The sequence below is a fragment of the Rhodospirillaceae bacterium genome, assembly GCA_028819475.1.
Taxonomy (GTDB): domain Bacteria; phylum Pseudomonadota; class Alphaproteobacteria; order Bin65; family Bin65; genus Bin65.
Map to the genome: position 1 here is coordinate 1 of JAPPLJ010000035.1, position 40,997 is coordinate 40,997.

At 67.9% G+C, this 40,997-nt stretch carries 42 protein-coding genes, 1 tRNA gene and 3 pseudogenes; 21 read left to right on the top strand and 25 right to left on the bottom strand.

Going from position 1 to position 40,997, the window contains the following annotated elements; translation table 11 throughout:
* Positions 1-728 (bottom strand): transporter substrate-binding domain-containing protein (locus OXM58_10865; GenBank protein ID MDE0148863.1); only part of this gene is annotated, 728 nt, incomplete at its 3' end.
* A 411-nt stretch (positions 729-1,139) separates the two neighbouring features.
* On the opposite strand from OXM58_10865, the gene OXM58_10870 reads away from it, so the two are divergent.
* Positions 1,140-2,585, top strand: a complete 1,446-nt coding sequence (locus OXM58_10870) for an FAD-binding oxidoreductase (protein MDE0148864.1) — start codon at positions 1,140-1,142, stop codon at positions 2,583-2,585.
* Between the two features lie 361 nt (positions 2,586-2,946).
* A tRNA-Gln gene (locus tag OXM58_10875) sits at positions 2,947-3,020 on the top strand.
* Between the two features lie 21 nt (positions 3,021-3,041).
* On the opposite strand, the gene OXM58_10880 is transcribed toward OXM58_10875, so the two are convergent.
* The 4 genes from OXM58_10880 to OXM58_10895 all read right to left on the bottom strand — a co-directional run bounded on the left by OXM58_10880 (position 3,042) and on the right by OXM58_10895 (position 6,383).
* Positions 3,042-3,512 (bottom strand): RidA family protein, encoded by a 471-nt coding sequence (locus OXM58_10880; GenBank protein MDE0148865.1) that lies wholly within the window; start codon positions 3,510-3,512, stop codon positions 3,042-3,044.
* On the bottom strand, positions 3,509-4,432 hold the full coding sequence (locus OXM58_10885) for an NAD(P)-dependent oxidoreductase (GenBank protein ID MDE0148866.1): 924 nt from the start codon (positions 4,430-4,432) through the stop codon (positions 3,509-3,511). Before OXM58_10885 ends, OXM58_10880 begins: the two co-directional genes overlap by 4 nt.
* Before the next feature lie 64 nt (positions 4,433-4,496).
* Positions 4,497-5,276: a hypothetical protein gene (locus OXM58_10890; protein MDE0148867.1), complete on the bottom strand. Its 780-nt coding sequence runs from the start codon at positions 5,274-5,276 to the stop codon at positions 4,497-4,499.
* Between the two features lie 201 nt (positions 5,277-5,477).
* Complete coding sequence (locus tag OXM58_10895) at positions 5,478-6,383, bottom strand: tryptophan 2,3-dioxygenase family protein (protein ID MDE0148868.1); 906 nt, start codon at positions 6,381-6,383, stop codon at positions 5,478-5,480.
* Positions 6,384-6,583: 200 nt separating this feature from the next.
* Between OXM58_10895 and OXM58_10900 the strand changes: the two genes are divergently transcribed.
* Both OXM58_10900 and OXM58_10905 read left to right on the top strand, forming a co-directional pair.
* Complete coding sequence (locus OXM58_10900) at positions 6,584-7,945, top strand: TrpB-like pyridoxal phosphate-dependent enzyme (protein ID MDE0148869.1); 1,362 nt, start codon at positions 6,584-6,586, stop codon at positions 7,943-7,945.
* Between the two features lie 83 nt (positions 7,946-8,028).
* Complete coding sequence (locus tag OXM58_10905; protein MDE0148870.1) at positions 8,029-8,658, top strand: glutathione S-transferase N-terminal domain-containing protein; 630 nt, start codon at positions 8,029-8,031, stop codon at positions 8,656-8,658.
* A 28-nt stretch (positions 8,659-8,686) separates the two neighbouring features.
* Here the strand turns inward: OXM58_10905 and betC are convergent, their stop codons facing one another.
* Positions 8,687-10,222, bottom strand: coding sequence for a choline-sulfatase (gene betC / locus OXM58_10910; protein ID MDE0148871.1), 1,536 nt, complete (start codon positions 10,220-10,222; stop codon positions 8,687-8,689).
* A 442-nt stretch (positions 10,223-10,664) separates the two neighbouring features.
* Between betC and OXM58_10915 the strand changes: the two genes are divergently transcribed.
* The 3 genes from OXM58_10915 to OXM58_10925 all read left to right on the top strand — a co-directional run bounded on the left by OXM58_10915 (position 10,665) and on the right by OXM58_10925 (position 14,153).
* Positions 10,665-11,699, top strand: coding sequence for an ABC transporter substrate-binding protein (locus OXM58_10915; GenBank protein MDE0148872.1), 1,035 nt, complete (start codon positions 10,665-10,667; stop codon positions 11,697-11,699).
* A 133-nt stretch (positions 11,700-11,832) separates the two neighbouring features.
* Positions 11,833-12,879 (top strand): proline/glycine betaine ABC transporter permease, encoded by a 1,047-nt coding sequence (locus OXM58_10920; GenBank protein ID MDE0148873.1) that lies wholly within the window; start codon positions 11,833-11,835, stop codon positions 12,877-12,879.
* Positions 12,880-12,944: 65 nt separating this feature from the next.
* Positions 12,945-14,153, top strand: a complete 1,209-nt coding sequence (locus tag OXM58_10925; GenBank protein MDE0148874.1) for a glycine betaine/L-proline ABC transporter ATP-binding protein — start codon at positions 12,945-12,947, stop codon at positions 14,151-14,153.
* Between the two features lie 39 nt (positions 14,154-14,192).
* Here OXM58_10925 and OXM58_10930 read toward each other — a convergent pair whose 3' ends face one another.
* The 6 genes from OXM58_10930 to msrP all read right to left on the bottom strand — a co-directional run bounded on the left by OXM58_10930 (position 14,193) and on the right by msrP (position 18,393).
* A complete protein-coding gene (locus OXM58_10930) occupies positions 14,193-14,681 on the bottom strand; it encodes a periplasmic heavy metal sensor (GenBank protein MDE0148875.1) in 489 nt (162 codons plus the stop codon).
* A complete protein-coding gene (locus OXM58_10935) occupies positions 14,678-15,175 on the bottom strand; it encodes a hypothetical protein (protein ID MDE0148876.1) in 498 nt (165 codons plus the stop codon). The genes OXM58_10930 and OXM58_10935 overlap by 4 nt, the downstream gene beginning before the upstream one ends.
* Before the next feature lie 10 nt (positions 15,176-15,185).
* Positions 15,186-15,788, bottom strand: a complete 603-nt coding sequence (locus OXM58_10940) for a sigma-70 family RNA polymerase sigma factor (GenBank protein MDE0148877.1) — start codon at positions 15,786-15,788, stop codon at positions 15,186-15,188.
* 85 nt (positions 15,789-15,873) lie between these two features.
* Positions 15,874-16,533 carry an EF-hand domain-containing protein gene (locus tag OXM58_10945; GenBank protein MDE0148878.1) on the bottom strand — a complete coding sequence of 220 codons (660 nt, stop codon included), beginning with the start codon at positions 16,531-16,533 and terminating at the stop codon, positions 15,874-15,876.
* A 130-nt stretch (positions 16,534-16,663) separates the two neighbouring features.
* Positions 16,664-17,422, bottom strand: coding sequence for a DUF1194 domain-containing protein (locus OXM58_10950; GenBank protein MDE0148879.1), 759 nt, complete (start codon positions 17,420-17,422; stop codon positions 16,664-16,666).
* A gap of 2 nt (positions 17,423-17,424) precedes the next feature.
* Positions 17,425-18,393: a protein-methionine-sulfoxide reductase catalytic subunit MsrP gene (msrP, locus tag OXM58_10955; protein ID MDE0148880.1), complete on the bottom strand. Its 969-nt coding sequence runs from the start codon at positions 18,391-18,393 to the stop codon at positions 17,425-17,427.
* Positions 18,394-18,725: 332 nt separating this feature from the next.
* On the opposite strand from msrP, the gene OXM58_10960 reads away from it, so the two are divergent.
* Together OXM58_10960 and OXM58_10965 are read left to right on the top strand one after the other, a co-directional pair.
* Complete coding sequence (locus OXM58_10960; protein MDE0148881.1) at positions 18,726-19,307, top strand: VTT domain-containing protein; 582 nt, start codon at positions 18,726-18,728, stop codon at positions 19,305-19,307.
* 142 nt (positions 19,308-19,449) lie between these two features.
* Positions 19,450-20,085 (top strand): glutathione S-transferase family protein, encoded by a 636-nt coding sequence (locus OXM58_10965; GenBank protein MDE0148882.1) that lies wholly within the window; start codon positions 19,450-19,452, stop codon positions 20,083-20,085.
* A gap of 1,210 nt (positions 20,086-21,295) precedes the next feature.
* On the opposite strand, the pseudogene OXM58_10970 reads toward OXM58_10965, so the two are convergent.
* From OXM58_10970 to OXM58_10980, 3 genes and pseudogenes are all read right to left on the bottom strand, one after another.
* A pseudogene (locus OXM58_10970) lies at positions 21,296-22,654 on the bottom strand (UbiD family decarboxylase).
* Positions 22,655-22,824: 170 nt separating this feature from the next.
* On the bottom strand, positions 22,825-23,469 hold the full coding sequence (locus OXM58_10975) for a UbiX family flavin prenyltransferase (protein ID MDE0148883.1): 645 nt from the start codon (positions 23,467-23,469) through the stop codon (positions 22,825-22,827).
* A 106-nt stretch (positions 23,470-23,575) separates the two neighbouring features.
* Positions 23,576-23,836: a hypothetical protein gene (locus OXM58_10980; GenBank protein MDE0148884.1), complete on the bottom strand. Its 261-nt coding sequence runs from the start codon at positions 23,834-23,836 to the stop codon at positions 23,576-23,578.
* Between the two features lie 152 nt (positions 23,837-23,988).
* Between OXM58_10980 and OXM58_10985 the strand changes: the two genes are divergently transcribed.
* The 4 genes from OXM58_10985 (at position 23,989) to OXM58_11000 (ending at position 26,351) form a co-directional block, all read left to right on the top strand.
* Positions 23,989-25,200: an acetyl-CoA C-acetyltransferase gene (locus tag OXM58_10985; protein MDE0148885.1), complete on the top strand. Its 1,212-nt coding sequence runs from the start codon at positions 23,989-23,991 to the stop codon at positions 25,198-25,200.
* A gap of 55 nt (positions 25,201-25,255) precedes the next feature.
* A complete protein-coding gene (locus OXM58_10990) occupies positions 25,256-25,555 on the top strand; it encodes an SCP2 sterol-binding domain-containing protein (protein ID MDE0148886.1) in 300 nt (99 codons plus the stop codon).
* Positions 25,556-25,683: 128 nt separating this feature from the next.
* On the top strand, positions 25,684-25,935 hold the full coding sequence (locus OXM58_10995; protein MDE0148887.1) for a type II toxin-antitoxin system prevent-host-death family antitoxin: 252 nt from the start codon (positions 25,684-25,686) through the stop codon (positions 25,933-25,935).
* Positions 25,932-26,351, top strand: coding sequence for a type II toxin-antitoxin system VapC family toxin (locus OXM58_11000; protein ID MDE0148888.1), 420 nt, complete (start codon positions 25,932-25,934; stop codon positions 26,349-26,351). The genes OXM58_10995 and OXM58_11000 overlap by 4 nt, the downstream gene beginning before the upstream one ends.
* A gap of 18 nt (positions 26,352-26,369) precedes the next feature.
* Here the strand turns inward: OXM58_11000 and OXM58_11005 are convergent, their stop codons facing one another.
* The 8 genes and pseudogenes from OXM58_11005 to ffh all read right to left on the bottom strand — a co-directional run bounded on the left by OXM58_11005 (position 26,370) and on the right by ffh (position 33,299).
* The gene (locus OXM58_11005; GenBank protein ID MDE0148889.1) at positions 26,370-26,870 is read right to left on the bottom strand and encodes a hypothetical protein; all 501 of its coding nucleotides are present in this window, start codon (positions 26,868-26,870) and stop codon (positions 26,370-26,372) included.
* A gap of 355 nt (positions 26,871-27,225) precedes the next feature.
* On the bottom strand, positions 27,226-27,846 hold the full coding sequence (gene leuD, locus OXM58_11010; protein MDE0148890.1) for a 3-isopropylmalate dehydratase small subunit: 621 nt from the start codon (positions 27,844-27,846) through the stop codon (positions 27,226-27,228).
* Positions 27,847-27,870: 24 nt separating this feature from the next.
* Entirely contained in the window at positions 27,871-29,277 is a 1,407-nt protein-coding gene (leuC, locus tag OXM58_11015; GenBank protein MDE0148891.1) for a 3-isopropylmalate dehydratase large subunit, read from the bottom strand.
* A 340-nt stretch (positions 29,278-29,617) separates the two neighbouring features.
* Positions 29,618-29,986: pseudogene (gene rplS / locus OXM58_11020) on the bottom strand (50S ribosomal protein L19).
* A 4-nt stretch (positions 29,987-29,990) separates the two neighbouring features.
* The gene (gene trmD / locus OXM58_11025; protein MDE0148892.1) at positions 29,991-30,725 is read right to left on the bottom strand and encodes a tRNA (guanosine(37)-N1)-methyltransferase TrmD; all 735 of its coding nucleotides are present in this window, start codon (positions 30,723-30,725) and stop codon (positions 29,991-29,993) included.
* Positions 30,722-31,303, bottom strand: a complete 582-nt coding sequence (gene rimM, locus OXM58_11030) for a ribosome maturation factor RimM (GenBank protein ID MDE0148893.1) — start codon at positions 31,301-31,303, stop codon at positions 30,722-30,724. Before rimM ends, trmD begins: the two co-directional genes overlap by 4 nt.
* Before the next feature lie 118 nt (positions 31,304-31,421).
* Positions 31,422-31,775: pseudogene (rpsP, locus tag OXM58_11035) on the bottom strand (30S ribosomal protein S16).
* 45 nt (positions 31,776-31,820) lie between these two features.
* Positions 31,821-33,299, bottom strand: coding sequence for a signal recognition particle protein (ffh, locus tag OXM58_11040; protein MDE0148894.1), 1,479 nt, complete (start codon positions 33,297-33,299; stop codon positions 31,821-31,823).
* 250 nt (positions 33,300-33,549) lie between these two features.
* Here ffh and OXM58_11045 point away from each other — a divergent pair, with 250 nt between their 5' ends.
* The 6 genes from OXM58_11045 (at position 33,550) to OXM58_11070 (ending at position 38,509) form a co-directional block, all read left to right on the top strand.
* On the top strand, positions 33,550-33,819 hold the full coding sequence (locus tag OXM58_11045; GenBank protein MDE0148895.1) for a hypothetical protein: 270 nt from the start codon (positions 33,550-33,552) through the stop codon (positions 33,817-33,819).
* Between the two features lie 4 nt (positions 33,820-33,823).
* Positions 33,824-34,288 carry a hypothetical protein gene (locus OXM58_11050; GenBank protein MDE0148896.1) on the top strand — a complete coding sequence of 155 codons (465 nt, stop codon included), beginning with the start codon at positions 33,824-33,826 and terminating at the stop codon, positions 34,286-34,288.
* A gap of 170 nt (positions 34,289-34,458) precedes the next feature.
* Positions 34,459-35,313: a diaminopimelate epimerase gene (gene dapF / locus OXM58_11055; GenBank protein MDE0148897.1), complete on the top strand. Its 855-nt coding sequence runs from the start codon at positions 34,459-34,461 to the stop codon at positions 35,311-35,313.
* Positions 35,314-35,568: 255 nt separating this feature from the next.
* Positions 35,569-36,861, top strand: a complete 1,293-nt coding sequence (gene mtaB, locus OXM58_11060) for a tRNA (N(6)-L-threonylcarbamoyladenosine(37)-C(2))-methylthiotransferase MtaB (protein ID MDE0148898.1) — start codon at positions 35,569-35,571, stop codon at positions 36,859-36,861.
* Positions 36,861-37,889 carry a signal recognition particle-docking protein FtsY gene (gene ftsY / locus OXM58_11065; protein MDE0148899.1) on the top strand — a complete coding sequence of 343 codons (1,029 nt, stop codon included), beginning with the start codon at positions 36,861-36,863 and terminating at the stop codon, positions 37,887-37,889. The genes mtaB and ftsY overlap by 1 nt, the downstream gene beginning before the upstream one ends.
* Complete coding sequence (locus OXM58_11070) at positions 37,886-38,509, top strand: septation protein A (protein ID MDE0148900.1); 624 nt, start codon at positions 37,886-37,888, stop codon at positions 38,507-38,509. Before ftsY ends, OXM58_11070 begins: the two co-directional genes overlap by 4 nt.
* An 18-nt stretch (positions 38,510-38,527) precedes the next feature.
* Here the strand turns inward: OXM58_11070 and OXM58_11075 are convergent, their stop codons facing one another.
* Complete coding sequence (locus OXM58_11075) at positions 38,528-38,863, bottom strand: hypothetical protein (protein ID MDE0148901.1); 336 nt, start codon at positions 38,861-38,863, stop codon at positions 38,528-38,530.
* Between the two features lie 120 nt (positions 38,864-38,983).
* Here OXM58_11075 and OXM58_11080 point away from each other — a divergent pair, with 120 nt between their 5' ends.
* Positions 38,984-39,148 carry a hypothetical protein gene (locus OXM58_11080; protein MDE0148902.1) on the top strand — a complete coding sequence of 55 codons (165 nt, stop codon included), beginning with the start codon at positions 38,984-38,986 and terminating at the stop codon, positions 39,146-39,148.
* Between the two features lie 110 nt (positions 39,149-39,258).
* Here OXM58_11080 and OXM58_11085 read toward each other — a convergent pair whose 3' ends face one another.
* Complete coding sequence (locus OXM58_11085; GenBank protein ID MDE0148903.1) at positions 39,259-39,627, bottom strand: DUF962 domain-containing protein; 369 nt, start codon at positions 39,625-39,627, stop codon at positions 39,259-39,261.
* Between the two features lie 136 nt (positions 39,628-39,763).
* Between OXM58_11085 and OXM58_11090 the strand changes: the two genes are divergently transcribed.
* A complete protein-coding gene (locus tag OXM58_11090) occupies positions 39,764-40,801 on the top strand; it encodes an aspartate-semialdehyde dehydrogenase (GenBank protein ID MDE0148904.1) in 1,038 nt (345 codons plus the stop codon).
* Positions 40,802-40,997: the final 196 nt, after the last annotated feature.

Here is a 40,997-nt window from a genome sequence, read left to right on the forward strand (position 1 = left end):
AACGGGAAGTAGCGGGCGTTGATCCGCTCGTAGGTGCCGTTCGCGAGGATGGCCTTGAGCGCACCGTTCAGGCGCGACAGAAGGGCGGCGTTCTCGTGGCGCACCGCGATACCGATCCCTTCGTCCAGCCGATACGCCTTGCCGACGAACGCGAAGCCGCCGCCTTCCGCACCCTGAAGCCAGGCGTACGAGCCCAGGCCGTCGCCGAACATCGCATCGAGGCGGCCGGCGACAAGGTCCCCGTAGAGTTCCTGCTGGCCGTCGTAGAGCCTGATCGTCGCCGTGCCCGCCAGGTTCGCCTCGAGCCAGTCGGAGGCGATGGTGGCGCGGGCCGCGCCGATGGTCTTGCCCGCCGCCCTGGCCGGGTCGAAGCCGGAGCCCTTGTGCGCCACGAAGCGGACCACGTTGCTGTAGTAGCGGTCGGTGAAGCTCACCAGTTTGCGCCGCTTTTCGGTGATCGACATGCTGGCGGCGATGGCATCGAAGCTGCCGGCGCGCAGCTCCGGGATCAGCCGCTGCCATTCCTCCCGCACCATTTTGCACTCGGCGCCGAGTTCCGCGCAGAGCGCCAGCGCGATGTCGACATCGAAGCCCGCCAGCTTGCCGGCATCGTCGACATAGCTGAACGGCGGATAACCGACGGTCGTGGCGATACGCAGCGTCTCCGCCGCGCGCGCCGGCGTTGCCGCGAAGAGGGCCAGGACCAAAGCTGCCGCAAGCAATCTCATGAGCATTCCCGCTCCCGTCACGCCGGGCCGATGGCCGCCGAGAGTGCCGCGATATGGACCATCAGGCTACTGAAATTTATGGATTCGGCCGAACGCCCGCTTCCGCCATCTGACCTCCCCCTCTAAGGATTCCTCTGCGAAAAGGGCCGGGCCGCCGCAACTTTTCCTTCCCCCTCTTCAGAGGGGGAAGTGGCCGAGCGCAGCGAGGCCGATGGGGGTGCCGTGTCGAATCTGCAAGAAGCGCCTTGCGGCGCTGCGCGTCTGGCGACACGCCACCCCCACCTGACCTCCCCCTCTGAAGAGGGGGAGGAATAATGGTGTTGCGGCGTGTCGAAGCGGCGCGGCACCGTTTGTTTTCCCGCGACCGGACCTGCTACCATCCCCGCTATTCGAAATGGCGGGCCGAAGGACATGACCGAATTGCCCGATCCGACCGCAATGACCCAGCGGGCCGCAGCACTGGCGAAAATCCGCGATCTCGTCGGCGCGCGGGGCTGGATCGATTCGGCGGACGGCATGGCGCCGCACCTGAAGGAGGAGCGGGGCAACTATGTCGGCGTGGCGGCTGCGGTCGTCAAACCGGGCTCGGTCGAGGAGATGGCCGGGGTCCTGCGCCTGTGCCACGGTGCCGGCCTGCCGGTGGTGCCCCAGGGCGGCAACACCAGCCTGGTCGGGGCCTCGATCCCGTATGAGGACTTTACCGGCATCGTGCTCTCGACCGGCCGGCTCAACCGCATCCGCGAACTCGATCCGGTCAACAATACGGTCACGGCGGACGCCGGCTGCATCCTGCAGACGATCCAGCAGGCGGCGAGCGACGCCGACCGGCTGTTCCCGCTCTCGCTCGGCGCCGAGGGCAGCTGCCAGATCGGCGGCAACATCTCGACCAACGCCGGCGGTGTCGGCGTGCTGCGCTACGGCACCATGCGCGAACTGGTGCTCGGCCTCGAGGTCGCGCTGCCCGACGGGCGCATCTGGGACGGGCTGCGCGGCCTGCGCAAGGACAATACCGGCTACGACCTGAAACAGTGGTTCATCGGCGCCGAGGGCACGCTCGGCGTCATCACCGGCGCGGTGCTGAAGCTGTTTCCGAAGCCGCGCGAGACGGTGACGGCCGTGGCCGCGATCCCCGGACCGGACGCGGCGCTGCGCCTGCTCGGCGCCTTGCAACGCGAGACCGGCGGCGGCGTCTCCGGCTACGAGATCATGACCCGGCAGGCGCTGCAGATGGCGCTCGACCATATCGCCGGCGTCCGCGACCCGTTCCGGCAGGTCCATCCCTGCTACCAGTTGATCGAGCTGACCGGCCCGCGCGCCGACGGTTCGCTGCGCGCCGGGCTCGAAGACGTGCTGGCCGCGGCGATGGCGGACGGCGACGTGCGCGACGCGGTGATTTCGGAGAGCGGAGGCCAGGACCGCGCGCTATGGCGGCTGCGCGAAGCGATCAGCGAGGCCCAGAAATTCGAGGGCGCCTCGATCAAGCACGATGTCGCCGTGCCGGTCGGCCGGGTCGCCGACTTCATGCGCGTCGCAACGGCGGCCTGCGAAGCCGCGCTGCCCGGCATCCGGGTCGTCGCCTTCGGCCATGTCGGCGACGGCAACATCCATTTCAACATGAACCAGCCGGCCGAGGGCTGGAGCCGCGAGGGCTTCATGGCCGAGCAGCCGCGCTTCAACCGGATCGTCCACGACATCGTGACGGACATGAAGGGCTCGATCAGCGCCGAACACGGCATCGGCCGGATCAAGAAGGCCGAACTGGCCCACTATCACGCGCCGCTGGAACTGGAACTGATGCGCGCCCTGAAAGCGCAGCTCGATCCCAAGGGCATCATGAACCCGGGCAAGGTTTTCTGATCCTGCTCTCGCCCGTGGATGCCCGACCGTCCGGCAATTTCCGCTACGTCAACAAACAAACACAATTGCCGCCCCGGACTTGATCCGGGGCCCAGGGGCGACCCGAAAGACGTCAGCCTGTGGCCCCTTCGACAGGCTCAGGGCGGGCTCCTGGGCCCCGGATCTCCGCTGCGCTCCGTCCGGGGCGGCATTTCCTGGGTGTCGCAGACAGTTCTGCCGAACAGTTGAACCGCGATCCTTCAATCCGCCGGTTCGCATCAGGCAGCGCGCCATCGCGCGCCTTGCGGCGGGGGTGCGGCCTGCCTATCTAACGCCGCCGCCCCGGAGTGCGGGCGGGCGGGCTTTCTTCCCGGCGGTCCGGTGGGGCGTAGCCAAGCGGTAAGGCAGCGGGTTTTGATCCCGCGATCCCAGGTTCGAGTCCTGGCGCCCCAGCCAATCCAAAGAACAGCCGGCCGCTCAATCCACCACGAAGGTGCCCTCGACCTCGATCACGACGTCGAAGGGCATGACCGCGACGCCGACGGCCGTGCGGGCGTGGCGTCCGGCCTCGCCGAAAATCTCGACGAACAGGTCCGAGGCGCCGTTCACGACCTGCGGAATCTCGGTGAAGTCCGGCGTGGCGTTGACGAAGCCGTTGAGCTTCAGGATGCGCCTGATCCGGTTCAGGTCGCCGCCGAGCGCCAGCTTCGCCTGGGCCAGCATGCACAGGGCCGAAAGCCGCGCCGCCGCCTGGGCCTCGCCGAGATCGAACTCCCGGCCGGCCTTGCCGATATATTGCGGCTCGCCGTTCAGCTTGGGCACGGCGCCGGAGATGAACAGCAGGTCGTTGTGCAGCGCCCAGCCCTCGATCCGCGCCGCGATCGGCGGATGGGCCTGCGGAATTTCGATGCCGAGTTCTTCCAGTCGCCGGTCGATCGGGCCTGTCATAATGTGTCATCCTCCGCCGGGCGCTGCCCCTGCCCGGCACCGCGGTCGCGAATATAGCAGTAGACTTCCATATGGTCGCTGGCCGGCATCGCGTCGCGGAACTCGCGCCACAGGGCCTCGGTGGCGCCGGTGAGCGCCTCCGGCGCGCCGGCGCGGCGCAGGCTGTCGGCGAACAGCGCCAGATCCTTGGCCATGAGCGCGTTGTCGAAGCCGGAATCGAAGGTGCCAGGCAGGACGCGGCGGACGAATTTCTCCCGGCTGGCCGCGCTGCCGCCGGTCGAGACGTTGACGACGTCCAGCATGGTCTTGAGGTCGAGGCCCTGGGTGAGCCCGAACAGCAGGGCCTCGGCGGTCGCCGCCGTGATGGTCGCCGACAGGAAATTGTTGAGCAGCTTGAGCGCCTGGCCCTGGCCCGGCCGGTCGCCGACATGGAAGACGTTGCCGGCGAAGGACTCGAGCGCCGGGCGGTGCACCTCCAGCAGGTCCGCCGGCCCGGCCCACATGAGCGAGATGGTGGCGTTCTGGGCGCCGATCCGGCCGCCGGAGACCGGGCAATCGGCAAAGGCCATGCCATGCGCCTGCAGCAGCCCGTCGATTTCCCTGGCCGCGTCGATGCCGACGGTCGAAAGGTCGACCAGGGCGGAGGCGCGGCGCTCCGGCGTCTGCGCAATCGCTTCGGCGACGGCCTGCACAACGGACCCGTCGGGCAGGCTGAGGAAGACCAGGTCGGCCTGCTGCGCGACCGTGGCGGCGTCCGGCGCGCACGCTGCCCCGCCGGGCGCCCGGTCCGCCGTGCCTGCCGCATCGAAGACGACCGGCGACGGATAGCCGCCCGCCGCCAGAAAGGCCGCAAGGTTCGCCGCCATCGGCCCGCCCATGTTGCCGAGGCCGATGAAACCGTAGATGACGCCGCCGTTCATGCCCCATCCGTAGCGCAGCCGGGAAAAACTGCAAGCGGTACGAGTCCCGGAGCGCGGCGGCGCGCTAGGGTGCGTGGAGCCAGGCGGCCGGATCGCCGGATTCGGGACGGAAATAGACGATCATCCGCTCGCCGACCGCCGCTTCGGTGCGCCACGGCGCGATGCCGTGCAGGGCGAGCCGGTGCACCAGAAAGGCCTCGCCGCGGCCGGCGGTGACGACGACGCGCCGGCATTCCGCGAAGATGCGCCGCCTGAGCGCGTGGTACACGTCGGTGACGTCGATATCGCGCCAGCTTGCCGGCGGCCTGTCGTCGAAGACCTCGGCCAGGGTTTCGCGCACCATGCGGTGCGAACCCTCCCAGAGGACGAAAGGGGACGCCGCCGCGTCCGCCGGGCCGAGCGGCAGGCCGAGGATGAAACGGTGATGTTCGCGCAGGAAGCGGCGGCGCTCCGGCCCGACCGGCAGCAGCCCGTCGACATGGGCGGCGTCGCGCTTGCGGCGGTAGGCGAAGGCGGAGTCGCTCTCGCCCTCACCCTGCTTCGGATAACCGGGCCAGCAGACCGAGACCTGGGCCCGGTCCCAGGCGAAAGGCCCGCCGGCCATGTCCTCGATAAATCGGACAGCCGCGCCGCCAAGCGGCGGCCCGCCAGCGACCGCACCGGTTTCGTCGTTGGCCAGCGCGTTGACCCCGGCGAACCATGTCCCACCGCAGCGGTGCCATTGATCGAAGGCGGGGTCGGTCACGCTGCACCGCGCCACTTCCTCGCTCGCGTCGAGCCAGTCCAGCACCTGCGGTTCGGCGCCGAAGGTGGTCCAGCCGCGCTCGAAGAAATCATCCGCCATCGGGGACCGCTCCAATGTGCGCCCCTCCCTTACCCCTCCACCGTCATATCGACCGGAGCAAACCGCAGGTTTGCGGAGCGGAGATATCTTTCCGGTACTGCGCTCCGGACTGCGCTCTGCGGCTGAAAGATTTCTCCGCTACGCGGCTCTCGCCGCTCCGGTCGAAATGACGGGGTGAGGCGGCAGCGCTTGCATTGCCCCCTAAAGCTCCGTCCGGACCGCCCATAATTCCGGGAACAGGCGGATCGTCGTCGCCTTGGTGAGATAGCCGACGCCGCTGGTGCCGCCGGTGCCGATCTTGTGGCCGATCACCCGTTCGACGGCGTTGCGGTGGCGGAAGCGCCAGGTCTGGAACAGGTCGTCCATGTCGATCAGGTCCTCGGCCAGCTCGTAGAGCCCCCAGTGCTTGTCGCTGTTCAGGTAGATGTCGCGCCAAGCCGCCATGACGGACTCGTCGGGCTCCCGCTTCACCGACCAGTCCCGGTCCAGCACGGCGGCGTCGATGGCGTAGCCGCGCCGCGCCAGCAGCATGATCACCTCGTCGTACAGGCTCGGCCGTTCCAGCAGTTCCGTGAGGCGTTTGGCGATTTCCGGCCGATGCTCGAAGGTGCGGATCATCGCCCGGTTCTTGTTGCCGAAGATGAACTCGATCGAGCGGTTCTGGAACGACTGGAAGCCGGAGGACTGGCCGAGCCCGTCGCGGAAGGCGAGATAGTCGGCCGGCGTCATGGTGGTCAGGATATGCCAGGCCTGGATCAGGTTTTCCTGGATGCGCTTGACCCGGGCGAAAATCTTGAAGGCGGGCCGGAGATCGTCGTTGCGGATGTGCGGGAACACCGCCTCAAGCTCGTGCAGCATGAGCTTCATCCACAACTCCTTGACCTGGTGCAGGATGAAGAACAGCGCCTCGTCGTGCTCGCCGGTGATGACCGGCTGCGCGCTGAGGAGTTTGTCGAGTTCGAGAAAGTCGTGATAGTTGCGCTGGCCGCCGAGGTCGGCGTGATAGGATTCGCCGGCGAATTCCTCGCCCATCGCCGTCGTGCCGCGGGTCTGGGCCCCGGTCCGATGGGGGCCGGGCCGTGTCGCGTTGCTGTCGCCTTCCGTCATGGTCCCTCCTTCCCCGCGCGCCTGTCGTTTCCGCCAACGCCGGGCGCCCGAATTGCGCCCGAATCGCGCCTGAATCGCATTGGGGGGCCGCGCCAAGATTGCCGGTTTCTCGGCGCCACCATATCCGATACAAACGCCGCCGGGTACGAAATCGAGCCGGCCTTCGCGCCGGTTCCCGCAGGCTTCAGGGAGAAGGCTTCATGTCCAACCAGGTCAAATACCTGCTCGACGAAAACGACATTCCGAAGGACTGGTACAACATCATGGCGGATTTCAAGAATCCGCCCTCGCCGCCGCTCCATCCGGGCACGCTGCAGCCCTGCGGGCCGGACGATCTGGCGCCGCTGTTCCCGATGGAACTGATCATGCAGGAGGTCTCGACCGAGCGGTATATCGAGATTCCGAACGCGCTGCGCGACGTCTACCGCCAGTGGCGGCCGAGCCCGCTGCACCGCGCCCGCCGGCTCGAGCAGGCGCTCGATACCCCGGCGCGCATCTACTACAAATACGAGGGCGTGAGCCCGGCCGGCAGCCACAAGCCGAACACGGCGCTGGCCCAGGCCTTCTTCAACAAGAAGGAAGGCGTCGCGCGGCTGACCACGGAAACCGGCGCCGGACAGTGGGGCTCATCGCTCGCCCTCGCCGGGGCCTTTTTCGGCCTCGAGATCGAGGTCTTCATGGTCAAGATCAGCTTCGAGCAGAAGCCCTACCGCAAGGCCTTCATGGAGAGTTTCGGCGCCAAATGCTACGCCAGCCCGTCGACTCTGACCGAGGGCGGCAAGGCGATCCTGAAGGACAGCCCGGACAGTTCCGGCTCGCTCGGCATCGCGATTTCCGAGGCGGTGGAGCGGGCGGTCCAGCGCGACGACACCAAATACGCGCTCGGCAGCGTGCTCAACCATGTCCTGATGCACCAGACGGTGATCGGCCAGGAAGCCATCAAGCAGATGGAAATGGCCGACGACTATCCGGATATCGTCGTCGGCTGCACCGGCGGCGGCTCCAATTTCGCCGGCATCGCCTTCCCCTTCCTGGGCGAGAAGCTGCGCGGCGGCCGGGACGTCGAGATCGTCGCCGTCGAGCCGGCCAACTGCCCGTCGCTGACCAAGGGCCAGTATGCCTACGATTTCGGCGACACCGTGAAGATGACGCCGCTGGTCAAGATGCACACGCTGGGCTCGGGCTTCGTGCCGCCGGCCAACCATGCCGGCGGGCTGCGCTATCACGGCATGTCGCCGCTGGTCAGCCAGATGGTCCACGAGGGTTATGTCCGGCCGACCGCCTGGCACCAGACCGAGTGTTTCGCCGCGGGCGTGGCGTTCGGCAAGGCCGAGGGCATCCTGCCGGCGCCGGAAGCCAACCATGCCGTCAAGGGCGCGATCGACGAGGCGCTGAAATGCAAGCGCGACGGAAGGTCGAAGGCGATCCTGTTCAACCTGTGCGGCCACGGCAATTTCGACATGGCGGCCTACCAGAGCTACGCCTCCGGCCAGCTGACCGACGACGACTATAACGACCAGGAACTGGCGATGGCGCTCGCCGCCCTGCCGAAGGTGGCCTGACCGTCCCTTGTCAAGATCGCTCCCCGGCCGCCGCCGCGCGGCCGGGGAGCCTTCCGTCGTATCTCAAACGCCGGGAAAGGCGAATGAAACTTCACTATTTCCAGGCTTCCTGCGCGCTGGCGCCCCATATCGCGCTGGAATGGGCCGGCGCGGACTACGACCTGTCTGAAATGAAGCGCAGCGAAACCCGCGCGCCGGAATTTCTTGAAAAGAACCCGGCCGGCAAGGTGCCGGTGCTGGAACTCGACGACGGCACCTGCGTTTCGCAGGTCAACGCGGTGCTGCAATACATCGCCGAGACCTGGCCCGGCGCCGGGCTGGGCCCCGGATCGGACGGGGATGGCGGTGCGGAAGCCCGGCATGCCGTGCAGCGCTGGCTGTCGCATTTCAACGGCGACGTCCACACCAGCTTCACGCCCTATTTCATGACCCACCGCTTCGCCGACAGCGACGGCGCCAGGGCGGAAGTCAAGGCCCATGCCGCCGAAGAGATCGCCTTCCAGCTGGGGGTGATCGAGGACCATATGGCCGGGCGGGACTGGATGCTCGGCGACGCGCGCTCGATCCTCGATCCCTACCTGTTCGTCTTCACCGTGTGGGCCGGCTTCATGCCCGACCGGCTGAATGCTTTTCCCAACCTCAAGGCCTTCAACAAGCGCATGAGGGAAGATCCGGGCGTACACAACGCCCTGAAGATGCAGGGCATGGCCTGAGCCTGTCGGATTTTTCCATCCGGTGCCGTCAGTTGGAAGGCGGGCCGGAAACCGTGCCGCTGTAGGCCGCCTGGACATCCGCCGCATCGCGATAATAGAGCCGGGCCGCGTCGCGCAGCGGCTGGTAGTCCCAGCTCGTGCGGCGCCCGGCGCCGAGCGCCCGGGTCAGCAGGCGCCGCGCCGCCTGGCTCTCCAGCACCTGCCGTTCCAGGCCCGCGATATCCCAGGTATCGGCAACGACCGATTCCAGTTCGCGGCGCACGGCGGCATAGTCCGGCCGGCCGGCAAGGTTCTCGCCTTCGTCAGGGTCGGCTTCGAGATCGAACAGCAGCGGCGGATCGGTCCGGCCGGCGATCAGCTTGTGCGGCCCCCTGCGGACCATCAGCATCGGTTCCCGCGCGCCCTCCGCGGTGTATTCGGCGCAGGCGAGATCGGGCCATCCGGCCGCATCGCCGCCGGCAAGCGCGACCAGCGACCGGCCGTCGACGGGCGCGGCAAGTTCGGGCAGCGCGCCGGACTCGCCCGCCAGTTCGAGAAATGTGGGGAAGAGATCGAGATGGGACACGTTCTGCGCCACCCGGCGCGGCGCGAAGGCGAAGGGCGCGTGCAGGATCAACGGCACCCGCACGGACCATTCGAAGAAGGACATCTTGAAGAACAGGCCACGCTCGCCCAGCGAATCCCCGTGATCGGACGTGAAGACGACTACCGTATCGTCGGCGGCTCCGGTCTCCCTGAGCGCATCCAGCAGCCGGCCGACCTTGGCGTCGATGTAGCTCGTCAGCGCGTAATAGGCGCGGCGCATGCGCAGGATTTCCGCTTCGCCGACCGCATCCCGGTGGCGGCCGGTCAGGAACCAGTGGCGACGGCTGTGCGGATCGCGGTCTTCGAGCGGAATATCGCCGACGCGGGGCGGATCGATTTCGACGTCGTGGTATTCGTCCCACCAGCGGGGCGGTGCGAGATAGGGATCGTGGGGCGACATGAACGACACGGTGAGCGCGAAGGGCCGGCCGTCGCCGCTGTCGGCACGGTCGTGCAGCCAGCGCACGGCCTCGAACTCCGTCTCGTCGTCATAGGCGACGTTGACGCTGCGCGGGTGCGGGCCGGCGTCGAGCACCGCGCGCATGCTGTGATACCATTCGAGCCAGGTTTCGCCGTCGAGCCGCCAGTCCGGCACCCAGCCGAAATCGGCGGGATAAACGTCGGTGGTCACCCGATCCTCGTAGCCGTGCAACTGGTCGGGGCCGACGAAATGCATCTTGCCGGAGAGGCAGGTCCGGTAGCCGGCGGCGCGCAGGTAATGGTGGAACGTCGGCACCGACGCGGGAAATTCGGCCGCGTTGTCGAACGCGCCGATCCGCGACGGCAGCCGCCCGCTCAGCAGGGAAAACCGTGCCGGCGCGCAGAGCGGAAAGGTGCAGTAGGCATTCTCGAACAGGACGCCCTGCGCGGCCAGCCGGTCGAGATGCGGCGTCCGCACCGGCGCACCGCCATAGGCCGGCAGTATCTGGGGCGCGAGTTGATCGGCCATGATGAAGAGAAAGTTCGGACATTTCGCCATGGCGGGATTTCCTGCGGAAAGGGATCCTCACACGCCGTCCTACAGACGCTCATGGCGCGAATGAACGGCATACCGACGGCTTGTGGTGCACATAACGCGTTTTTGATTGACCCAAGCCCGAAAATTCCGGGAATCCGCGCGGAATCGGTCGTGCAAGCGCCGTCAAGCCGATGACTCCTGTAAACGGCACCACTCTCGAATCCCAAACCGAAATTTGACAATAGTCGGACGCCGGTTATGCTGTTTCGCACGCTGGCGTTGGATTTGCCGGTCATTCCGGCGCGTCCTGCCGGGCGTTTCGCAAAGGCGCGAATACACGGGCGATTTGGTGTGTAACCGACCCCAATGAACAAGCCGATAGACGGGTTTGCCGGCGAATTCCGGTCGACCCCGCTGCGGCAAGCCTTCGGACCTATCGCATTATCACTCCAGGGAGGAGATCATGTTGAGACATCTATCGGCAGCCGCGCTCGTCGCCGCTGCGGGACTTGCCTTTGCCGCGCCGCCGGCCGCCGCGGCCGGCTGCCCGGTCAAGGACACCATTAAATTCTCGGGGCTGGACTGGGGTTCCAACCATTTCCACGTCGCCGTGGCGCGCGTGCTGGTCGAAAAGGGCTGGGGCTGCACGAGCGAATCCATCCCGACGACCACGGCGCCGAGCCTGAACGCGCTGGCCAAGGGCGATCTGCACATCTCCATGGAGATCTGGTACGCCAACAACCGGGAAATCTGGGACAAGATGAAGGCGACCGGCAAGGTCATGGAGCCGGGCGGCGTCTCGATCACTGGCGCTGACCAGGGCTTCTACGTCCCCCGCTATCTCATCGAAGGCGACAAGAAGCGCGGCATCAAGGCTGCGGCGCCGGACCTGAAAAGCGTCGCCGACCTGGGTAAATACGCCAACCTGTTCCAGGACCCGGAGGAGCCGTCCAAGGGCCGCTTCTACAACTGCAAGATCGGCTGGAACTGCGAGCGGGTGAACACGAAGAAAATGCAGTCCTACGGTCTGGACGGCAAGTTCACCAACTTCCGCCCGGGCACCGGCGAAGCGCTGGCCGCAGCCATTGCCTCGGCCTACAAGCGCGGCAAGCCGATCGTCGCCTACTACTGGACTCCGACCTGGCTGCTCGGCAAGTACGACATGGTGATGCTGAAAGAGCCCGAATATAACGAGGAGATCTGGAAGAAGCTCGACAAGGCCAAGTCCGGCAAGGGCATGAAGGCGACCGCCTATCCGACGATCAAGGTGATCATCGGCATGAACAAGAAGTTCGCCGCAGCGGCCGGGCCGATCACGACCATGCTGTCCAAATACGTTCTGGACAGCAATACGGTGAACAAGGCCCTCGTCTTCATGCGCGAGAACAAGGACAAGACGGGCGCGAAAGCGGCCGCCAATTTCCTCAAGAACAACGCGGCGATCTGGACGAAATGGGTTCCGGCCGACATCGCGGCCAAGGTCAAGGCAGCGCTCTAGGCCTCGGGTCGTCCGACCGTCGGACCCTGTGCTAAATGGTGCCTGCCGGGCGGCGTTGGCCCGGCAGGCTTTTTCTTTTGAAAATTTCCGGTCTTCGCGCGCAACGCGAAAGCGGCCCTAGGGAGAGGCAGCCATGGATGCGGGCAGCATATTTTCGCTCGTCTTGTGCGCCGCGATCGTCGGCTGGATCGCGTATGCCGCCGCCGGGCGCCATGAGGCCCTCGAACACGGCTACCGGAGGCACAGCATCGGCGCCGGCGCGTTTTTTGTCGTGCTGGTGCTGGGGCTGTCCGGCCTCTGGAGCTATCTGACCGGCCTGAAATTCGATACCTCCATCATCCCGCTGGATGTCTGGGTCGACGAATCGGTCGACTGGCTGCTGCTCAAGATCGGCGACCCGCTGGACCAGCTGAACCGCTGGGTGGTCCACAAGATCGGGTTTTTCGAACGCTTCCTGCACCAGTCCATCGCCTGGCCGCTCCTCACCCTGCTGTTCACGGGCATCGCCTGGCACGCCAGCCGCAATCTCGTCGTCACCGTCGGCGTTGCGCTGGCCTTCCTGCTGATCTGGTCGATGGCGCTGTGGAAGCCGACCATGCAGACGCTCTCGCTGATGAGTGTCTCGATCCTGGTGACGGTGGTGTTCGGCCTGCCGCTCGGCATCCTGATGTCCCAGAGCGACCGGGCCCGCTCGGTCATGCTGCCGATCCTCGACATGATGCAGACCATGCCGTCCTTCGTGTACCTGATCCCGGTCGTGATGCTGCTCGGCCTCGGCAACTTCGCCGGCGTGATCGCGACCATGATCTACGCCGCGCCGCCGCTGATCCGGCTGACCGACCTCGGCATCCGGCTGGTCGACAAGGAGGTCATGGAGGCGGCGACGTCGTTCGGCGCGAGCCGGCGGCAGAAACTGTTCAACGTGCAGATACCGCTCGCGCTGCCCAACATCATGGCCGGGCTCAACCAGTCGATCATGATGGCGCTCGCCATGGTCGTGATCGCCTCGATGATCGGCGTGCGCGGCCTCGGCCAGGAAGTGCTGTTCGGCCTGCAGCGGCAGGAGCCGGGCACCGGCTTCATCGCCGGCCTGTCGATCGTGTTGCTGGCCATCGTGCTGGACCGCATCACCCAGTCCTACGGCCGGCGCATGGAAACCCACCGGACCGTGGCCCACTAGGCCCGCGATCCGCCGCCGCCGTCAAACGCCCGCCGCTCAGGACAACAACCGGACCGTCCCGCCCCATGGGTCAAATCCAGATCAGCAACGTCTTCAAGATCTTCGGTCCCAAGCCGCACAACGCGATCGAGCTGGTGCGCCGCGGCGTGTCGAAGGACGACCTGCTGAACGAAACCGGCCACACGATCGGCGTGCAGGACGTGACGCTCACCGTCGAGCCGGGGCAGTGCACCGTCGTGATGGGCCTGTCCGGCTCCGGCAAGTCGACCCTGATCCGGCACATCAACCGGCTGATCGAGCCGACAGCCGGCGAGATCATCGTCGAGGGCCAGGACATCCTCGCGCTCAAAGGCAGGGAGCTGGAGGATTTCCGGCGCCGGATGATGAGCATGGTGTTCCAGCGTTTCGGCCTGTTTCCGCACAAGACGGTGATCGACAACGTCGCCTACGGCCTGGACATCAAGGGCGGCAGCCGGGTCGAGAAGCGCGCCAACCGCGAGACGGCGCGCCACTGGATCGGCCAGGTCGGCCTGACCGGCTATGAGGACCAGTTTCCCAGCCAGTTGTCGGGCGGGATGCAGCAGCGCGTCGGCCTCGCCCGGGCGCTGGCGACCGACGCCGACATCCTGCTGATGGACGAAGCCTTCAGCGCCCTCGATCCGCTGATCCGGCGCGAGATGCAGGACCAGCTGATCGAGTTGCAGGATACCCTGCACAAGACGATCGTCTTCATCACCCACGATCTGGACGAGGCCCTGCGCCTCGGCGATACGATCGCGATCATGAAGGACGGCGCGATCGAACAGATCGGCACGGGCGAGGAAATTCTCCAGAGGCCGCAGACCGAATATGTCCGCCGGTTCGTCGAGGACGTGAACCGCGGCCGCGTGCTGACCGCCGGCACGGTGAAGCTCGAATGCGCGATCGCCAAGGTGGACGCGACGCCCGGCGAAGCGCTCAGGCAGCTCGGCGAGGGCGGCCTGCGCGTGACCTATGTCGTCGACGCCGACGGCCGGCTGGTCGGCGCCGTCACCGCGGCGTCGCTGCGCCGGGGACAGCGCGACAATGTCGGGACCGTCGACAGCCTGGTGGAGGACGTGCCGACCGCGACCGAAGACATGGTCCTGGAAGAAGTCCTGCCGATGACGGTGGGCGAGGATATCCCGGTCGCGGTGCTGAACGACGCGGGCGAACTGCGGGGCATTCTGCCGAAGGACACCATCATCAGGGCCCTGGCGGAGGAAGCGCAGCTGACTGCGGAGGCCGAGCGCTAGGCGGAGCACGGCGGCGGGGCCGCGTCCGCGCGGCTGCCGTCACTCCCGGCGTTCTCCCGCGTCGCCCTTGCGCCATTTGCGTTTCTTGCCGCGCGGGCGGTAGGCCTGGCTGTAGAAGCGCCGGCGCTGGTCCGGCGTCAGGGTCTCGGCGATCCGGCGGACCAGCGCGTGCAGCGCCGTCTGGGCTTCGCCCCGGGCCTGTTGCAGTTTGCGGAAGCCGGCCTCGACCGCATCCGGCGCTACCGCGCCGTCGCGAATCCGTTTGCGAAGATCGCGCCGCGCGGCGCGGATGGCTTCGATCCGTGCACGGATTTCCGGGCGCTTTTCTTTCAGCAACGCACGGGCGCGCGAGCGCTGCGGCTCGGCCAGATCGTCGACGGCGCGGTAGAGGCGGAACGCCGTGCGCGGACCGGAGCCGATATCCGGCCGGTTCCAGTAAGCGAAGACGCTGGCCGCGATGATCCCGGCGAGGAACAGGTTCAGCCCGCCGGAAACGATCAGCAGAATGATGAGGGTGCGGCGCGTCACTCGACGAAGTCTCCGAAGCCGTTGTCGTCCCCGTTGCCGTCGAGCGCACCGAGGGACGCCATTTCATATTCCAGCCCGGCCGCCCGGCTTTCGCCGATACCGGCAATCGGCACCGGCGACCAGCTTCCCACCGCGAGCCCGAGAAGCATGGCGCAGGCGAGCGCGCCGGCCGGCTTCAGGAAGACCGGTCTCAGGAGCAGGCCGGCCCAGGCGCCCGAAACCGGGCTCGGCCGCTGCGCCGCCTGCAGGACGCTGCCGGCAAGCGCGGCCGAGGGAACCGGGGGCGCCGCGCTGGCCAGCGCGCGGTCCAGCGCCCTGGCGGCGGCGAGCGACTGCAGCGCAGCCGGGTCGCCGGCATCGATGAGCGCCCACGCGGCGGCGCGGCGCGGGTCTCCGGCCGGCCAGCGCGCCGGATCGGCGCCGTAGGCGTCGAGCAGTTCGCCGAGCGCCGCGACGGCCGCTTCCGTGCCCGGTCCGGTCCCGTTCGCGGTCATGTCGCGGCCTTCATGACGTGAACTCCCCGAGAAGGTCCGGTTTCAGGTCGCTCAGGCGCTGGCGCAGACCCCGGCGGCCGCGCGCGAGCAGCGATTCGACGGCTTCGACGCTCACTTCGAGCGCCGCCGCGGTCTCGCCGTTGTTCATCCCGTCGAAATGCACCATGGCGATGGCCGCCCGCTGCCGTTCGGGCAGGTCCGCCATCGCCGAGCGGACGATCGCGGAGACTTCGGCCGCCAGCAGGTTGCGGGCCGGGCCGGGCGCCGGATCCTCCAACCCGACGTCAGCGATGTTGTCGCTGGGACGCGCGCGCCGGTGCAGATCGATGCACCGGTTGTAGGCGACCCGACGCAGCCAGGTGCCGATCTGGGCTTTCGGCTTCCAGCGCGGCGCCTGGCGCCACAGTTTCAGCATCGCGTCCTGGGCAACGTCCTCGGCGGCCGAGCCGTCGCCGACCATGCGCCAGGCGAAGGCGACCAGGCCCGCCAGGTGCCGGTCGACGACAGCGCGCGCGGCGGCCGGATCGCCGGCGGCGACCCGGCCCATCAGCGCCGCGTCGGCGGCGATGGCCGCCCGGTCGGCCGCCGGCGCAGGTGTCCCGGACAGCGTCATCCGGGACGGTAGGGCCTGCGCCCGGGCAACGGGCGCTGCGCAGAGTGCGGAGGCACGCACGCCGGTTCCCGTTCGGCCGTTGCGCCTAGCGCCCGGAATCGCGCCGGTGGAAACGCCAGCGCGCCGTCCGCATCTCCTTGCGGCTGACGGCGCCGTCGCCGTCGCCGTCGAGGCGCAGGAAGATCATCCGGCCGAGCGTATCGAATTCGGCGCGGGTCACCTTGCCGTCGCCGTTCAGGTCCATACGCTCTTCCGGCCGGCGGCCGCGCCGGTCGCGCCAGCGCCGGGGATGCTTGCCGTATTTGCCGCGGCCGTCGCCATGGAACGCGCCCATGCGGCCGCGGAACTTCTCGAAAGCCGCATCGAATTCCGCCTTGTCGACCGCGCCGTCCTTGCTGGTGTCGATCCGGGCGAAGGCCGCCTTGCGCCGGGCGACAAATTCCTCGGCGCCGACCTTGCCGTCGCCGTCGGCGTCGAGCGCCTTGAAGCGGGCGTCGCGGACGCGCGACGGCCAGGTGCGCTTCCAGGCGCGCATTTCCGAGACTTCGAGCGCGCCGTCCTTGTTGGTGTCGATCCCGGCGAACCGGGCGGTGCGCGCGGCGGCGAATTCGGCCTGGGTGACCTTGCCGTCCTTGTTGGCGTCGGCCCGGTCGAACATGCGCAGGCCGCGGTGGGCGTTGGCGGGGGCGGCAACGGCGGTCAGGCCGACGGCGGCGGCGGCGAGCAGGAGGGGAAGGGGTTTCATGGCGAGAATTTCTCCGGTTTGGCACTGGTTTCGTGGACCGGGATGTCGACAACCCTCGAATTCCGAAACGCAGCGGGCCGGCGGTTCCGTCGCCGGTTCCGTATCCCAAGGATCGATTCAGCGGACCGATTCAGCGCGGCCGCAGGGCGAAGTGTAGCGGCCGGCGGGGCGGGGCGGCAATCTCCCCGGCAATCTCGAGCGCCAGTTTCGCCTTCACGGCATCGCCGAAGCTGCGGAATCCGCGCGCCACGACGATGAAGGAGCCGGGCCCGCCGATCACCCGCTCGAAATAATACCGGTCCATGTCCTTGGGCGGCGGCAGGCCCCAAGGGTTGGGCCGGTCGTTCACGATCGGCAGGCCGTTGATCGTCACCCCGGCCTTGAGCGCCCGGGCCCGCGCCGGCTCCAGCAGGCCGCCATTGTTGTTCTTGCCGTCGCCGGAAATGTCGAGAACCTTGCGCACCCCGCGATGGGGATTGGTTCCGAACAGGCCGAGGGCAAAATCGATGGCGGCGCTGATCGAGGTCCAGCGTTCGGTCGTGACCGGATGCGCGGCAACCGCCGCGGCGAAGGCCCTGGCCGAGGCCATGTCGCGCACGACCGTCCAGCCGGCGACAACATTCTGATAATGCGCCCCGGCCCATTCCATATAGGTGACGGCGATCCGGCGCCGCTCGCCGCTCGTGATCGCCGCGACGACCCGAGGGTCGACCAGCGCCTGCAGGTAACCCTGGCGCTGGAGCCGGGCCTCGACGTGGTCGACGCTGCCGGAGATATCGACGGCGAGGACGAGTTCGAGATCGACGTCTTCGGCGAACGCCGGCGCCGACAGGCCCGCCGCCGGCAACAGGCCGGCAAGGACGGCCAGGCAGCGGCCGGCGCGCCCCATCGCTACCGGAACAGCACCTCGCCCTTCAGGTTGGCGTACATCGCGGCGACATAGTCGCCGTAGCCGTTCCAGGGCTTGGTGGGGATGCGTTCGCCGGTGCCGATGTCGCGCTCGCTCGCCTGGCTCCAGCGCGGATGCGGCACCTTGGGATTGACGTTGGCCCAGAAGCCGTATTCGCGGCCCTGGAGCTTTTCCCAGAAGCTGACCGGGCGCTTGTCGGTAAAGTGGAAGCGCACGATCGACTTGACGTGCTTGAAGCCGTATTTCCACGGCACGGCGAGGCGCAGCGGCGCGCCGTTCTGCTTCGGCACCGGCTTGCCGTAGAGGCCGGTCACGATGAAGGACAGTTCGTTGACCGCCTCGAACATCGTCAGCCCCTCGGTATAAGGCCAGGGATACCAGATCTGGCGCTGGCCCGGCGCGACCTTCGGATTCTTGAAGGTCTGCATGACGAGGTATTTCGCGCTGCCCAGCGGCCGGGCAAGATCGACCAGCGCCTTGAGCGGAAAGCCGGACCACGGCACCACCATGGACCAGGCCTCGACGCAGCGGTGGGCGTAGACCCGCTCCTCCAGCGGCATTTTCTTCAGCAGGTCGTCGATATCGATCTTCATCGGCTTCTCGACCGCGCCGTCGATCGCGACCGTCCAGGGCCGTGTTTCCAGCCGCTGCGCCACCGGCGAGATCTGCTTGTGCGAGCCGAATTCGTAGAAATTGTTGTAGGTCGTCGCGATCCGCTCCGGCGTCAGCCCCCGGTCGACCGTGTATTTCGGGTTGCGCTTGACCGGATAGAGGCCGGCGCTCGGGTCGGCGGCCGCGAACGCGCTGCCGGCGCCGAGCAGGGGCGCCGAGGCGGCCAGGATCGGCCCGGCGGCCAGGGTCTTCGCGAGGGCGCGGCGCTGCAGGAAAAAGCTCTCGGGCGTTGCGCGGTGTTCGGGAATGTCCCATCCGCGGCGGCGATGAACGAACATGGGTCGTGTATCCTCGGAAATTCGCGCGGCGCGAACGCCGCGGTTTCGTTGAGCCTACACCTAGGGACGGTTCGGTTTCACGACAATTCAACGCTCCGTCAGAAACGGTGAGCGCCATACTTCCGCGGCGGGGCCCCTCCTGCGGGATCTTCGAAACCGGTGCCGCCGCGGTCTGTCTGGACGAGGGGCGATCCGGTGCATGCTGCCGACACCGCCCGCCGGATCGGCCGTGCGGTGTTCTGCGCAATGACAGGGACCGGCCGGCTTGCCACACCGGCGGCGGGCGCGGATGCGACGGCGCAGGCGAATCTGCGCAGCGAGGAGGGGCGGCGGTGCTCAAGGGGCTGTATGGCTGGGCAATGGCGAAGGCGGCGCACCCGCACGCCTTCGCGTGGCTCGTCGCCTTCGCCTTCGCCGAGGCGACCTTCTTTCCGCTGCCCGCCGATGTCCTGCTGATCCCGATGATTCTGGCGGTGCGCAGCCGGGCCTGGATCCTGGCTGCGGCCTGCACGGCGGCGTCGGTCGTCGGCGGCTGCCTGGGCTGGGCGATCGGCTTTTTCGCCTTCGAGGAAATCGGCCGGCCCCTGCTCGAACTCTACGGCGCCATGGACAAGATGGCCGTCGTCAAGGCGGAGTACGAGAAATACGACGAATTGTTCGTCGCCATCGGCGCGCTCACCCCGGTGCCCTACAAGGTGGTGACCGTGTCCAGCGGGTTCTTCCAGATGGACCCGTTCGCTTTCACCGCCGTATCGCTGATCGGCCGCGGGGTCCGCTTCTTCGCCGTGGCCGGGGCCGTATACCTGCTGGGTCCGATGGCGGAAAAGCTGGTGCGCCGCAACCTCAAGCTCGCCTTCGCGGTCTTCCTGGCGTTCTTCGTCGGCGGCATCGTGCTGATCGGATGGGTGCTGTGAGAATTCCGGCCCGGTCGGCGGCAACCGGAGCACCCGCTACCGGCCGAACCGCTCCTCCGGTCCGGTTCCGCCCCCAGGGGCTTCACGGCAGCGGGCCGCGTTCGTATAACCGGGCGGCCTGTCCGGTCCGGAGATTGCCGCCATGAAATTCTACGATTGCTCCACCGCGCCCTCGCCGCGCCGCGCCCGCATCGCCCTGGCCGAGAAGGGCCTGCTGGACGAAGTCGAGGTCGTTGAGGTCAACCTGCGCGAAGGCGAACAGCGCAAGCCCGAATTCGCCGCCATCAATCCGTATCTCACCGTGCCGGTCCTGGAGCTGGACGACGGCCGGCGCATCGCCTCCTCGACTGGCATCTTCCACTATCTCGAGGCCGCCGTGCCCGAACCGCCGCTGATGGGCCGGACGCCGGCCGAGAAGGGCCTGGTCGGCGACCTCGAATGGCGCATCGAGATGGACGGCTTCATGGCGATCGGCGAATGCCTGCGCAACACGGCCAGGGGGATGGCCGGGCGCGCGCTGACCGGCAGGCACGGTTACGAGCAGATCCCGGAACTGGGCGCCCGGGGGCGGCAGCGCATCGAGCGCTTCTTCGAGGATTTCGACGATCTGGTCGGCGACAGGCGCTTCCTGGCCGGCGACGACTACACCATCGCCGACATCACCGCCCTGGTGACGGTCGACTTCGCCAAGTGGATCAAGGTGAGCCTGCCGGAGGACGCCGCCAATGCGCAGCGCTGGTACGCCGAGGTGTCGGGCCGGCCCAGCGCTGGACGATAAGCGCCGGAAGATAAGCGCTGGAAGATAAGCGCCGGGCGGTAGGCGCGGAAAGCCGCCGCCGGAAACCGGGACGGAAGGCCGGGCCGCCTCAGTCGTCGCCGAAGAAGCTGCCGGCTTTCGGCGGCGCTTTCTGAGTCCGGGCGGCCCGCGGGGCCGGCGAAACGCGATCCTTCTTCGCGCTGCGGCGCACGGCCGGGCGCGGCGCCGCCGGCAGGACCGGGCCGTCGAAGAAAGCGCCCGGGCGCACCGCGTCTTCGACATCTTTCTCCCGGCGGGCGGGCTGTGCGGCCTTCCGGGCGGCCTGTTTCGGGGCAACCTGTCTGGAACCGGACCGTTTGGAAGCGGCCGGTTTGGCGGCAGACGGTTTGGATTCGCCCCGTTTCGATTTGGCCTGTTCGGATTTGGCCTGTTCGGATTTGGCCTGTTCGGATTTGGCCTGTTCGGATTTGGCGGGGGCCGCTGCCGGTTTCTTCGATCCGTTGCCGGCCTTGTCGCGCGCCGCGCCCGCCGCCTTCTTTTTCTTCTTCTTTGCCGCCTTCGCGGTTCTCCGGGCCGGCTTTTCGGCGGCGGCAGCCGGCTTTTCCCTCTCCGCACGGCCGGGGCCGAGATCGACGGGCGCAGGGCGGATGATCCAGGCGTCCGGATCGGCCGGTTCCGCCGGCGGCGCGGCGGCCGGGGCCGGCACGGCGCCCGGCGCGGTCTCTTCGGCGCTGCCGAGCGATGCAAGGTCGATCGGCGCAGGGCGGGAAATCCAGGCGTCCGGGTCGGCAGCGGCTTCTGTCTGCTGCCGCGCTTCCCGGGCGCGGGCCGGCCCGAGGTCGACCGGCGGCGGCCGGACGATCCAGGCGTCGGGATCGTGAACCGGGGCCGCGGACCCGCCTGCGCCGGCGGCGCCGGAAGCGCCCGCCGCCGCAAGGTCGATCGGCGCGGGGCGGGCAATCCAGGCGTCCGGATCGGCCGCGGCCGCTGCGTGGCGGGCGGCATCGGAGCGGACCGGCGTCAGGTCGACCGGTGCGGGCCGGGCGATCCAGCCGTCCGGGTCGTCCGCGGCCGCTGTTGCTTGGTGGGCGGCGCCGGACCGGACCGGCGTCAGGTCGATCGGCTGCGGCCGGGCGAGAGAGGATTCGAAGGCTTCGGTCTCGGCGCGCGACGCGCCGGCCTGCGGCGCTTCCCGTTTGGGCGCGGCGGCCCGGCGAACGATATCCGGTTGCACCATTTCCACGGCCTCCAGAGACATGGGTTTGTAGGTCGCCCGCTCATAGGCCCAGGTGGGCGGATAGGGCTTGGTGGCGTCGAAACCGACCTTCGGGCCGAGATAGTCCGGGAAAGACGGGTTGAGCCCGTGGCCGAAGGATTCGTCGATGGTGACGATGCCCTTCGTCGGGTCGAGCCGCGTCGCCATCGCCCATTCGACGTCCTGGGCGCTGCGCAGGTCGACATCGTCGTCGACGATCGTCACCATCTTGAGCGGCGGGAAGGCGGAGAAGGCGGCGAGGATCGCCTGTTTCGACCAGCCCTGGCGCTTCTGGGCGAGCTGGACGACGCAGTGATAGAAGCCGCCGCCGCCGTGGCTCATATAGACGTCGGTGACGCCGGGCACCTGCTTCTGCAGCAGTTGCAGGATGTTGGCTTCGCCGAGCAGGCCGACGGAATTCCACACCTCGACGCCCGACAGGATGGTCTGGAACACCGGCTGCGCCCGCCGGTGGATCTTGCGGACATGGACGACCGGCCGCGGCGCCACGGTGGCATAGTAGCCGGTGACCTCGGCAAACGGCCCCTCGTCCGCGACCTCGCCGGGCGCCATCTCGCACTCCAGCGCCCACATGGCGTGGGCGACCATGTCGTCGTGGCCGTTCGAGGCCTTGACCAGTTCGAGCGGCGCGCCGTGGAAGGCGCTGGCGATGCCGAGCTCGTCGGAATCCGCCGGGGCGGCCTCGGCCGGCGCGGCGGCGGCGAAGTGCAGGCCGGGGCCGACGCCGCAGTTGAGCGTGAAGGTCAGCGTCTCGCCGCGCGCTTCCGCCTTCTCCAGATAGAGTTCCAGATGCCGGCCGGCGTCGATGTTGACGTGCATCCGGTCCTTGGCGACGACCTGGAAGCGCTGGATCGAGGCGTTGCGCACGCCGGTTTCGGGATCCTTCGCGATCACCACGGCGGCGTCGAAATAAGGACCGCCGTCCTTCTCGGCATGGATCGGGATCGGCATCCGGGCGAGGTCGACATCCGGTTCCGTCACGTCGAGCACCGGGCCGGACGGCACGGTCACGGGATCGACCGGCGCCTGCTGCCATTGGCGGATGCAGTCGGAGACATATTGCGGCAGCGTCCGCTCCTCGCGCCGCAGCAGGTCGGCCAACAGCTCGCGCGACCAGTAGAGGCCGGTCAGCACCGGCCATTCGTGGCCGGCGACATTCTCGAACAGAAGGGCGCGAGGCTGGCTCTCGAGCTCGGCGGCGAGGCCGGCCAGATCGTGCTTGAGATCGACGCTGCTGCCGATGCGGGCAAGCCGCCCGCTGCGCTCCAGATCCTCGACGATCAGCGCAAGATCGTGAATGTGGGTTGCCGCCATCGCCCCGCCATTTCGCACGCCACCGGCTTGTTTCCGACCGGTTTCCGGGTGGCTCTGTCTGGCGCCTTGCGGCGCATCCCTCGATCAGCGGTCCCTCTTCCGACGAATTGCCGCACCGGTCAAGGCGGGAAACGGCGCATCCCTCGATCGGAATGGCGCCGGACCGCCCGTCAGGCTTCGCCGGATTTCCGGGCCGGTTTGCCGACGCCGCCGGCCGCCGCCGGTTCGCCCCAGCGCTTGACCAGGCCGAGATCGAAGCCGAACAGGTCGAGCGCCCGGCCGACCGTCTGGTTGACGATATCGTCGACGGTCTCCGGCCGCTGGTAGAAGGCCGGCACCGGCGGCGCGACGATCGCGCCCATCTCCGACAGCCGCGTCATGGTGCGCAGATGGCCGGTGTGGAGCGGCGTCTCGCGCACCAGCAGGACGAGCCGGCGGCGTTCCTTGAGCACGACATCGGCGGCCCGGGTCATCAGGCTGGCCGTCGTCCCGGCCGCGATCTCCGACATGGTGCGCACCGAGCAAGGGGCGATGATCATGCCCTCGGTGCGGAACGAGCCCGACGAGATCGCCGCGCCGATATCGTGGACCGGGTGGACGACGTCGGCGAGCGCGCGGATATCCGCCACCTTGGCCGTCATCTCGTAGGCCAGCGTGACCTCGGCGGACTTCGTCATCACGAGATGGGTTTCCACCCCGGTGCCGCGCAGCGCCTCCAGCACCCGCACGCCGTAGACGATGCCCGACGCGCCGCTGAGACCGACGATCAGCCGCCTGCCGGCGTTCTGCCCCGGGCCTTTTCCCGTGCCGCTCATGGCCGCGACCATAGCGACGGCCCGCCCCGGCGGCAACGCAGTCGGGCGCCAATCGACGGTCGCTTGATTCCGCGCGATGCCGTTCCCGATCGCTCGACCGTCGGATTCACAGGCAGTCGCGGTGGCCGCGGTCGCGGTCTTCGCGAATCAACACTTCCGATAGCGTTTGGGGACGCCCCTCGGTTTCGCGGCGTAGCCGGTCCGCCACGGCGAGGAAGGAGGCGCGATTGGCGGCCACGTCGTCCCCGGCAGCGCTTTCCGGAATATGGCGCACTTCGTCTTCCAGGGAGCGGTTGTTCGATGCAGCGCGCCGCGCCAGCCGCTGCACCACACTATCGTAGATCTGTCGAATTCTGATTGATGCCATCGATCCGTCTCCCGGCCACCACGATCAAAGCGATAACATTTCCTGACCGGCGGTCAATGCCCGGCCCGCCGCCCCATGCCGCGCTTCCCCTGCGCAGGCTCGCCCGCTATATCTTCGGCGATTTCCGGCTTCCCCATCGCGGACCCCGCCCCATGACCGACGCCTATATCTTCGATGCCGTGCGCACGCCGCGGGGCCGCGGCAAGGCCGACGGCGCCCTGCACGAGATCACGCCGGTCGATCTGGCCGCGCAGACCCTCGGCGCCCTGCGCGACCGCAGCGACCTGGACACGTCGAGGATCGACGACATCGTGCTGGGCTGCGTCATGCCGGTCGGCGAACAGGGCGCCGATATCGCCCGGCTAGCCGCGCTCAAGGCGGGCTACGACGAGAAGGCGACCGGCATCCAGATCAACCGCTTCTGCTCATCGGGCCTCGACGCCTGCAACCTGGCGGCGGCGCAGGTCATGTCCGGCCAGGCCGATCTCACGATCGGCGGCGGCGTGGAGAGCATGAGCCGGGTGCCGATGGGATCGGACGGCGGCGCCTATGCCATGGACCCGGCGGTTGCCATGCCGATCTATTTCGTGCCCCAGGGCATCGGCGCTGACCTGATCGCGACCCGCGAGGGCTTCTCGCGCGACGATGTCGATTCCTACGCGGTCGAATCCCAGAGGCGCGCCGCGGCGGCGTGGGAGAACGGCCGATTCGAGAAGACGGTCGTCCCGGTGACGGACGTCAACGACCGGGTCGTCCTGGCGAAGGACGAGCATATGCGCCCGGAGACCGACATGCAGTCGCTCGGCGCGCTCAACGCCTCCTTCGAGGGCATCGGCGGCCAGTTCGGTTTCGACGCCGTCGCCATCCAGCGCTATCCCGAGGTCGAGCGGATCGTCCATGTCCACACGCCGGGCAACTCCTCCGGCATCGTCGACGGCGCCGCCGCCATGCTGATCGGCACGAAGGAGATGGGCGAGGAACTCGGCCTCAAGCCCCGCGCGCGCATCCGCGCCTTCGCCTCCAACGGCTCGGAGCCGACCATCATGCTGACCGGCCCGGTCGACGTCACCCGCAAGGCGCTGAAACGGGCCGGCATGGAGACCGGCGACATCGACCTGTACGAGCTCAACGAGGCTTTCGCCTCGGTCGTGCTCTACTACATGAAGCAGCTCGGTATCGACCACGACCGGATCAACGTCAACGGCGGCGCGATCGCCATGGGCCACCCGCTCGGCGCGACCGGCGCGATGATCCTCGGCACGCTGCTCGACGAGATGGAGCGCCGCGGCGCCGAAACCGGCCTCGCCACGCTGTGCGTCGGCGCCGGCATGGGCGCGGCGACGATCGTCGAGCGGGTGCACTAGACCCTGATTCCCCAATCGCCCGCACCGCCGGGCGCGCCCAGCGAGGAACCCGTCCATGAGCCTTGCCGACGTCACGTCAGCGATGCGCGAGCGCATCGGCGACGCCTCCGGCCTCGACGCCACGGTGAAATTCGATTTCGGCGGCGACGGCTGCCTCTACCTCGACGGGACAGCCGAGCCCTACGCGGTCTCCAACGAGGACACGGACGCCGACTGCGTCGTCGCGATGTCGCTGGACGACTTCAAGGAGATGGCGACCGGCGAACTCGACCCGACGACCGCCTTCATGATGGGCAAGCTCAAGGTCACCGGCGACATGGGCGTCGCCATGAAGCTGGCGGCGGTGCTGGGGTGAGTGCGCAGCGTCGCGGCCGCGAATTGCGTCCGGCAGACTTGTTGCAATCCGTCGACCGTCTTGACGCCTTCCGATTCAAACAGTATTTGAATTTTTTGACCAGTTAATATTACCGGTTAAAATAAGACATGCAGACTATCAGCGCCACCGAAGCGAAGGCGCGGCTGGCGGAAGTGCTCCGTACGGTCGAGCGCGGCGAGACCGTAGCCATAACCCGTCATGGCGCGGCCATCGCTCATGTGATCCCCGTCCAGGCGAGCGAAAGCGCCGAACGGGCACAGGCGATGGCCGACTTTCTGCGGATTCGGGAAAAATGGAAGCCTGCCGGCATGTCGGTCGAGGAACTACTCCGGGCGCGCCATGAGGGCCATCGCCTTTGAATCTCTTTGTCCTCGACGCTTCGATCGCGCTTGCATGGCTGCTGAACGAGGAAGCCGGATCGCAGGCGGACCGGGCCTGGCTGCGCCTGAAAGACGACGACGCGCTGGTTCCCCGGCTTTGGCATTTTGAGGTCCGCAACGGCTTGCTCGTTGCAATGCGCCGGGGCCGGATTGCGCGCGATGCATCGGCGCAGCTGCTTCGCGCCCTTGAACGCTTCCCGATCCGGACCGACGTCGAACCCGATCTGGAAACGGCCTTCGATCTGGCCGACAGGCACAGACTTACCATCTACGATGCTGCGTATCTGGAAGCGGCCTTGCGGAATTCTGCGCCGCTGGCCACGCTGGACAAGGCTCTTGCACAAGCCGCGGCCGAGTGCGGCCTGTCCCTGGTCGGCGGCCGCATCGGGACGTAGAAGACGTGTGGCGGCTCGTTAGCGACTATCGCCGCCCGACTCGCCGAGACCGATCCGGGCGTTGACCCGCTGGGCGCCCGGCGCCGCCGCGAACCAAGCGCTTGCATCGCGGAATCCCTCGCGCAGCTTGCCTTTGACCGAGTCCAGGTAAGGCGGCATTTCGGACGCCCGGTAAAGCCCGCCCAGGGACGGCGGCGGCATTTGCCGCTTTTGCAGCGCTTGCCGGGTCACCTTCAGCCGTGCAGCGACTTCGGCGAGGCTGACCAGGTCAGGCTTTACCTCCCGAAGCACAGCCCCTTCCGGAAGGGCGGACAGGACCTGCTGCACCGTATCTGAGATGACTGCCTCGGCTTCCCGGCCGGCGCACGTGAACCCCAAGCCGATCAGGCCCGGTGCGCCCAAGCCGACCGCCGCGTCGTCGCATCCGGCTTCGTAAAGGGCGTCGAGGATGGCATCCTCGTCCACGGTCTCTTCCGGAAGCGCAAAGACCAGATCGAACTCGAACTTCGTTTCAGGCATGGACGCCGTTATCCCAACATGACGCAGCCGTTGGCTTTTCTAAGCAACTCGTCCGCGTGCGCTTGCGGATTGCGCGGCGTGCTCCACACGGACATCCGGCAGAACGTCCCGGAACGGCAGACGTTCCCAGCATTCGCCGGGCAAAGGACATAGCCCCACGAATGGGCGCTGCGCCCTTTGGCTTCCTCAACCGTCCAGCCTGCCGACTCGAGATACTTCAACGCAGATTCGATCTCTTTGTTCGGATGCCTCTTCCTTGGCACAGATAACCCCGCCAACCTTTGTTGTCAATTGACAACCAAGGTATTTTCCCGCTTTTCCTGCGTGAAAAGATTTCGTAGCGGGTCGGTCGCCTCTACGTCGCCGCCGGCGTCATCCACGGCCGGTCCTGGGCGTGGCGGGCTTCGAAGCTGTCGATGCTGGCGGCCTTCTGCAGGGTCAGGCCGATATCGTCGAGGCCGTTGAGCAGGCAGTGCTTGCGGAAGGGCTCGACCTCGAAGGCGACGGTCTCGCCGTTCGGCCGGGTGATCGTCTGGGCCTCCAGGTCGACCGTCACGGTCGCGTTGGCGCCCATCTGCGCGTCCGCCATCAGCGCGTCGACATCCGCCTGCGGCAGGACGACCGGCAGCATGCCGTTCTTGAAGCAGTTGTTGAAAAAGATGTCGGCGAAGCTGGTCGAGATCACGCAGCGGATGCCGGCGTCGAGCAGCGCCCATGGCGCGTGCTCGCGCGACGAGCCGCAGCCGAAATTGTCGCCGGCGACCAGGATCTTGGCCTCTTTGTAAGCCGGCTTGTCGAGCACGAAATCCCCGGTGACGACGCCGTTCCTGTCGGTGCGCATTTCGTGGAACAGGCCGGCGGACAGGCCGGTCCGCTTGATCGTCTTGAGATACTGCTTCGGAATGATCGCGTCGGTATCGACGTTGACCATCGGCAGCGGCGCGGCGACGCCGGTGAGCGTGGTGAAATTTTCCATCCGTCTTCTCCCGTTTGATCCCGCCTACAGCGCCCGCACGTCGGCGAGCCGGCCGCTCACGGCCGCCGCCGCCGCCATCGCCGGGCTGACCAGATGGGTCCGCGCGCCGCGGCCCTGCCGGCCCTCGAAGTTGCGGTTCGAGGTCGAGGCGCAGCGCGCGCCCATCGGCACCTTGTCGGCGTTCATCGCCAGGCACATGGAACATCCCGGCTCGCGCCATTCGAATCCGGCCTCGGACAGCACCCGGTCCAGTCCTTCCTGCTCCGCCTGCTCCTTGACCAGCCCGGAGCCGGGCACGACCAGCGCGCGCACGCCCTCGGCGACCCGGCGGCCCTTCGCGACCTCGGCGACCGCGCGCATGTCCTCGATCCGCCCGTTGGTGCAGGAGCCGATGAAGACATAGTCGACCGCGAGATCGGTCATCCGCTCGCCGCCTTCGAGGCCCATATAGTCGTACATGCGGGTCCACGCGGCGCGCTGGGCGTCGTTCTCCGCCTGGTCGAGGGTCGGCACGCTGCCGTCGATCGGCGAGACCTCCTGCGGGCTGGTGCCCCAGGTGACAATCGGCGGGATGTCCGGCGCGTTCAGCGAGACTTCGGTCTCGTATCGGGCGCCGTCGTCGGACGGCAGAGTCTTCCAGTAGTTGAGCGCGGCTTCCCATTGCGCGCCCTTGGGCGTCTTGGGCCGGCCCCTGAGATAGTCGAAGGTCGTCTCGTCCGGCGCGACCAGGCCGGCGCGCGCGCCCGCCTCGATCGACATGTTGCACACCGTCATGCGGCCTTCCATGGAGAGGTTGCGGACCGCCTCGCCGGCATATTCGATGACATGGCCGGTGCCGCCGGCGGTGCCGATCTTCCCGATGATGGCGAGGATCAGGTCCTTCGCCGTCACACCGAGCGGCAGGGCGCCGTCGACGGTAATCCGCATATTCTTGAGCGGGCGCTGGATCAGCGTCTGGGTCGCCAGCACATGCTCGACCTCCGACGTGCCGATGCCGAAGGCAAGCGCGCCGAAGGCGCCGTGGGTCGCCGTATGGCTGTCGCCGCACACGATGGTCGAGCCCGGCAGGGTGAGTCCCTGCTCCGGGCCGATGATATGGACGATGCCCTGGCGGATGTCGTCCATGTCGAAGAATTCGATGCCGAACTCCCCGGCGTTCGAGCGCAGCAGGTCGATCTGGATCTGCGCTTCCGCGTCGTCGACCGTCATGCCCCGGCCCGGCGTGGTCGGGACGTTGTGATCGGCGACCGTGAGCGTCAGGTCCGGGCGGCGCACCGTCCGGCCGTTTTCGCGCAGCCCTTCGAAGGCCTGGGCGCTGGTGATCTCGTGCACCAGGTGCCGGTCGATATAGATCAGGCAGGTGCCGTCGTCCTGCTCATGCACCAGGTGGCTCTGCCAGATCTTGTCGAAGAGCGTTCGGGGTTGGGTCATCGCTTGGCCTCCCTGTCCGTGTTCCGTGCCGCCGTCCGCGGGATCGCGGCTGTGGCGCGCCGCGGGACGGCGCCGGACTCGTTCAGTCTTCCTTCTCTGCCGTGCCGGCGCCGTCGGCAGACTCCGTTTCGGCTTCCGCCCCGGTCGACCCGGCCTCCGCTTCGGCAACGCCGGATTCCGCCGATGTCGTTTCGGCTTCCGCTTTAGGCGAATCGCCCTCCGTTGCAGCCGCCTCCGCCGCTGCCGCACCGTCGGGTTCCGCAGCGGCTTCGACCGGAACCTCGGCAGGTGCGGGCGCTGCCGCGCTTTCGTCGACCGCGTCGGCCCCCTCGGCCTTCTTCATGCCGCGGCCGGTCGTCCGCTCGACGATACGGGCCCGCTTGCCGGTCCGGCCGCGCAGATAATAGAGCTTGGCCCGGCGGACCTTGCCGCGGCGGATAATCTCGATCGATTCGACGCGCGGGCTGTAGAGCGGAAAGACGCGCTCGACGCCCTCGCCGTAGGACAGCTTGCGCACGGTGAAGGACGAGTTGAGGCCGGCGTTGCGCCGCCCGATGCACACGCCCTCGAACGCCTGGACCCGCTCGCGGTTACCCTCGACGACCCGGACGTTGACCCGAACGGTATCGCCTGGGCTGAAATCCGGGATCTCCTTGTCGCCGGCAATCTCGGCGAGATGTTCCTGCTCGATTTCCTGGATGATGTTCATCGGCCTACACGCCTTTCCCCGGTTGCTGCCCGGCGGCATATCGGGCCCACAGGTCGGGCCGGCGCATCCGGGTGATGTCCTCTGCCTGCGCCAGCCGCCAATCGGCGACCCGCGCGTGATGTCCCGACAGCAGCACCTCCGGCACGGTCATGCCGTTCCAGGTCTGCGGCCGTGTGTAGTGGGGATGCTCCAGCAGTCCCCGCTCGAAACTTTCCTCCGCCAGCGAACGCGCGTCACCGACAACGCCGGGCAGCAGCCGCACGCAGGCGTCGATCAGCACCGCCGCCGCCGGCTCGCCGCCGGACAGGACATAGTCGCCGATGCTCATTTCCTCCAGGGCGTGCGCCTCGATCGCGCGCTGGTCGACCCCTTCGTAGCGGCCGCACAGGATGACCGCGCCGGGGCCCGCCGCCAGTTCGCGCGCCCGCCGTTGGGTCAGCGGCGCGCCGCGCGGCGACAGGAAGATACGCGGCCGGCCGTCCGCCGGCCCGGTTTCCAGCGACCGCAGCGCTGCATCGACGATGTCGGCCCGCATCACCATGCCCGGCCCGCCGCCGAAGGGCGTATCGTCCACCGTGGCGTGCCTGTCGCGCGCAAAATCGCGGATATCCACGGTATCCAGAGACCACACGCCCCCGTCGAGCGCCTTGCCCGCCAGCGAATGGCCCAGGCAGCCCGGAAACATCTCCGGGAACAGGGTCAGCACCGTGGCCGACCAGGCGGTTGCGCCGGCGCTCACCGGTCGTCCTCCGCGGCCGGCGGCGCTTCGGCTTCCGCCAGGTGCGCGGCGTCGACGGTCACTTCGCCGGCGGCAAGATCGATGCGCGGAACGGCGGTCTGCGTAAACGGCAGCAGGACCAGCCTGCGCGACGGCCGGCGGATCTCGATCAGGTCGCCGGCGCCGAAATCGTGCAGCGCGTGGACGGTTCCGGCGGCGCAGCCTTCGGAATCGACGACGCGCAGGCCGATCAGGTCGGCGTGGTAGAATTCGTCCTCCCCGGGCGCCGGAAAGCGTTCGCGCGGGACATGGAGCCTCAGGCCCTTGAGCGCTTCGGCCGCGTCGCGATCCGCGATTCCGCTGAGGCGCGCGATCACGGTTCCGCCGGATTCGCCGACCAGCGACAGCTCGAAGGCGCGCGCGCCCCCGGCATCGGTCACCGGCCCGTAGGCGGCGACGTCCTCCGGCGCGTCCGTAAACGGCTTGATCCTGACGTTGCCGCGCACCCCGTGCGCCCCGGCAACCGCCCCGATGCAGACCATCTTGCGCTCCGACATGACCGGCCGGACCGGCAGCGACGCCGCCGGGTCAGCCTTCATCCTTGGCTTCGGCCTCGGCTCCGGTTCCAGCCTCGGCTCCGGCTTCAGCCTCAACTTCGGCTTCAGTCTCGACTTCGGCTTCAGCCTCAACTTCGGTTTCGGCCTCGACCTCGGGCTTGGCCGCCGCAGCCGCGTTTCGTTTCTCTTCGCGCTCGCGGCGGCGCTCCAGCGTCTTCTCGCCCGGCAGGTGTTTTTTCGTCTGAAGCGGCGCCTCGCGCCGGCCGGCGAGGCCGGCGGTGCCGAGGAAACGCGATACGCGGTCCGACGGCAGCGCGCCGACGCCGAGCCAGTGCCGCACCCGCTCCTCCTTCAGGACGACCCGGTCCGGATGGTCTTTCGGCAGCATCGGGTTGTAGGAACCGACGCGCTCAATGAAACGGCCGTCGCGCGGCATGCGCGAATCGGCCACGACGATCCGGTAGAAGGGGCGCTTCTTTGCCCCGCCCCGGGCCAGTCTGATGCGTAGGGACATGTGAGTTTCTCTCGCGTTCCGTTCAGGGATTCTCTTGGCTTCGGGCTATTTCATGCGCCGTTTGCCGAAACCGGGCGGCAGGTTGGTGAGGCCGCCCGGCAGGCCGGTGCCGCCGCCGAGCGGACCGCCGCCCAGAGGGCCGCCCCCGAGCCCGGGCAACTGCATGTCGCCGGGCAGGGCGCCGTCCTCAAGCTGGGAGAGATCGGGCAGCCGGCCCTTCTTCCCCATCTTCTTCATGCGTTTCATGACCTTGTTCATTTCCTGCCACTGTTTCAGCAGCTTGTTGACGTCCTGCACGCTCACGCCCGAGCCGGCGGCGATGCGCTTCTTGCGCGAGGCGTGGATGATCTGCGGGCTGCGCCGCTCCTTCACCGTCATCGACAGGATGATCGCCTCCTGCCGGCCGACCGTCTTCTCGTCGACATTGGCGGCCGCCATCTGCTTCTTCGCCCGGGCGACGCCGGGCAGCAGGTTCATCAGCGAGCCGAGCCCGCCCATGTTCCTGAGCTGGCGGAGCTGGCCGAGCATATCCTCCAGGTCCAGGCTGCCCTTCTGGATTTTCCGGGCGAGCCGTTCGGCCTCCTCCTGCTCGATGGTCTCCGCCGCCTTCTCGACCAGGCTGACGACGTCGCCCATGCCGAGGATGCGGCCCGCGATCCGGTCGGGGTGGAAGGGCTCGAGCCCGTCCAGCTTCTCGCCGGTGCCCATCAGCTTGATCGGCTTGCCGGTGACGGCGCGCATGGAGAGGACCGCGCCGCCGCGGGCATCGCCGTCGATGCGGGTCAGCACGATCCCGGTGATGCCGACCTGCTCGTCGAAGGCCTGCGCAATGGTCACGGCGTCCTGGCCGGTCATCGCGTCGGCGACCAGCAGGGTCTCGACCGGGCTCGTCGCCCTGCCGACCTCGGCGACCTCGGTCATCAGCTCGTCGTCGATATGCAGCCGGCCGGCGGTATCGAGGATGACGACGTCCCAGGCCTCCAGCTTGCCGGTCTGCAGGGCGCGCCGGGCGATCGCAGCCGGCGGCTCGCCCATGACGACCGGCAGGGTCGCCACCTGCGCCTGCTCGCCGAGCACGCGCAACTGCTCCTGTGCCGCCGGCCGCCGCGTATCGAGCGAGGCCATCAGCACGCGCTTGCGCTCTTTCTCGGTCAGGTATTTGCCGATCTTGGCCGCCGTCGTCGTCTTGCCCGAGCCTTGAAGGCCGACCAGCAGCAGGACGGCCGGCGGCTGGGCCCGCAGGTCGATCTCCTCGACCTCGCGGCCCAGGGTCTCGATCAGTTCGTCGTTGACGATCTTGACGACCTGCTGGCCCGGCGTGACGCTGCGCAGCACCTCGGCGCCGACCGCGCGCTCCTTGACCCGCTCGACGAAGTCCCGGACGACCGGCAGCGCGACATCGGCCTCCAGCAGCGCGACGCGAACCTCGCGCAGCGCGGCCGTGACGTCCGACTCGCTCAACGACCCGCGGCGGGTCAGCTTGTCGAAAACGTCGCCCAGTCTGCTCGTCAGGCTGTCGAACATGCGCGTGTCCGGTGTCCCCTCTCAGCCGGCCCGCCCAATGCAAAAAGCGCCCGTGTGCGAACCTTCGCAGACGGGCGGGCTCCCTCGGGAGCGCCACGGGCATTCAGGCGCTGAATTCGAGGCGCGATGTAGGGGCGCGCAAGCGGCCGGTCAAGCCGGCAAACGCCGCAGCGAAGCGGCAAGCCTATGGCCTCGCGGGGTGCTGTCCCTATCTAATAGCGGTGTGTCGCGACATGGGTCAGAGGGCCAGATGGAAGCAAAGGAAGCGGTGCAGGCGGCAAAGAACTACGTTGCCGACCTGTTTGCCGACGAAATTCTCGTCGATCTCGGCCTGGAGGAAATCGAGATGGGCCAGGATGGTTGCTGGAGAATAACTGTGGGATTTTCGAGGGCCTGGGATCGGAGCGTCCATTCCGTTCTGAGCGGGAACGGCTCACGCTCCTATAAAGTGCTTCGGATCAGCGATAGCGATGGCCGCGTCTTGTCCGTGAGAGATCGGATTTTGGCCGGATCTCCTTAACTGGATGTTTCCGAACAGAGTCTATATCGACGCCAATTTGCTGGTGCTTCTTGTGGTCGGCGCGACGGGAAAAGACCTGATCGCCAAGCATCGCCGGCTAAGGACATTTGAAATTGCAGACTACGAACGCCTGGTGAGATTGATAAACGAGACCGATCGCGTTTTGGTGACACAGAATATACTCACCGAAGCATCCAACCTGCTGGCCCAGCACGCCGAACCGGAACGGTCGCATATTTTCGATACACTTCGCACTCTAATCCGGGAGGCGGAAGAGACGGTTGTTACCAGCAGGGTGGCTGCGGACAACAGCGCGTTCAATCGGCTTGGCCTTACCGATGCCGCTCTTCTTGAAGTCGTCTCAAAGGCTAATCCACTGATTACCGTCGACCTCGACTTGTATCTTGCGGCTTCGGCCAAAGAGAGCGAAGCCGCGTTCAACTTCCGCCACTACCAGTTCCGGTCGTAGGAAAACCTCTGAAAGACGCGACTTCGGATCGGTCACGGCAACGTGGAGAAGACGGAGTTCGGACCGCCCGGCGCACCTCGGACGACACGCGGCCGAAGTCGCTGTGCCAAGTCCCGCCAACCACTCTGCCGCGTGGACAGGCGCGGCGGAAACACCATATCTCCCCGGCCATGAACCCGACCGGCCATAGCAGCCCGGCCTTCGACCCCGCCGGCGTCCCCTTCGTCAAGATGCACGGCGCGGGCAACGATTTCGTGATGCTCGACCTGCGGGACGGCGCGCCGCCGCCCGGCGCCGGGACAGCGGCGGAGATCGCCGACCGCCGCCGCGGTGTCGGCTGCGACCAGCTTGTGCTGATTACGCCTCCGCCGACCGGCCTGGCGGATTACGGACTGCTGTTCCTGAACAGCGACGGTTCGGCATCCGGCGCCTGCGGCAACGGCACCCGCTGCGCCGCCGCGCTGCTGATGGACGAGACCGGCAGCACCGAAATCTCCTTCGAAAGCGAAGCCGGCGTGCTCGACTGCCTGCGCAACGGCGACGGCAGCGTGGCGGTCGACATGGGCCGGCCGGTAACGGACTGGCGCGACATTCCGCTGTCCGAGGACCGGGACACGCTGCATCTCGGCATCGCGGAAGGCCCGCTCAGCGATCCGGTCGGCGTCGGCATGGGCAATCCCCACGCCGTCTTCTTCGTCGAGGACGCCGAGAGCGTGCCGATCGAACGGATCGGCCCGGTCCTCGAGCATCACCGCCTGTTTCCGGAACGGGCCAATATCGGCGTCGCCCAGACGAAGGGCCGCGACCGCATCCGCCTGCGGGTGTGGGAGCGCGGCGCGGGGCTCACCCAGGCCTGCGGCTCCGGCGCCTGCGCCGCCGCGGTCGCCGCGGTTCGCCGGGGACTGACGGATCGCAGGGTGACGGTCGAGGTCGACGGCGGCGAATTGTTCATCGACTGGGCGGAGGACGATCACGTCCTGATGTCCGGCCCGACCGCCACCAGCTTCCGCGGCGTGCTGGCATGACTTCGTTCCAAACGCGGCTGCCCACGATTGGTCCCCCTCCCCTTGGGGGAGGGGTTAGGGGAGGGGTATGGCGATGACAAGCGCAGGCCCTTCCGTTCCGCGACGAAGGTATCGGTTCGACGCCGCCGCGGCGAAGGGCAAAGTTGTTCGCACCGAATCGGCTATCGCGCTTGCAGCGGCCGGCATCGCTTCCGGCGACAACCCCTCCCCCTGCCCGCTCCCCCAGGGGGAGGGGGGTATTTTTGGATTTCGGACATGACCGGGACGGCCGAACCGCAAATCGTGACCTTCGGCTGCCGGCTGAATGCGGCGGAATCGGGCGCGATTGCGGCGCACGCGGCCGGGCTGGGCGATACGGTGATCGTCAACACCTGCGCCGTGACCGCCGAGGCCGAGCGCCAGGCGCGCCAGGCCGTGCGGCGGGCGCGTCGGCAGCGGCCGGGCGCGCGGATCGTCGTCACCGGCTGCGCGGCGCAGATCGACCCGGGCGCCTGGGCGGCGATGCCGGAGGTCGACCGCGTCGTCGGCAATATCGAAAAGATGGACCCGGTGACTTTCCTGGCGGCGAACGATGCGCCGGTGCAGGTCAACGACATCATGGCGGTGCGCGAGACCGCGAGCCACCTGGCCGGCGGCTTCGACGGCCGGGCCAGGGCTTATGTCCAGGTCCAGAACGGCTGCGACCACCGCTGCACCTTCTGCATCATCCCCTACGGCCGCGGCAACAGCCGCTCGGCCGCGCTCGGCCCGATCGTCGAACAGACACGCGCGCTGGTCGAAACCGGCTATCGCGAGATCGTCTTGACCGGCGTCGACATCACCGCCTGGGGCGCCGACCTGCCGGGTGCGCCGACGCTCGGGCAGATGGTGCAGCGGCTGCTCGCCGCCGTGCCGGACCTGCCGCGCCTGCGCCTGACCTCGCTCGATTGCGCCGAGGTCGACGAGACGCTGCTGCGCCTGATCGCCGAGGAGCCGCGGCTGATGCCCCATCTGCATCTCAGCCTCCAGGCCGGCGACGACCTTGTCCTCAAGCGCATGAAGCGGCGGCACAGCCGGCGGCAGGCGATCGAATTCTGCCGGCGGGTCCGCGACCTTCGCCCCGATATCGCGCTCGGCGCCGACCTGATCGCCGGATTCCCGACCGAGACCGAGGACATGTTCCGGCGCACGCTCGACCTGGTCGAGGACTGCGGCCTCGTCTTCCTGCACGTCTTCCCCTATTCGGAGCGGCCCGGCACGCCGGCGGCGCGAATGCCGGCGGTGCCGAAGCGGGTCCGCAAGGAACGCGCCGGCCGTCTGCGCGCGCTGGGCGCCGAAGCGCTCCGGTGCTGGCTCGCCGGCCAGGCCGGCCGCGACATTGCCGTACTGATCGAAGGCGAAGGCAGGGGCCGGAGCGAACACTATGCCGCCGTCCGCTTCGACGGCGACGCCTTTACCGAAGATGCAAACGGGAGCCGCTGCCCGGCCGGCAGCATCGTCCCGATGCGCGTCACCGGGGCGGCCGACGACGCATTGCTCGCCGGTCCGGCGCACGGGCTGCCCGCGTAATGGCGCTGTTCCGCCGCCGGAAAGACGCGCCGGAGCCGGCGACCGGCGAACCCGGACCGGCGCAAAGGCGCGGCTGGCTCAGCCGGCTGCGCGACGGGCTCGGCAAGTCATCGTCGCGGCTGGCCGAGGGCATCGGCGGCCTGGTCGGCGGCGGCCGGCGGCGGCTCGACGACGCCACGCTAGAGGCTCTGGAAGACGTTCTGATCACCGCAGACCTCGGCCCGTCCACCGCAGCCCGGCTGGTGGCAGAGCTGGGCGCGCGCCGCTTCGACCAGGAGTTGTCGGAAGCGGACATCCGCGCCGAATTCGCCGCCGACATCGGCGCGATTCTGGAGCCGGTCGCCCGGCCGCTGGCGGTCGATCCGGCGCACCGGCCCCATGTCGTGCTGGTCGTCGGCGTCAACGGCAGCGGCAAGACGACGACCATCGGCAAGCTCGCCCGCAACCATCGCGACGCCGGGCTGAGCGTGATGATGGCGGCCGGCGACACCTTCCGCGCGGCGGCGATCGACCAGCTCAAGATCTGGGCCGAGCGCACCGATAGCGCGATCCTGGCGCGCGACCCCGGCGCCGACGCCGCGGGCCTCGCCTTCGACGCGCTGAAACAGGCGCAGGAAGGCGGGCTCGACCTGCTGCTGATCGACACCGCCGGGCGCCTGCAGAACAAGAAAGAGCTGATGGACGAGCTGGCGAAGATCGTCCGCGTGCTGCGCAAGATCGACGACGGCGCCCCCCACGACGTGCTGCTCGTGCTCGACGCCACGGTCGGCCAGAACGCCCACAGCCAGGTCGAGGCGTTCCGCGATATGGCGGAAGTGACCGGCCTGATCGTCACCAAGCTCGACGGCACGGCGCGCGGCGGCGTGGTGGTTTCGCTGGCCGAGAAGTTCGGCCTGCCGGTCCATGCCGTCGGCGTCGGCGAAAGCGCCGAGGACATGCGCCCCTTCGCAGCGCAGGACTATGCCCGCAGCCTGATGGGGCTCGATCCGGCGGGCGCCGCCGCGAGCAACCGGGAGGCGGCGGCATGACGCTGAAATTCGCGGCAGATCCCTCCGAGAAATCGCGGGTCACACCGCTGGCCCGGACCTTCATCGAGTTCGGGCCGCTCGGCGCATTTTTCGTCTGCTATTTCGTCTGGGATCTGATGGTGGCCACTGCCGCCTTCATCCCGGCGATGCTGGTCTCGCTGGCGTTCTCGATCAAGCTCGAGCGGCGGGTGCCGCTGATGCCGCTGGTCACCACGGTCGTCGTGGTGATCTTCGGCGGCCTGACGCTGATCCTGCAGGACGACACCTTCATCAAGATGAAGCCGACCATCGTGAACGGCCTGTTCGCCTTCACCCTGTTCGCCGGCCTGCTGTTCGGCCGCGCCTTCCTGAAATACCTGTTCGGCCCGGTGTTTCAGCTGACCGACGAGGGCTGGTTCAAGCTGTCCTTCCGCTGGGCCTGCTTCTTCGTTTTCATGGCGGTGCTGAATGAGATCGTCTGGCGCACCCAGACCGAGAGCTTCTGGGTCTCTTTCAAAGTGTTCGGCAACATGCCGCTCACCATCGTCTTCGCGCTCTCGCAACTGCCGCTGATCCAGCGCCATTCCACGGACGGCGGCCCGTTCGGCGACCTCAAGCGGGAGAAGACGGAGGGGGAGTAGCGGCGACAGCGCCGGGGCCTATTCCGCCGCGATGGCCGGGGCCGGCTCGAGCACGCGGACCTCGCCGGCCGCATTGTCGGTGATGCAGAACACGGAGAAGAACTCGATCTCCGGTTCCATGCCGTAGCGTTCGACGATGCCGTCGCGCCAGGGCCCGGAATAGAAGGCCTCGGCGGCCTCGCGGCTCTCCCACTGGTAGACGCCGCCGGCGATGCCGTTGTCGGCGCAGATGAAATGCTTGCTGACGAGGCCCGGCACGTCGCGGAAGCCGGGCGCGATCTTCTCGTGATGGTCGCGGCAGGCAGCCCGGTCGATGGACGGCGGCAGCCGGTAGCGGACGACGGCGCAGATCATGGCGTGTTTCCTGTTTTCCGTTTCCGGCTGGGGCCGCGGGCGATCCGCGTTGACCGGAACCGGCGGTCGGTATAGGGTTCCTATAGCATATTCTGTGAAGCCCCTGTGGGGAGGAATCCCATGCCCGTTATCAAGAAAACCGCCCTCGGCCTTTGTGTCGCCGGATTCGTGCTCGGCACGGCCGGTGCGGCCTTCGCCTGCCCGATGGCCGGCATGGCCCAGAGCGACAAACCGAAGGTCGAACAGACGGTCGTGACCAACACGACGACCGCCGAAGAGGAATAGGCCCGGTCCGCGCCCGACCCGCGGACGCGCCGCGGGAAGAGCGCCCAAAGGAAAAACGGCTTCCCGCGGTGCGGATCGCGGGGAGCCGTCTCGCGTTTTGGCGGCAGGGCCTATTGCGGAATGCCGAAGCGCGCGTAGTCGCCGGCGAGGCGGCCGGTCGCCCAGCGCCACAGCATGCGGAAATCGCTGAACAGGGACCAGACCGGGTAGGTGAAGGTCGCCGGCCGGTTCTTCTCGATGAAGAAATGGCCGATCCATGCGAAGAAGTAGCCGCAGAACACGGCGGCGGCGAGCAGCCACCAGGTCTGCGTAACCAGCGCGACGATCACCGCGGCGATGGCGAGCGAGGTGCCGAAATAGTGCAGATGGCGGGTCCGCGGATTGCGGTGCTCGCCCAGGTAGAAGGGCCAGAATTCCGCGTAGGTCGCGATCTTGTCGCCTGAGGCTCTCTTATCGGGCGTGTCGGGCGTATCGGGCATCGTTTTCCCCTCCCGGCGCGCGCCGCGTGCGGTCCGGGGACGATCCGCCCCGCTGCACGCGGCATGAGGATATCTTGAAGTGCGGCGGACGGTTCGCCAATTCAAGCGCCGGACCGCCCTCAACGGAGTAGAAAGTATGGGCTATCGCGTAGCCGTGGTCGGCGCGACCGGGAATGTCGGCCGGGAAATGCTCGACCTGCTGGCCGAACGGAAGTTTCCGGCCGACGAGGTGGTTCCGCTCGCCTCGCCGCGCTCGGAGGGCGAGCCGATCGACTTCGACGGCCGGACGCTGGAGGTCAAGAACCTCGCGGCCTTCGATTTCGCCGGCGTCGACATCGCCTTTTCCTCGCCCGGCGCAAAGGTTTCGAAGGACCACGCGCCGCGGGCCGGGGCCGCCGGCTGCCTGGTGATCGACAACACCAGCCAGTTCCGCATGGATGCGGACGTGCCGCTGGTGGTGCCGGAGGTGAACGGCGACGTCCTTGCCGGCTACATGGCGCAAAACGGCCGGCGCAACATCGTCGCCAATCCGAACTGTTCGACGATCCAGCTCGTCGTGGCGCTCAAGCCGTTGCACGATGCCGCGCGGATCCGGCGGGTTTCGGTCGCGACCTACCAGTCGGTCTCCGGCGCCGGCAAGGCGGGCATGGACGAGCTGTTCGAGCAGACGCGCAACATCTATGCCGCGGGCGGCGTGGAGAAGGAGACGTTCACCAAGCAGATCGCGTTCAACGTCATTCCCCATATCGACGTCTTCATGGAGGACGGCTCGACGAAAGAGGAATGGAAGATGGTCAATGAGACGAAGAAGATTCTCGACCCGGCCATCGACATGATCGCGACCTGCGTGCGCGTGCCGGTCTTCATCGGCCATGCCGAGGCGGTGCATCTGGAATTCGACAGCGCATTGGGCGAGGATGAAGCCCGCGAGGCGCTGGCGGCCGCGCCCGGCGTCTCGGTGATCGATTACCGGGCCGACGAGGGCTATGTCACGCCGGTCGAATGCACCGGCGAGGACAAGGTCTATGTCAGCCGCATCCGCAAGGACCCGAGCGTGCCGCACGGCCTCGCGCTATGGGTCGTTTCCGACAATCTGCGCAAGGGCGCGGCGCTCAACACCATCCAGATCGCCGAGGCGATGATCGAACAGGGCGGCTTGCGGGCGGCAGCCTGAAGGCATCCGTTCATCCGCAGCACAGGTCTCGCTCCGCGTTATCGGCGGACCTGTCACCCATGTATCCGGTCAGAACTGTCACCCATGTATCCGGTTTGCACCGGAATCCCCCCTCCCCTTGGGGGAGGGGGTTAGGGGGAGGGGTATGCGGACCCTGTTGCGGTACCGGAATCGGGCATCGGCGCGGCGGCGGGCG

Bases quoted from the DNA above. Each gene is read 5' to 3' on its own strand.
- OXM58_10870 (MDE0148864.1), top strand. From the start codon at position 1,140: ATGACCGAATTGCCCGATCCGACCGCAATGACCCAGCGGGCCGCAGCA.
- OXM58_10880 (MDE0148865.1), bottom strand. From the start codon at position 3,512: ATGACAGGCCCGATCGACCGGCGACTGGAAGAACTCGGCATCGAAATT.
- OXM58_10885 (MDE0148866.1), bottom strand. From the start codon at position 4,432: ATGAACGGCGGCGTCATCTACGGTTTCATCGGCCTCGGCAACATGGGC.
- OXM58_10890 (MDE0148867.1), bottom strand. From the start codon at position 5,276: ATGGCGGATGATTTCTTCGAGCGCGGCTGGACCACCTTCGGCGCCGAA.
- OXM58_10895 (MDE0148868.1), bottom strand. From the start codon at position 6,383: ATGACGGAAGGCGACAGCAACGCGACACGGCCCGGCCCCCATCGGACC.
- OXM58_10900 (MDE0148869.1), top strand. From the start codon at position 6,584: ATGTCCAACCAGGTCAAATACCTGCTCGACGAAAACGACATTCCGAAG.
- OXM58_10905 (MDE0148870.1), top strand. From the start codon at position 8,029: ATGAAACTTCACTATTTCCAGGCTTCCTGCGCGCTGGCGCCCCATATC.
- betC (MDE0148871.1), bottom strand. From the start codon at position 10,222: ATGGCGAAATGTCCGAACTTTCTCTTCATCATGGCCGATCAACTCGCG.
- OXM58_10915 (MDE0148872.1), top strand. From the start codon at position 10,665: ATGTTGAGACATCTATCGGCAGCCGCGCTCGTCGCCGCTGCGGGACTT.
- OXM58_10920 (MDE0148873.1), top strand. From the start codon at position 11,833: ATGGATGCGGGCAGCATATTTTCGCTCGTCTTGTGCGCCGCGATCGTC.
- OXM58_10925 (MDE0148874.1), top strand. From the start codon at position 12,945: ATGGGTCAAATCCAGATCAGCAACGTCTTCAAGATCTTCGGTCCCAAG.
- OXM58_10935 (MDE0148876.1), bottom strand. From the start codon at position 15,175: ATGACCGCGAACGGGACCGGACCGGGCACGGAAGCGGCCGTCGCGGCG.
- OXM58_10940 (MDE0148877.1), bottom strand. From the start codon at position 15,788: ATGACGCTGTCCGGGACACCTGCGCCGGCGGCCGACCGGGCGGCCATC.
- OXM58_10945 (MDE0148878.1), bottom strand. From the start codon at position 16,533: ATGAAACCCCTTCCCCTCCTGCTCGCCGCCGCCGCCGTCGGCCTGACC.
- OXM58_10950 (MDE0148879.1), bottom strand. From the start codon at position 17,422: ATGGGGCGCGCCGGCCGCTGCCTGGCCGTCCTTGCCGGCCTGTTGCCG.
- msrP (MDE0148880.1), bottom strand. From the start codon at position 18,393: ATGTTCGTTCATCGCCGCCGCGGATGGGACATTCCCGAACACCGCGCA.
- OXM58_10965 (MDE0148882.1), top strand. From the start codon at position 19,450: ATGAAATTCTACGATTGCTCCACCGCGCCCTCGCCGCGCCGCGCCCGC.
- OXM58_10975 (MDE0148883.1), bottom strand. From the start codon at position 23,469: ATGAGCGGCACGGGAAAAGGCCCGGGGCAGAACGCCGGCAGGCGGCTG.
- OXM58_10980 (MDE0148884.1), bottom strand. From the start codon at position 23,836: ATGGCATCAATCAGAATTCGACAGATCTACGATAGTGTGGTGCAGCGG.
- OXM58_10985 (MDE0148885.1), top strand. From the start codon at position 23,989: ATGACCGACGCCTATATCTTCGATGCCGTGCGCACGCCGCGGGGCCGC.
- OXM58_10990 (MDE0148886.1), top strand. From the start codon at position 25,256: ATGAGCCTTGCCGACGTCACGTCAGCGATGCGCGAGCGCATCGGCGAC.
- OXM58_10995 (MDE0148887.1), top strand. From the start codon at position 25,684: ATGCAGACTATCAGCGCCACCGAAGCGAAGGCGCGGCTGGCGGAAGTG.
- OXM58_11005 (MDE0148889.1), bottom strand. From the start codon at position 26,870: ATGCCTGAAACGAAGTTCGAGTTCGATCTGGTCTTTGCGCTTCCGGAA.
- leuD (MDE0148890.1), bottom strand. From the start codon at position 27,846: ATGGAAAATTTCACCACGCTCACCGGCGTCGCCGCGCCGCTGCCGATG.
- leuC (MDE0148891.1), bottom strand. From the start codon at position 29,277: ATGACCCAACCCCGAACGCTCTTCGACAAGATCTGGCAGAGCCACCTG.
- rimM (MDE0148893.1), bottom strand. From the start codon at position 31,303: ATGAAGGCTGACCCGGCGGCGTCGCTGCCGGTCCGGCCGGTCATGTCG.
- ffh (MDE0148894.1), bottom strand. From the start codon at position 33,299: ATGTTCGACAGCCTGACGAGCAGACTGGGCGACGTTTTCGACAAGCTG.
- OXM58_11045 (MDE0148895.1), top strand. From the start codon at position 33,550: ATGGAAGCAAAGGAAGCGGTGCAGGCGGCAAAGAACTACGTTGCCGAC.
- OXM58_11050 (MDE0148896.1), top strand. From the start codon at position 33,824: ATGTTTCCGAACAGAGTCTATATCGACGCCAATTTGCTGGTGCTTCTT.
- dapF (MDE0148897.1), top strand. From the start codon at position 34,459: ATGAACCCGACCGGCCATAGCAGCCCGGCCTTCGACCCCGCCGGCGTC.
- mtaB (MDE0148898.1), top strand. From the start codon at position 35,569: ATGACCGGGACGGCCGAACCGCAAATCGTGACCTTCGGCTGCCGGCTG.
- ftsY (MDE0148899.1), top strand. From the start codon at position 36,861: ATGGCGCTGTTCCGCCGCCGGAAAGACGCGCCGGAGCCGGCGACCGGC.
- OXM58_11070 (MDE0148900.1), top strand. From the start codon at position 37,886: ATGACGCTGAAATTCGCGGCAGATCCCTCCGAGAAATCGCGGGTCACA.
- OXM58_11075 (MDE0148901.1), bottom strand. From the start codon at position 38,863: ATGATCTGCGCCGTCGTCCGCTACCGGCTGCCGCCGTCCATCGACCGG.
- OXM58_11080 (MDE0148902.1), top strand. From the start codon at position 38,984: ATGCCCGTTATCAAGAAAACCGCCCTCGGCCTTTGTGTCGCCGGATTC.
- OXM58_11085 (MDE0148903.1), bottom strand. From the start codon at position 39,627: ATGCCCGATACGCCCGACACGCCCGATAAGAGAGCCTCAGGCGACAAG.
- OXM58_11090 (MDE0148904.1), top strand. From the start codon at position 39,764: ATGGGCTATCGCGTAGCCGTGGTCGGCGCGACCGGGAATGTCGGCCGG.